At 71.8% G+C, this 57671-nt stretch carries 50 protein-coding genes, 1 tRNA gene and 1 pseudogene (2 of these 52 only partly in view); 34 read left to right on the top strand and 18 right to left on the bottom strand.

The window, feature by feature from the left end:
* The 5 genes in view from NOCJ54_RS0103595 to NOCJ54_RS0103575 are tightly spaced (at most 49 nt apart) and all read left to right on the top strand, a layout consistent with a single transcriptional unit that may run on beyond the window.
* On the top strand, positions 1-470 hold the 3' portion of the coding sequence (locus tag NOCJ54_RS0103595) for an ABC transporter ATP-binding protein (RefSeq protein WP_028654378.1). The gene continues 1351 nt to the left of window position 1, outside the view; the window shows 470 of its 1821 coding nt (coding positions 1352-1821); its start codon lies beyond the left edge, outside the window; its stop codon occupies positions 468-470.
* On the top strand, positions 467-808 hold the full coding sequence (gene hisI / locus NOCJ54_RS0103590) for a phosphoribosyl-AMP cyclohydrolase (protein ID WP_028654377.1): 342 nt from the start codon (positions 467-469) through the stop codon (positions 806-808). The genes NOCJ54_RS0103595 and hisI overlap by 4 nt, the downstream gene beginning before the upstream one ends.
* Positions 801-1418 carry a Trp biosynthesis-associated membrane protein gene (locus NOCJ54_RS28005; protein ID WP_028654376.1) on the top strand — a complete coding sequence of 206 codons (618 nt, stop codon included), beginning with the start codon at positions 801-803 and terminating at the stop codon, positions 1416-1418. Before hisI ends, NOCJ54_RS28005 begins: the two co-directional genes overlap by 8 nt.
* A gap of 49 nt (positions 1419-1467) precedes the next feature.
* On the top strand, positions 1468-1668 hold the full coding sequence (locus NOCJ54_RS0103580; protein WP_028654375.1) for an HGxxPAAW family protein: 201 nt from the start codon (positions 1468-1470) through the stop codon (positions 1666-1668).
* Positions 1669-1672: 4 nt separating this feature from the next.
* Positions 1673-2110, top strand: coding sequence for a DUF2752 domain-containing protein (locus tag NOCJ54_RS0103575; RefSeq protein WP_028654374.1), 438 nt, complete (start codon positions 1673-1675; stop codon positions 2108-2110).
* A 61-nt stretch (positions 2111-2171) separates the two neighbouring features.
* Here NOCJ54_RS0103575 and NOCJ54_RS23675 read toward each other — a convergent pair whose 3' ends face one another.
* Both NOCJ54_RS23675 and NOCJ54_RS23670 read right to left on the bottom strand, forming a co-directional pair.
* On the bottom strand, positions 2172-2801 hold the full coding sequence (locus NOCJ54_RS23675; RefSeq protein ID WP_051485437.1) for a DUF805 domain-containing protein: 630 nt from the start codon (positions 2799-2801) through the stop codon (positions 2172-2174).
* A 105-nt stretch (positions 2802-2906) separates the two neighbouring features.
* A complete protein-coding gene (locus NOCJ54_RS23670) occupies positions 2907-3329 on the bottom strand; it encodes a DUF4190 domain-containing protein (RefSeq protein WP_051485436.1) in 423 nt (140 codons plus the stop codon).
* A 103-nt stretch (positions 3330-3432) separates the two neighbouring features.
* On the opposite strand from NOCJ54_RS23670, the gene trpC reads away from it, so the two are divergent.
* The 8 genes from trpC to pyk all read left to right on the top strand — a co-directional run bounded on the left by trpC (position 3433) and on the right by pyk (position 15603).
* Positions 3433-4248 (top strand): indole-3-glycerol phosphate synthase TrpC, encoded by an 816-nt coding sequence (trpC, locus tag NOCJ54_RS0103560; protein ID WP_036516655.1) that lies wholly within the window; start codon positions 3433-3435, stop codon positions 4246-4248.
* Positions 4245-5471: a tryptophan synthase subunit beta gene (gene trpB, locus NOCJ54_RS0103555; protein ID WP_028654372.1), complete on the top strand. Its 1227-nt coding sequence runs from the start codon at positions 4245-4247 to the stop codon at positions 5469-5471. The genes trpC and trpB overlap by 4 nt, the downstream gene beginning before the upstream one ends.
* Positions 5468-6289 carry a tryptophan synthase subunit alpha gene (gene trpA / locus NOCJ54_RS0103550; RefSeq protein ID WP_028654371.1) on the top strand — a complete coding sequence of 274 codons (822 nt, stop codon included), beginning with the start codon at positions 5468-5470 and terminating at the stop codon, positions 6287-6289. Before trpB ends, trpA begins: the two co-directional genes overlap by 4 nt.
* Positions 6282-6899: an SCO family protein gene (locus NOCJ54_RS0103545; protein ID WP_028654370.1), complete on the top strand. Its 618-nt coding sequence runs from the start codon at positions 6282-6284 to the stop codon at positions 6897-6899. Before trpA ends, NOCJ54_RS0103545 begins: the two co-directional genes overlap by 8 nt.
* Positions 6900-6915: 16 nt before the next feature.
* On the top strand, positions 6916-7854 hold the full coding sequence (gene lgt / locus NOCJ54_RS23665; RefSeq protein WP_232221665.1) for a prolipoprotein diacylglyceryl transferase: 939 nt from the start codon (positions 6916-6918) through the stop codon (positions 7852-7854).
* 144 nt (positions 7855-7998) lie between these two features.
* The gene (gene gltB, locus NOCJ54_RS0103535; RefSeq protein ID WP_028654369.1) at positions 7999-12564 is read left to right on the top strand and encodes a glutamate synthase large subunit; all 4566 of its coding nucleotides are present in this window, start codon (positions 7999-8001) and stop codon (positions 12562-12564) included.
* Entirely contained in the window at positions 12557-14026 is a 1470-nt protein-coding gene (locus NOCJ54_RS0103530; RefSeq protein WP_028654368.1) for a glutamate synthase subunit beta, read from the top strand. Before gltB ends, NOCJ54_RS0103530 begins: the two co-directional genes overlap by 8 nt.
* Before the next feature lie 113 nt (positions 14027-14139).
* A complete protein-coding gene (gene pyk, locus NOCJ54_RS0103525) occupies positions 14140-15603 on the top strand; it encodes a pyruvate kinase (protein WP_028654367.1) in 1464 nt (487 codons plus the stop codon).
* A gap of 39 nt (positions 15604-15642) precedes the next feature.
* On the opposite strand, the gene NOCJ54_RS0103520 is transcribed toward pyk, so the two are convergent.
* Positions 15643-15715: transfer RNA gene (locus NOCJ54_RS0103520), tRNA-Leu, on the bottom strand.
* Positions 15716-15783: 68 nt separating this feature from the next.
* On the opposite strand from NOCJ54_RS0103520, the gene NOCJ54_RS0103515 reads away from it, so the two are divergent.
* From NOCJ54_RS0103515 to NOCJ54_RS0103490, 6 genes are all read left to right on the top strand, one after another.
* Positions 15784-16392 carry an ANTAR domain-containing response regulator gene (locus tag NOCJ54_RS0103515; protein WP_028654366.1) on the top strand — a complete coding sequence of 203 codons (609 nt, stop codon included), beginning with the start codon at positions 15784-15786 and terminating at the stop codon, positions 16390-16392.
* Positions 16393-16610: 218 nt separating this feature from the next.
* Entirely contained in the window at positions 16611-17723 is a 1113-nt protein-coding gene (locus NOCJ54_RS0103510; RefSeq protein ID WP_198020084.1) for a branched-chain amino acid ABC transporter substrate-binding protein, read from the top strand.
* Between the two features lie 96 nt (positions 17724-17819).
* A complete protein-coding gene (locus NOCJ54_RS0103505) occupies positions 17820-18809 on the top strand; it encodes a branched-chain amino acid ABC transporter permease (protein ID WP_051485434.1) in 990 nt (329 codons plus the stop codon).
* A complete protein-coding gene (locus NOCJ54_RS0103500) occupies positions 18806-19939 on the top strand; it encodes a branched-chain amino acid ABC transporter permease (RefSeq protein ID WP_051485433.1) in 1134 nt (377 codons plus the stop codon). The genes NOCJ54_RS0103505 and NOCJ54_RS0103500 overlap by 4 nt, the downstream gene beginning before the upstream one ends.
* Positions 19932-20780, top strand: coding sequence for an ABC transporter ATP-binding protein (locus NOCJ54_RS0103495; protein WP_028654362.1), 849 nt, complete (start codon positions 19932-19934; stop codon positions 20778-20780). The genes NOCJ54_RS0103500 and NOCJ54_RS0103495 overlap by 8 nt, the downstream gene beginning before the upstream one ends.
* Positions 20770-21489 carry an ABC transporter ATP-binding protein gene (locus tag NOCJ54_RS0103490; protein ID WP_028654361.1) on the top strand — a complete coding sequence of 240 codons (720 nt, stop codon included), beginning with the start codon at positions 20770-20772 and terminating at the stop codon, positions 21487-21489. The genes NOCJ54_RS0103495 and NOCJ54_RS0103490 overlap by 11 nt, the downstream gene beginning before the upstream one ends.
* Positions 21490-21569: 80 nt before the next feature.
* On the opposite strand, the gene NOCJ54_RS0103485 is transcribed toward NOCJ54_RS0103490, so the two are convergent.
* Genes NOCJ54_RS0103485 through NOCJ54_RS0103475 form a run of 3 tightly spaced genes read right to left on the bottom strand, consistent with a single transcriptional unit; the run spans position 21570 to position 23934 of the window.
* Entirely contained in the window at positions 21570-22346 is a 777-nt protein-coding gene (locus NOCJ54_RS0103485; RefSeq protein WP_036516653.1) for an amino acid ABC transporter ATP-binding protein, read from the bottom strand.
* Positions 22343-23149, bottom strand: coding sequence for an amino acid ABC transporter permease (locus NOCJ54_RS0103480; protein WP_028654359.1), 807 nt, complete (start codon positions 23147-23149; stop codon positions 22343-22345). The genes NOCJ54_RS0103485 and NOCJ54_RS0103480 overlap by 4 nt, the downstream gene beginning before the upstream one ends.
* Positions 23146-23934, bottom strand: a complete 789-nt coding sequence (locus NOCJ54_RS0103475) for an ABC transporter substrate-binding protein (RefSeq protein WP_028654358.1) — start codon at positions 23932-23934, stop codon at positions 23146-23148. Before NOCJ54_RS0103475 ends, NOCJ54_RS0103480 begins: the two co-directional genes overlap by 4 nt.
* Positions 23935-24126: 192 nt before the next feature.
* Here NOCJ54_RS0103475 and NOCJ54_RS0103470 point away from each other — a divergent pair, with 192 nt between their 5' ends.
* Positions 24127-24708: a GNAT family N-acetyltransferase gene (locus NOCJ54_RS0103470; RefSeq protein WP_036516651.1), complete on the top strand. Its 582-nt coding sequence runs from the start codon at positions 24127-24129 to the stop codon at positions 24706-24708.
* Between the two features lie 14 nt (positions 24709-24722).
* Here NOCJ54_RS0103470 and NOCJ54_RS0103465 read toward each other — a convergent pair whose 3' ends face one another.
* The gene (locus NOCJ54_RS0103465) at positions 24723-25148 is read right to left on the bottom strand and encodes a hotdog fold thioesterase (protein WP_028654356.1); all 426 of its coding nucleotides are present in this window, start codon (positions 25146-25148) and stop codon (positions 24723-24725) included.
* A gap of 63 nt (positions 25149-25211) precedes the next feature.
* Here NOCJ54_RS0103465 and polA point away from each other — a divergent pair, with 63 nt between their 5' ends.
* Positions 25212-27905, top strand: coding sequence for a DNA polymerase I (polA, locus tag NOCJ54_RS23660; protein WP_036516649.1), 2694 nt, complete (start codon positions 25212-25214; stop codon positions 27903-27905).
* 623 nt (positions 27906-28528) lie between these two features.
* Here polA and NOCJ54_RS0103450 read toward each other — a convergent pair.
* Positions 28529-29788 carry a lipopolysaccharide biosynthesis protein gene (locus NOCJ54_RS0103450; protein ID WP_028654355.1) on the bottom strand — a complete coding sequence of 420 codons (1260 nt, stop codon included), beginning with the start codon at positions 29786-29788 and terminating at the stop codon, positions 28529-28531.
* A gap of 94 nt (positions 29789-29882) precedes the next feature.
* On the opposite strand from NOCJ54_RS0103450, the gene NOCJ54_RS23655 reads away from it, so the two are divergent.
* The 7 genes from NOCJ54_RS23655 to NOCJ54_RS28000 all read left to right on the top strand — a co-directional run bounded on the left by NOCJ54_RS23655 (position 29883) and on the right by NOCJ54_RS28000 (position 39933).
* Positions 29883-34007 (top strand): alpha-(1->3)-arabinofuranosyltransferase domain-containing protein, encoded by a 4125-nt coding sequence (locus tag NOCJ54_RS23655; protein ID WP_036516648.1) that lies wholly within the window; start codon positions 29883-29885, stop codon positions 34005-34007.
* Positions 34004-35719, top strand: a complete 1716-nt coding sequence (locus tag NOCJ54_RS23650) for a hypothetical protein (RefSeq protein WP_157514777.1) — start codon at positions 34004-34006, stop codon at positions 35717-35719. The genes NOCJ54_RS23655 and NOCJ54_RS23650 overlap by 4 nt, the downstream gene beginning before the upstream one ends.
* 52 nt (positions 35720-35771) lie before the next feature.
* Complete coding sequence (locus NOCJ54_RS30455) at positions 35772-35903, top strand: hypothetical protein (RefSeq protein ID WP_261376671.1); 132 nt, start codon at positions 35772-35774, stop codon at positions 35901-35903.
* A gap of 95 nt (positions 35904-35998) precedes the next feature.
* Positions 35999-36835, top strand: a complete 837-nt coding sequence (locus tag NOCJ54_RS23645; RefSeq protein WP_051485431.1) for a glycosyltransferase — start codon at positions 35999-36001, stop codon at positions 36833-36835.
* A complete protein-coding gene (locus NOCJ54_RS23640; RefSeq protein ID WP_051485430.1) occupies positions 36832-38058 on the top strand; it encodes a glycosyltransferase family 4 protein in 1227 nt (408 codons plus the stop codon). The genes NOCJ54_RS23645 and NOCJ54_RS23640 overlap by 4 nt, the downstream gene beginning before the upstream one ends.
* Positions 38059-38060: 2 nt before the next feature.
* Complete coding sequence (locus tag NOCJ54_RS0103420) at positions 38061-39029, top strand: DUF3068 domain-containing protein (protein WP_036516645.1); 969 nt, start codon at positions 38061-38063, stop codon at positions 39027-39029.
* Positions 39030-39141: 112 nt separating this feature from the next.
* Positions 39142-39933 (top strand): class I SAM-dependent methyltransferase, encoded by a 792-nt coding sequence (locus NOCJ54_RS28000; RefSeq protein WP_051485429.1) that lies wholly within the window; start codon positions 39142-39144, stop codon positions 39931-39933.
* 15 nt (positions 39934-39948) lie between these two features.
* On the opposite strand, the gene NOCJ54_RS0103410 is transcribed toward NOCJ54_RS28000, so the two are convergent.
* From NOCJ54_RS0103410 to NOCJ54_RS0103400, 3 genes are all read right to left on the bottom strand, one after another.
* Entirely contained in the window at positions 39949-40647 is a 699-nt protein-coding gene (locus NOCJ54_RS0103410) for a class I SAM-dependent methyltransferase (protein WP_028654353.1), read from the bottom strand.
* A 10-nt stretch (positions 40648-40657) separates the two neighbouring features.
* Positions 40658-43294 carry a hypothetical protein gene (locus tag NOCJ54_RS27995; protein ID WP_157514775.1) on the bottom strand — a complete coding sequence of 879 codons (2637 nt, stop codon included), beginning with the start codon at positions 43292-43294 and terminating at the stop codon, positions 40658-40660.
* Between the two features lie 176 nt (positions 43295-43470).
* Complete coding sequence (locus tag NOCJ54_RS0103400; RefSeq protein ID WP_084254887.1) at positions 43471-44286, bottom strand: class I SAM-dependent methyltransferase; 816 nt, start codon at positions 44284-44286, stop codon at positions 43471-43473.
* Positions 44287-44456: 170 nt separating this feature from the next.
* Here NOCJ54_RS0103400 and rpsA point away from each other — a divergent pair, with 170 nt between their 5' ends.
* Complete coding sequence (gene rpsA / locus NOCJ54_RS0103395; protein ID WP_028654351.1) at positions 44457-45929, top strand: 30S ribosomal protein S1; 1473 nt, start codon at positions 44457-44459, stop codon at positions 45927-45929.
* A gap of 354 nt (positions 45930-46283) precedes the next feature.
* Entirely contained in the window at positions 46284-47231 is a 948-nt protein-coding gene (locus NOCJ54_RS0103385) for a helix-turn-helix domain-containing protein (protein ID WP_028654350.1), read from the top strand.
* Between the two features lie 12 nt (positions 47232-47243).
* On the opposite strand, the gene NOCJ54_RS23625 is transcribed toward NOCJ54_RS0103385, so the two are convergent.
* The 3 genes and pseudogenes from NOCJ54_RS23625 to NOCJ54_RS0103370 form a co-directional block, all read right to left on the bottom strand.
* Positions 47244-48581 carry an HNH endonuclease gene (locus NOCJ54_RS23625; RefSeq protein ID WP_051485427.1) on the bottom strand — a complete coding sequence of 446 codons (1338 nt, stop codon included), beginning with the start codon at positions 48579-48581 and terminating at the stop codon, positions 47244-47246.
* A 37-nt stretch (positions 48582-48618) separates the two neighbouring features.
* A pseudogene (locus NOCJ54_RS23620) lies at positions 48619-49944 on the bottom strand (ISL3-like element ISPfr2 family transposase).
* Between the two features lie 632 nt (positions 49945-50576).
* Complete coding sequence (locus NOCJ54_RS0103370) at positions 50577-50888, bottom strand: putative quinol monooxygenase (RefSeq protein ID WP_003941073.1); 312 nt, start codon at positions 50886-50888, stop codon at positions 50577-50579.
* Positions 50889-50996: 108 nt separating this feature from the next.
* On the opposite strand from NOCJ54_RS0103370, the gene NOCJ54_RS0103365 reads away from it, so the two are divergent.
* On the top strand, positions 50997-51938 hold the full coding sequence (locus NOCJ54_RS0103365) for a GlxA family transcriptional regulator (RefSeq protein ID WP_028654349.1): 942 nt from the start codon (positions 50997-50999) through the stop codon (positions 51936-51938).
* A gap of 661 nt (positions 51939-52599) precedes the next feature.
* Here NOCJ54_RS0103365 and NOCJ54_RS0103360 read toward each other — a convergent pair.
* Positions 52600-53343, bottom strand: coding sequence for a GNAT family N-acetyltransferase (locus NOCJ54_RS0103360; RefSeq protein WP_232221664.1), 744 nt, complete (start codon positions 53341-53343; stop codon positions 52600-52602).
* A 63-nt stretch (positions 53344-53406) separates the two neighbouring features.
* Between NOCJ54_RS0103360 and NOCJ54_RS0103355 the strand changes: the two genes are divergently transcribed.
* On the top strand, positions 53407-55191 hold the full coding sequence (locus NOCJ54_RS0103355; RefSeq protein WP_028654347.1) for a M1 family metallopeptidase: 1785 nt from the start codon (positions 53407-53409) through the stop codon (positions 55189-55191).
* Positions 55192-55218: 27 nt separating this feature from the next.
* Here the strand turns inward: NOCJ54_RS0103355 and NOCJ54_RS0103350 are convergent, their stop codons facing one another.
* Complete coding sequence (locus NOCJ54_RS0103350) at positions 55219-55701, bottom strand: nuclear transport factor 2 family protein (RefSeq protein WP_028654346.1); 483 nt, start codon at positions 55699-55701, stop codon at positions 55219-55221.
* Between the two features lie 68 nt (positions 55702-55769).
* On the opposite strand from NOCJ54_RS0103350, the gene NOCJ54_RS0103345 reads away from it, so the two are divergent.
* Complete coding sequence (locus NOCJ54_RS0103345) at positions 55770-56138, top strand: TraR/DksA family transcriptional regulator (RefSeq protein ID WP_232221663.1); 369 nt, start codon at positions 55770-55772, stop codon at positions 56136-56138.
* 11 nt (positions 56139-56149) lie between these two features.
* On the opposite strand, the gene NOCJ54_RS0103340 is transcribed toward NOCJ54_RS0103345, so the two are convergent.
* The gene (locus NOCJ54_RS0103340; RefSeq protein WP_028654344.1) at positions 56150-56590 is read right to left on the bottom strand and encodes a VOC family protein; all 441 of its coding nucleotides are present in this window, start codon (positions 56588-56590) and stop codon (positions 56150-56152) included.
* 88 nt (positions 56591-56678) lie between these two features.
* Between NOCJ54_RS0103340 and NOCJ54_RS0103335 the strand changes: the two genes are divergently transcribed.
* Complete coding sequence (locus tag NOCJ54_RS0103335) at positions 56679-57503, top strand: ERCC4 domain-containing protein (protein WP_028654343.1); 825 nt, start codon at positions 56679-56681, stop codon at positions 57501-57503.
* Here NOCJ54_RS0103335 and NOCJ54_RS0103330 read toward each other — a convergent pair.
* On the bottom strand, positions 57466-57671 hold the 3' portion of the coding sequence (locus NOCJ54_RS0103330) for a hypothetical protein (protein ID WP_028654342.1). Its footprint extends 25 nt past the window's final position; the window shows 206 of its 231 coding nt (coding positions 26-231); its start codon lies off the right edge, out of view; the stop codon is at positions 57466-57468. The two genes, NOCJ54_RS0103335 and NOCJ54_RS0103330, sit on opposite strands and share 38 nt — an antisense overlap.

Below are 57671 nucleotides of genomic sequence, written 5' to 3'. Positions count from 1 at the left end.
GCTACGGCCGCCTCGGCGCCACGGCTGCCGAGATCCACGAGGCTGCCGACGCGATCGGCCTCGGCGACTGGCTCGCCGGGCTCCCCGACGGCGTGGAGACCCCGGTCGGGCAGCGCGGCGAGTCGCTGTCGGCGGGGGAGCGCCAGCTGGTCGCCCTGCTGCGCGCCCAGCTCGCCGACCCCGACCTGCTGGTGCTCGACGAGGCGACCAGCGCGGTCGACCCGGAGCTGGAGACCCGGATCGCCCGGGCGCTGGAGCGGCTGATGTCCGGGCGGACGTCGGTCACCATCGCCCACCGCCTCTCCACGGCCGAGGCCGCCGACGTCGTGGTGGTCGTCGACCGCGGCCGGATCGTCCAGCACGGGCCGCACGCCGAGCTGGTCCAGCAGCCCGACACGCCCTACGCCCGGCTCCACGCGTCGTGGGTCGCCCAGCGCGGCGGCGGGGCGGACCGGATAATGGAGCCGTGACCTCCCTCGACCCCGCCATCGCCGGCCGGCTCAAGCGCACCGCCGACGGCCTCCTGCCCGCGGTCGTGCAGCAGCACGACACCGGGGAGGTGCTCATGCTGGCCTGGATGGACGACGAGGCACTGCACCGCACCCTCACCACCGGCCGGGCCACCTACTGGAGCCGCTCGCGCCAGGAGTACTGGGTCAAGGGCGAGACCTCCGGCAACCCCCAGCACGTCCACGAGGTCCGCCTCGACTGCGACGGCGACACACTGCTGGTCAAGGTCGACCAGGTCGGCGTCGCCTGCCACACCGGTGACCGGACCTGCTTCGACGCGGGGCTGCTCAGTGGCTGAGGACGCCCCCGCGGCCCGCCGTACCTTCGGCCCCACGGTGCTGGTCGGCCTCGCCGCCAGCGGCTTCGCCGCCGTCGCCGGGCACAAGGCGATGCTGACCATCCCCGCGGAGACGATCACCGCCGCGGGCGGGCTGAGCCGCAGCGTCGAGGACCGCTCCGTGGAGTTCCCGCTCGCCGGCGCCCTCGCCCTCGTCGCGCTCGCCGCCTGGGGTGTCCTGCTGGTCACCCGTGGCACGGTCCGCCGGGTCGTGGCGGTCCTGGCCGTGCTCGCCGCGGCCGGCATGGGCGCGGTGGTCGTGGTCGGCGGATTCGTCCAGGACGACGGCGCCGTCGACGAGCTCGCCGTCCGCCTCGGCCTCAACGCCGCGGCGATCGAGGCCGAGCGCACCGGCTGGCTGTGGGTGGCCCTGGCGTGCGCGCTGGTCGCCTTCCTCGCGGCCGGCGCCGCCGTCCGGCTGGTGCCGTCCTGGCCCGAGATGGGCAGCCGGTACGACGCCCCGACGGGTGGCCCCGACCCTGCTGCCCCCGCCGCCGGGGACCCCTCGGAGCGGTCCAACCTCGACTTGTGGAAGTCGCTGGACGAGGGCAGCGACCCGACCGAGAACTGAGCCCACTAGAATCCTGCCGTCCGTCCGCACGAACGAGGAGTTCCCACCCATGGCCGACAACCACGGCAACACCCCCGCCGCCTGGAGCGCCGTCCTGGTCTCGCTGGTCGGCTTCGTGGTCGGCGCGGTCGGGATGTCGGTGTCCCCGGTCAACTGGCCCCTGTTCTGGATCGGCGCCGTGATCGTCGTCGCCGGCGGCCCCCTCTTCCTGATCCTCGCGAAGATGGGCCTGCACGAGTCGAGCCACTGAGCGCGTGACGCTCACGGCACCTCCGGCACGAGCCAGCGAGCAGCCTCGCTGGCGCCGGATGGTGCCGCCGGTCGCCGTCGCCGGCGGGCTGGCTGCGGCCACCCTCGCCCTGTACCTGCGCGACCCCCACGACCGGGGCAGCTGGGGCATGTGCCCCACCGCCGCGATGGGCTTCTCCTGCCCGGGCTGCGGAGGCCTGCGCGCCGTCAACGACCTCGGCAACCTCGAGCTCGGCGCGGCGGCGTCGAGCAACCTGCTCTTCGTGCTCTCCCTGCCTTTCATCGCCTGGGTCTTCCTGCGCTGGACCCGCGGCCGCTGGACCGGTCGCCGGTGGGAGCCCAGCGACCGCTCGCTCGCCGTCGCCGGCATCACCGTCGGCGTGCTGATGGTGGTCTTCACCGTGGTGCGCAACCTGCCGGCCGGCGCCTGGCTGGCGCCCTGACGACACGACGCCCCGGACCGAGTGGTCCGGGGCGTCGTCGTCCGTGCAGGTGGTGCGGCGCCTACTGGCCGTACGGGTGGTGGCCCCCGCCGTAGCCCTGCTGGCCGTACTGGCCGTAGCCCTGCTGGCCGTAGCCCTGGCCGCCGACGCCCGGCTTGTCGTAGCGCGCGCCCTCCGGCTTCGGGGGCAGGCACCACAGCACGAGGAGCACGAAGCTGCCGCAGGGGACGAGGCTGATCAGGTACAGCCAGCCGCTGAAGTTGGCGTCGTGCAGCCGTCGGACCGAGAGCGCGAGGATCGGCACGAACGTCGCGAGGATGAACACGAGGAACAGCAGCGCCCCGACGACCACGAGCCCCGTGGACTCGGTGACGGCACCGATCGCCACCGGCACGTAGAGGACGCAGAACGCCAGCACGTAGGCCAGGTAGGACCACCAGAACTCGCTGCGGCTCGCGCGGCCGTCGAAGCGGGCGTACTTCTGGAACGTCCGCTTGACCGCGCCGGCGAAGCCGATGCCGTACCAGGGCAGGTCGAGGGTGCCGGGGTCGCCGGCCGTCGGCCCGCCGTAGGGGGCGCCGCCGTAGGACGGCTGCCCGTAGGACGGCTGCCCGTAGGGGTTGTTGCCGCCGTAGGGGTTGCTGCCGCCGTACGGCGGCTGGTTGCCGGGAGGCGGGGATCCGTAGCTCACGCTGGTCCTTGTCGTCGGCCCGGTCGGATCCGGGCGGTCGCCGGTGAGTCTGACCACCGGCGCCGCCGCGAAACACCCGGTCCGCTCAGGGACCGGGCTCCGGGATCAGAGGTCGCTGTAGAAGGCGAAGTCGAAGGCGCCGAGGGAGAAAGCCACCCAGTAGCCGATGCTCAGCACGATGCCGATGATGCCGAGGATGAAGCCGGCCTGGGCCATCCCGCCGCCGGTCTTGGTGCCCTGCTGGACCTCCTTCTTCCCCAGGATGCCGAGCACCAGCGCGGCGATGGAGAAGACGAAGCAGCCCCAGAAGCAGGGGATGACACCGAGGATGCCGGTGACCAGGGCGATGATCGCCATGACCGAGTTGCCCTGCGGCTGGGAGCCGTACGGCGGCTGCTGGCCGTAGCCGCCGTCACCGGCGCCGTACCCACCGCCGTTGCCGCCGCCGTAGGCGCCGTAGCCGCCGCCATCACCACCGGGCGGGGGCGGGGGAGGTGCTCCGGGGCCGGGAGGCTGGTTGTAGCTCACGTCATTTCCCTTCGGTGGTCGGTTCCGTGGTCCGCTCGCGCTGGGCGTCCAGCGGACCGGGCAGTGTGTGGAACCCTAACGGCCGCGTGGAACACTGACAGCGATGGGAACTGTGCTTGACGAGATCGTCGCCGGCGTTCGCGAGGACCTCGCGCGTCGGCAGGCGGAGGTGTCCGAGACCGACCTGCGCGCCGTCCTGGCCGACGTCGCGCCCCCGCGCGACCCCATGCCGCACTTCCGCGGCCCGGGCTCCAGCGTGATCTCGGAGGTGAAGCGCAAGAGCCCCAGCAAGGGCGCGCTGGCCGACATCCCGGACCCGGCCGCGCTGGCCGCCGAGTACGCCGCCGGCGGGGCCGCCGCGATCAGCGTGCTCACCGAGCAGCGCCGGTTCAACGGCACCCTCGACGACCTGCGCGCGGTCCGCGCCGCGGTCGACGTGCCGGTGCTGCGCAAGGACTTCATCGTCACCGAGTACCAGCTGCTCGAGGCCCGTGCGGCCGGAGCCGACCTGGCCCTGCTGATCGTGGCCTCGCTGCCCGGCGACCAGCTCGACCGGCTGCACGACGCGGCCCGCGAGCTCGGGCTGACCGTGCTGGTCGAGGTCCACGACGAGCACGAGACCGAGCGGGCCGTCGAGCTCGGAGCCGAGCTGATCGGCGTCAACGCCCGCAACCTCAAGACGCTCGCGGTCGACCCCGACACCTTCGGGCGGCTGGCCCCGATGGTGCCCGACGACCGCGTCCTCGTCGCCGAGTCGGGGATCTCCGGTCCGGCCGACGTCCAGCGCTACGTCGACGAGGGTGCCTGCGTGGTGCTCGTCGGCGAGGCGCTGGTGAAGGACGGTGCACCGCGCGAGGCGGTCGCCGCGATGACCGGCCTGCGCCAGCAGCAGGGCCTGCAGCAAGGGAGCACGCGATGAGCACCTACGACGCCGACGAGCTCGGCTGGTTCGGGGGCACCGGCGCCTTCGGCGGCCGGTTCATGCCGGAGGCGCTGATGGCGGCGCTCGACGAGCTCGACGTCGCCTGGCAGAAGGCGATGGCCGACCCGACCTTCGTCGCGCAGTTCGAGGCGCTGCTCCAGGACTACGCCGGCGTGCCGAGCATGCTCTACGACGCGAAGCGGCTCTCCGACCTCGCCGGCGCGCGGATCCTGCTCAAGCGCGAGGACCTCAACCACACCGGCGCCCACAAGATCCGCAACGTGCTCGGCCAGGCGCTGCTGACCAAGCGGATGGGCAAGACCCGGGTCATCGCCGAGACCGGCGCCGGCCAGCACGGCGTCGCGTCGGCCACCGCGGCGGCGTACCTCGGCCTCGACTGCACCGTCTACATGGGCGAGGTCGACACCGAGCGCCAGGCGCTCAACGTCGCCCGGATGCAGCTGCTCGGCGCCGAGGTCGTCTCGGTCAAGAGCGGGTCCCGCACGCTCAAGGACGCCATCAACGAGGCGCTGCGCGACTGGGTCGCCAGCGTCGACCACACGGCCTACCTCTTCGGCACCGCCGCCGGCCCGCACCCGTTCCCGAGCCTGGTGCTCAGCTTCGTGCGTGGCATCGGTGACGAGGCGCGTCGCCAGTGCCTCGACCTGACCGGTGCGCTGCCGGACGCGGTCGCCGCGTGCGTCGGCGGCGGCTCGAACGCCATCGGCCTGTTCGCCGGCTTCGTGGACGACCCCGAGGTCGACATCTACGGCTTCGAGGCCGGCGGCGACGGGGTCGACACCGGCCGCCACGCGGCCACGATCTTCGCGGGCTCGATCGGTGTGCTCCACGGTGCGCGGACGTTCGTCCTGCAGGACGAGGACGGCCAGACCGTGGAGTCGCACTCGATCTCCGCCGGCCTGGACTACCCGGGCGTCGGCCCCCAGCACGCCGCGCTGTCGGCGGCCGGCCGCGCCACCTACTTGCCGGTGACCGACGCCGAGGCGATGGACGCCATGGCGCTGCTGGCCCGCACCGAGGGCATCATCCCGGCGATCGAGAGCGCGCACGCCGTCGCCGGCGCGCTGCGGGTCGCGAAGGAGCGCCCGGGCCAGACCATCCTGGTCAACCTGTCCGGCCGCGGCGACAAGGACATGGGCACGGCGCTGGAGTACTTCGGTCTCGGCACCGCCGGGGCGAGCACGGAGGACGGCAAGTGACCAGCACCAGCACCGCGTTCGGCACGGCGCGGTCCGAGGGCCGCGCTGCCCTCGTCGGCTACCTGCCGGCGGGCTTCCCCGACGTCGACGGCAGCATCGCCGCGCTGAAGGCCATGGTCGCCGCCGGCTGCGACGTCATCGAGATCGGCCTGCCCTACAGCGACCCGGTCATGGACGGCCCCACCATCCAGGCCGCCGCCCAGCAGGCGCTCGAGGGCGGGATCCGGACCTCCGACGTCTTCCGCGTCGTCGAGGCGGTCGCGGCCACCGGCGTGCCGACCCTGGTGATGACCTACTGGAACCCCGTGGAGCGGTACGGCGTCGAGCGGTTCGCGCAGGACCTGGCGAACGCCGGCGGCGCGGGCCTGATCACCCCGGACCTGACCCCCGACTTCGCGCCCGAGTGGGTCGCCGCCGCCGACGAGCGCGACCTCGACAAGGTGTTCCTCGTCGCGCCCTCGTCCACCGACGAGCGGATCGCGATGACCACCGCCGCCTGTCGCGGCTTCGTCTACGCGACCGCGGTCATGGGCGTCACGGGCGCCCGCACCACCACCAGCGAGCTGGCCGGCCCGCTCGTGACCCGTGCCAAGGCACTCCAGCCGGCCGGGCTCGACCTGCCGGTCGGGGTCGGCCTCGGCGTGAGCAACGGCGCCCAGGCGGCCGAGCTGGCGTCGTACGCCGACGGCGTGATCGTCGGCTCCGCCTTCGTCCGCGTGCTGCAGGACCACGCGGGCGACGCCCGGGGAGGGCTGGCGGCGCTCACCGCCCTCACCGAGGACCTGGCGTCCGGCGTCCGGGGAGCGGTCCGTGCGTGAGCTCCACCGCGCGCTCGTCGCGCTGACCGTCGGCCTGCTCGCCCTCGCGCTGGCCGCCTGCGGCGGCGGGTCGGACGAGGAGGGGGCCTTCACCGGCACCCGGCTGAAGAACCCCTACCAGGCCCCGGACACCGCGCTCACCGACACCGCGGGCCGCCCGTTCTCACTGGCCTCGGACACCGACAAGCCGCTGACCCTGGTGTTCTTCGGCTACACCAACTGCCCGGACTTCTGCCCGATGGTGCTCAACAACATCGCGGCCTCGCTCAACCGGCTCGACGACGGTGAGCGCGAGCAGGTCGACGTGGTCCTGGTGACCACCGACCCCGCCCGCGACGACGAGAAGGCGCTGCGCACCTACCTCGACCGGTTCAACAAGGACTTCATCGGCCTGACCGGCGACCTGGGGACGATCATCGACGTCGGCGAGCCGCTCGCGGTCTACGTCAACGACGGCAAGAAGCTGCCGACCGGCGGCTACGACCTCGGCGGCCACTCCACCTTCACCCTGGCCATCGACGAGGACGACGAGGCCGTGGTGCTGTGGAACCAGGAGACCTCCGCCGCCGAATTCGCCGCCGACCTGCACACCCTGCTGACCGAGGACTAGAGGACAAGGACGAGCCGTGCTCACCCAGATCGTCGCCGCCACCATCCCGAGCCCGGCCAACGGCGTGTGGCACCTCGGACCGTTCCCGCTGCGCGGCTACGCGCTGTGCATCATCCTCGGCATCGTCGCCGCCGTCTGGATCGGTGAGAAGCGCTGGCAGGCCCGCGGCGGCACCCTCGGGGAGGTGCAGGACGTCGCGCTGTGGGCGGTGCCGTTCGGGCTGGTCGGTGCCCGGCTCTACCACGTCGCCACCGACTGGGAGAAGTACTTCGGCGACGGCGGCTCGCCGGTCGACGCGCTCTACGTCTGGCACGGCGGCCTCGGCGTCTGGGGCGGCGTCGGCCTCGGCGCCGTCGGCGCCTGGATCGGCGCCCGCCGCAAGGGCATCAAGCTCGGCCCGATGCTCGACGCGCTCGCCCCGGGCGTGCTGGTCGCGCAGGCCATCGGCCGCTGGGGCAACTGGTTCAACCAGGAGCTCTACGGCCGCCCGACCGACGCGCCGTGGGGCCTGGAGATCGACCAGGACCACTTCAGCAGCGCCTACCTCGCCAGCCAGGACTACCAGGACGCCCTCGCCGCCAACGGCGGGATCCCGCCGGAGATGGCGACCTTCCACCCCACGTTCCTCTACGAGTGCCTGTGGAACCTGGCCGCGTTCGCGCTCATCATCTGGCTCGACCGCCGCTTCCGCCTCGGCCACGGCCGGGTGATGGCGGCCTACGTGATGGCGTACACGCTCGGCCGCGGCTGGATCGAGTACATCCGCATCGACGACGTCCAGCTCGACGACGTCCTCGGCCTCCGGTTCAACGTGTGGACCTCGATCGTGCTCTTCGTCCTCGCCGCGGCCTGGTTCGTGTGGTCGCTCAGGCGCTGGCCCGGGCGCGAGGAGGACGTGTACGACGACGGCCGTGAGCGGACTGTGACGGACGAGGCGTCCACGAGCGACTCCTGATGAGACAGGAACCGTTCACACAGTGGTAATCTGGGGCTTCCGCCGCGTGGGCCAGTGCCGTCCCTTGCGCCCCACCCTCCGTGGACGTCCCGCCGCCTCCCGGCGTCGGGGGAGCCCACGGACGTAGTCGACGGGAGAACCCCTGTGCCCTACACGCACGCGTTCCCGCCGCCGGAGGGTCTCTACGACCCGCGTCACGAGCACGACGCTTGCGGTGTCGCCTTCGTCGCGACGCTGACCGGTGAGGCCAGCCACGACATCGTGGTGAAGGCCCTGACGGCCCTCCGCAACCTGGACCACCGCGGCGCCGCTGGCGCCGAGGCGAACTCCGGTGACGGCGCCGGCATCCTCCTGCAGGTGCCGGACGCATTCCTCCGCGCGGTCGCGGCCGACAACGGCATCACGCTGCCCGCCGCCGGCACCTACGCCGTCGGCACCGCCTTCATCCCCGGTGACGAGGGCGAGGTCGCCAAGACCCGCGCCCGCATCGAGGAGATCGCGGTCGAGGAGGGCCTGGTCGTCCTCGGCTGGCGCGAGGTGCCGGTCAACCCCGACATCCTGGGCACCATGGCGCTCAGCGTCATGCCGACGTTCACCCAGCTCTTCGTGCAGGCCCCGGGCGGCGCGCTGAACGGGATGGACCTCGAGCGCCTGGCCTTCTGCCTGCGCAAGCGCGCCGAGCGGGAGACGGACGTCTACTTCCCGTCGCTCTCGTCGCGCACCCTCGCCTACAAGGGCATGCTGACGACCGACCAGCTCGACAACTTCTTCCCCGACCTGCGCGACGAGCGCATGGCCTCGGCGATCGGTGTCGTGCACTCGCGGTTCTCGACGAACACCTTCCCGAGCTGGCCGCTGTCGCACCCGTTCCGCTTCATCGCGCACAACGGTGAGATCAACACCGTCATGGGCAACCGGAACTGGATGCGGGCGCGTGAGGCGCTGCTCGACTCCGACCTGATCCCCGGTGACCTCGAGCGCCTCTACCCGATCTGCACCCCGGGTGCGTCGGACTCGGCGTCCTTCGACGAGGTCCTCGAGCTCCTCCACATGGGTGGTCGCAGCCTGCCGCACGCGGTGCTGATGATGATCCCGGAGGCGTGGGAGAACCACACCGAGATGGACGAGAAGCGGCGCGACTTCTACCGCTTCCACTCCACGATGATGGAGCCGTGGGACGGCCCGGCGTGCGTCGTGTTCACCGACGGCACCCAGATCGGTGCGGTCCTCGACCGCAACGGCCTGCGCCCCTCCCGCTTCTGGGTCACCGAGGACGGCCTGGTCGTCCTGGCCTCCGAGGTCGGCGTGCTCGACCTCGACCCGGCCACCGTCGTGCGCAAGGGCCGGCTCCAGCCGGGCCGCATGTTCCTCGTCGACACCGAGGAGCACCGGATCGTCGAGGACGACGAGATCAAGGCCGCGCTCGCCGAGGAGAACCCGTACGGCGAGTGGCTGCACGCGGGGATGATCCACCTCGACGACATCCCCGACCGCGAGCACATCGTGCACACGCACGCCTCGGTCACCCGCCGCCAGCAGATCTTCGGCTACACCGAGGAGGAGCTGCGGGTCATCCTCACCCCGATGGCCAACACCGGGGGAGAGGCGCTCGGCTCGATGGGCACCGACACGCCCATCGCCGCGCTGAGCGACAAGCCGCGGCTGCTGTTCGACTACTTCAGCCAGCTGTTCGCGCAGGTCACGAACCCGCCGCTGGACGCCATCCGCGAGGAGCTCGTCACCTCGCTCTACGGCTCCATCGGCCCGGAGTCCAACCTGCTGCAGCCGGCGCCCGCGTCGTGCCGCCAGATCTCGCTGCCGTTCCCGGTCATCTCCAACGACGACCTGGCCAAGATCCGGCACATCAACCGCGAGGGCGACCACCCCGGCTTCGTCACCCACGTCTCGCGGGGCCTCTACCCCGTCGAGGGCGGCGGCGAGGCGATGATCGCCCGGATCGACGAGATCTGCGCCGAGGTCAGCCAGGCCATCGCCGACGGGGCGCGCATCATCGTGCTCTCCGACCGGCACGCCGACCAGTTCAACGCGCCGATCCCGTCGCTGCTGCTCACGGCTGCGGTCCACCACCACCTGGTGCGTGAGAAGACCCGCACCCAGGTCGGCCTCCTCGTCGAGGCCGGCGACGTCCGCGAGGTCCACCACGTCGCGCTCCTCGTCGGGTACGGCGCGGCCGCGGTCAACCCGTACCTCGCCATGGAGACCGTCGAGGACCTGGCGCGCGAGGGCTACTACGTCAACACCGACCCCGAGCAGGCGGTCCAGAACCTCATCAAGGCGCTCGGCAAGGGTGTCGTGAAGGTGATGTCGAAGATCGGCGTCAGCACCGTAGCGTCGTACACGGGCGCGCAGATCTTCGAGTGCGTCGGCCTGTCCCAGGAGGTCATCGACCGGTACTTCACCGGCACCACCTCCAAGCTCGGCGGCATCGGCGTCGAGGAGATCGCCCGCGAGGTCAAGGCGCGCCACGACAAGGCGTACCCGGTCAGCGGCATCCCCGCCGCGCACCGCGAGCTCGAGATCGGTGGCGAGTACCAGTGGCGTCGCGAGGGCGAGCCGCACCTCTTCAACCCGGAGACGGTGTTCCGCCTGCAGCACGCCACGCGGACCGGTCGCTACGACATCTTCAAGCAGTACACCTCGGCGGTCGACGACCAGTCGGCGAAGCTGATGACGCTGCGCGGCCTGTTCAAGTTCAAGGACGCCAGCGAGATCGGCCGGACCCCGGTCCCGATCGAGGAGGTCGAGCCGGTCTCGGAGATCGTCAAGCGGTTCTCCACCGGCGCGATGTCGTACGGCTCCATCTCCCGGGAGGCGCACGAGACCCTCGCCATCGCCATGAACCGGCTGGGCGCGAAGTCCAACACCGGTGAGGGCGGCGAGGACTCCGACCGGCTCCACGACCCCGAGCGCCGCAGCTCGATCAAGCAGGTCGCGTCCGGCCGCTTCGGCGTCACGAGCGAGTACCTCACCAACGCCGACGACATCCAGATCAAGATGGCGCAGGGCGCGAAGCCCGGTGAGGGTGGCCAGCTGCCCGGCAACAAGGTCTACCCGTGGGTGGCCAAGACCCGGCACTCGACGCCGGGCGTCGGCCTGATCAGCCCGCCGCCGCACCACGACATCTACTCGATCGAGGACCTGGCGCAGCTGATCCACGACCTCAAGAACGCCAACCCCTCGGCCCGCGTCCACGTGAAGCTGGTCTCCGAGGTCGGCGTCGGCACGGTCGCGGCCGGTGTGTCCAAGGCGCACGCGGACGTCGTGCTCGTCTCCGGCCACGACGGCGGCACGGGCGCTTCGCCGCTGACGTCGCTCAAGCACGCCGGTGGTCCCTGGGAGCTCGGCCTCGCCGAGACCCAGCAGACCCTGCTGCTCAACGGCCTGCGCGACCGGATCGTCGTGCAGACCGACGGCCAGCTCAAGACCGGCCGTGACGTCGTCATCGCAGCGCTGCTCGGCGCCGAGGAGTTCGGCTTCGCGACCGCCCCGCTGGTGGTCTCGGGCTGCATCCTCATGCGCGTGTGCCACCTCGACACCTGCCCGGTCGGCGTCGCGACCCAGAACCCGACCCTGCGGTCGCGGTTCAGCGGCAAGGCCGAGTACGTCGTGAACTTCTTCGAGTTCATCGCCCAGGAGGTCCGCGAGCTGCTCGCGCAGCTCGGCTTCCGGTCGATCGAGGAGGCCGTCGGCCAGGTCGAGGCGCTCGACACCGTCGACGCCCAGCGGCACTGGAAGGCGCAGGGCCTCGACCTCGCGCCGATCCTGCACAAGGTCGACGTCGCCAGCACCCACTTCCCGGACCAGGACGTCCACAACACCAAGGGCCAGGAGCACGGCCTGGAGAAGTCGCTCGACGTCACCGAGATCCTCCCGCTCGCGGCCCCGGCCATCGAGTCGGGCGAGCCGGTGCGCGCGCAGCTGCAGATCCGGAACGTGAACCGGACCGTGGGCACGATCCTGGGCCACGAGGTCACCAAGAAGCACGGTGGCCAGGGCCTGCCGGACGGCACCATCGACCTGACCTTCGTCGGGTCGGCCGGCCAGTCGTTCGGTGCGTTCGTGCCGCGCGGCATCACGCTGCGCCTCGAGGGCGACGCCAACGACTACGTCGGCAAGGGACTCTCCGGCGGCCGGATCGTGATCCGGCCCGACCGCAGCGCGACGTTCAAGGCGAACGAGCACATCATCGCCGGCAACACGATCGCCTACGGCGCCACCTCGGGTGAGATCTTCATCCGAGGTGGGGTCGGCGAGCGCTGCTGCGTGCGCAACTCCGGTGCCACCGTCGTGACCGAGGGCGTGGGCGACCACGGCTGCGAGTACATGACCGGCGGCCGGGTGGTCGTGCTCGGCAAGACCGGCCGCAACTTCGCGGCCGGCATGTCCGGCGGCATCGCTTGGGTGCTCGACCTCAAGGACTTCCGGGTCAACGGCGAGCTCGTCGACCTGCGTCCGGTCAGCGCCGAGTACGCCGCCGAGCTCGAGGGCTACGTGCGCAAGCACCTGGAGGAGACCGGTTCCGAGGTCGCCGAGGCGCTGCTGGCCGACTGGGAGGCCGCACTGCCGCGGTTCACCGAGGTCATGCCGCGCGACTACGCGAAGGTCCTGGCGGTCCAGGCCGAGGCCGAGGCCGAGGGCCTCGACCCCGACGCCGCCGCCAACCGAGTTATGGAGGTGCTCTATGGCTGACCCGAAGGGCTTCCTGAAGGCCACGCGCCAGGTGGCCGACCGTCGTCCGGTCGAGGAGCGGGTGAACGACTGGAACGAGGTCTACCCGGGTGGGGTCGGCCGCGCGCTGCTCCCGATCATCAACGTCCAGGCCAGCCGCTGCATGGACTGCGGCATCCCGTTCTGCCACTCGGGCTGCCCGCTGGGCAACATCATCCCGGAGTGGAACGACCTGGTCTGGCGTGACGACTGGGAGGGCGCGATCGAGCGCCTGCACGCGACCAACAACTTCCCGGAGTTCACCGGTCGCCTCTGCCCGGCGCCGTGCGAGACCGCCTGCGTGCTCGGCATCAACCAGCCGGCCGTGACGATCAAGAACATCGAGGTCTCGATCATCGACAAGGCGTTCGCGTCCGGCTTCGTGCGGCCGCAGCCGCCGGAGTGGCACACGGGCAAGACCGTCGCCGTCATCGGGTCGGGCCCCGCGGGCCTCGCCGCCGCCCAGCAGCTCACCCGGGCCGGCCACACCGTGGCCGTCTACGAGCGGGCCGACAAGCCTGGCGGGCTGCTGCGCTACGGCATCCCCGAGTTCAAGATGGAGAAGAAGCACCTCGACCAGCGCCTCGAGCAGATGATGCGCGAGGGCACGGTGTTCCGCTCCGGCGTCACCGTCGGCGAGGGCAAGCTCACCGGACAGGCCATCAAGGACCGGTACGACGCCGTGGTGATCGCCACCGGCTCGACCGTCCCGCGCGACCTGCCGGTGCCCGGGCGCGAGCTCAAGGGCATCCACCAGGCGATGGAGTTCCTCCCGCAGGCCAACCGCGTCGCGGTGGGCGAGGAGGTCGAGGGCCAGATCCGTGCCGACGGCAAGCACGTCGTCATCATCGGTGGCGGTGACACCGGTGCCGACTGCCTCGGCACCTCGATCCGCCAGGGTGCGGCCTCGATCACGCAGCTGGAGATCATGCCGCAGCCGACCGAGGACCGGCCCGCGGGCCAGCCCTGGCCGACGTACCCGATGATCTACCGGGTCTCGTCCGCGCACGAGGAGGGTGGCGAGCGGGTCTACTCGGTCTCCACCAAGGAGTTCCTCGGCGACGACGACGGCAACGTCCGGGCGCTGCGCCTGGTCGAGGTCTCCTTCGAGGGCGGCAAGCTCGTCGAGCACGAGGGCACCGAGCGGGAGATCCCGGCGGACCTGGTCCTCTTCGCGATGGGCTTCCTCGGCCCGGAGAAGGACGGCTTCCTCGACCAGCTCGGCGTCGAGCTCGACGAGCGCGGCAACGTCAAGCGCGACGACGACTACGCGACCAGCGTCGACGGCGTCTTCGTCGCCGGTGACGCGGGCCGCGGCCAGTCGCTCATCGTGTGGGCGATCGCGGAGGGCCGCGCGGCCGCCGCCGGTGTGGACAAGTACCTCACCGGCAGCACCCAGCTGCCCGCTCCGATCCCGCCGACGGCCCGCCCGCTGACCGTCTGAGGCAGCCCGCGGGGCAGCAGCACGACACGCAAGGTCGGACCGGCGCAGACTTCACCCGAAGTTTGCGTCGGTCCGACTTTTTCTACCCGTGGGTCACCGATAGGGTCGGGGACGTGCGAAGAGCCAAGATCGTGTGCACCCTCGGTCCGGCGACCAGCTCGGAGCGGAGGATCCGCGAGCTGGTCTACGCCGGCATGGACGTCGCACGCCTCAACATGAGCCACGGCTCCCACGAGGACCACGCGGAGGCCTACCGCCTCGTGCGCGCCGCGTCGGACGCCAGCGGGCACGGCGTCGGCATCCTCGCCGACCTCCAGGGCCCCAAGATCCGCCTCGAGCGCTTCTCCGGCGGGCCGGTGCAGCTCACCCGCGGGCAGCGCTGGACGATCACCACCCGCGACGTCGACGGCAACGCCGAGATCTGCGGGACGACGTACAAGGGGCTGCCCGGCGACGTCTCGCCCGGCGACCCGCTGCTCATCGACGACGGCAAGGTGCGCCTGCGCGCCCTGGAGGTGGTCGACGGCACCGACGTCGTCACCGAGGTCCTCGTCGGCGGCAAGGTCAGCAACAACAAGGGCATCAACCTGCCCGGTGTCGCGGTCTCCGTGCCGGCGCTGTCGGAGAAGGACACCGCCGACCTGCGCTTCGCGCTCAACCTCGGCGTCGACTTCATCGCCCTCAGCTTCGTGCGCAACGGCAAGGACGCCGAGGACGTGCGGGCCATCATGCGCGAGGAGGGGATCGAGGTCCCCGTCATCGCGAAGATCGAGAAGCCCCAGGCCATCGACAACCTCGACGAGGTGATCGATGCCTTCGACGCCTTCATGGTCGCTCGCGGCGACCTCGGCGTGGAGTGCCCGCTGGAGGAGGTGCCCTTCCTCCAGAAGAAGATCATCGTGGCCGCGCGCCGCAACGCGAAGCCGGTCATCGTCGCCACCCAGATGCTCGAGTCGATGGTCACCAGCCCGGCGCCGACCCGCGCCGAGGCCAGCGACGTCGCCAACGCCGTCCTCGACGGCGCCGACGCCGTGATGCTGTCGGGCGAGACGAGTGTGGGGGAGCACCCCATCCACACGGTCGAGACGATGGCGCGCATCATCGAGGCCACCGAGTCGCACGCCCTCGTCGACGAGGCGTTCAGCCGGTTCGGCCGCATCGAGTGGGACCCGCACACCCGCTCCGGCGTGATCACCAAGGCCGCCGAGGAGGTGGCCCAGCGCGTCGGTGCCAAGTACGTCGTCGCCTTCACCCAGTCCGGTGACTCCGCCCGCCGCCTCGCCCGGCTGCGCAGCTCGATCCCGGTCCTCGCCTTCACCCCGATGGCCCGCTCCCGCTCCCAGCTCGCCGTGACCTGGGGCGTCGAGGCCTTCCAGACCGGCACGGTCGAGCACACCGACGAGATGGTCCGCCAGGTCGACGAGGAGCTGCTCAAGATCGGCCGGGTCCACGAGGGCGACCTCGTCGTCATCGTCGCCGGCAGCCCGCCGGGCATCCCCGGGTCGACGAACGCGCTGCGCATCCACCGGATGGGCGACGCGATCAACGAGGTGGCACCGGCCTACCGCCGGAAGTGATCGAGCCGGACCTGATCGAGCCGGGCCTGGTCGAGGGAGTGCCCCGGGTGGGATTCGAACCCACACTGGATGTGGTTTGAGCACATTGTCTCTGCCGTTGGACTACCGGGGCGCCCGCGCTGGAAACCGTAGCCGAGACGGCCTCCGCGCCGCGCACCGGGCGGCGGATAACCTTGGGCCGTGACCGACGCTGCCCAGACCACTCCGCGCACCGTGGTGATCGCCGAGGACGAGACGCTCATCCGGATGGACCTCGCCGAGATGCTGGCCGAGGAGGGCTACGACGTCGTCGGCCAGGCGGCCGACGGGCAGAAGGCGATCGAGCTCGCCGAGGAGCTGCGTCCTGACCTGGTCATCCTCGACGTCAAGATGCCCGTCCTCGACGGGATCGCCGCGGCCGAGGCCATCGCGGGGAAGCGGATCGCCCCGGTGGTGATGCTGACCGCCTTCTCCCAGCGCGACCTGGTCGAGCGGGCGCGCGAGGCCGGTGCGATGTCGTACCTCGTCAAGCCGTTCTCCCAGAGCGACCTGGTGCCCGCCATCGAGATGGCGGTGAGTCGGTTCGCCGAGATCGCCCAGCTCGAGGCCGAGGTCTCCGACCTCAAGGACCGCCTCGAGACCCGCAAGGCGGTCGACCGCGCCAAGGGCATCCTGCAGGAGCAGCTCTCGCTGTCGGAGCCGGAGGCGTTCCGCTGGATCCAGAAGACCGCGATGGACCTGCGCATGTCGATGCGCGAGGTGGCGGAGGGCGTGGTCACGCACGGTGTCCCCGGCGGGTCCGGCGCGTAAATAATGGAGACCTCTGCGTAAATCATCCTTGTGACGTGGCTCTCAGGTAACAGATTCGTCAGGATTCTGGCCCCGAGCCGCCGAGTTGCTTCCACGAGGGTCGGACCCGGTGTAGGTTCCCGCGGCAGGACACCTCGGTGGGCGGCGCCGCCGCCTGCCGGAACGACAAAGGAAGCGGGATTGTCTTGAGGCTCAACAAGGTAGTGGGGATCGGCGCCGTGGCGCTGACCCTCGGTCTCTCCCTGACGGCGTGTGGCACGACCGAGGACGGCGACGGCGGCAGCAGCAGCAACGGCGACGCCGCGTGCGACCTCAAGCTCGCCTTCTTCGGCCCGGAGACCGGCCCGGCCGCCGGTCTCGGCAAGCCGATCATCCAGGGCGCGCAGCTCGCGGTCGACCAGTACAACGCGGACGCCGAGTGCGAGGTCGAGTTCGTGAAGTTCGACTCGCAGGGCAGCCCGGACGAGGCGCCGTCGCTGGCGACCGAGGTCGCTGGTGACGAGAAGATCATCGGTGTCGTCGGCCCCGCGTTCTCCGGTGAGTCGGCCGCTGCCGGCCCGATCTTCGCCGAGGGTGGCGTCCCGACGGTCTCGCCGTCGGCCACCAACCCGACGCTGTCCGAGAACGGCTGGGACACCTTCCACCGCGCGCTCGGCAACGACGCGACGCAGGGTCCGGCCGCGGCGAAGTACATCCAGGACACCATCAAGTCCGAGTCGACCTTCGTCATCGACGACGCCTCCGAGTACGGCGCCGGCCTGGCCGGCATCGTCAAGGACACCCTGGGCGACACGGTCGTCGGCAACGACACCATCCAGGTCGGTGACACCGACTTCTCCGCCACCGTCACCAAGGTGACCGACTCGAAGGCCGACACGGTCTTCTTCGGTGGTTACTACGCCGAGGCGACCATCCTCGTGGGCCAGCTCCGCAAGGGCGGCTTCGATGGCACGTTCGTCGTGGCCGACGGCGTGAAGGACCCGGCCTACCTCGACGCGAAGGCCGCTGCCGAGGGCACGATCATCACCTGCCCCTGCATCCCGGACACCGACCCGGCCGTGGCTGACTTCGCCAGCCAGTACGAGGAGGAGTTCGGCGAGGCGCCCGGCACCTACGCCGCCGAGGCCTACGACGCCGCCAGCATCTTCCTGGCCGGCATCGGTGAGGGCATCGACACCCGCGAGGACATGCTCGCCTTCGTCAACGAGTACGACGAGAAGGGCATCACCAAGCAGCTGAAGTTCGACGAGTCGGGCGAGCCCGCCGACGTCCACGTGTACGCGTACACCGTGAAGGACGGCGCGATCGTCCCCGAGGGCGAGATCGAGTGATCGACGGTTGATCCGTCCGACATGACAGGCGATGCGGCCGGGGACCACCGTCCCCGGCCGCATCACTGTCCAGAGCTTGAGGGCCAGGAGGCCTGAGTGAATTTCGACTTTCTCTTCAGCAACCTGCCGCAGCTGACGATCGGCGGTCTCGCCTTTGGTGCCATCTACGCACTGATCGCGCTGGGCTACACGATGGTCTACGGCGTGTTGCAGCTCATCAACTTCGCGCACTCCGAAGTGTTCATGTACGGCACCTTCGCGATGTTGTGGACGGTGATGGCGCTCGGCGGGGCCGACGCCGACGGCGTCCAGCTGATCGCCATCCTCATCGCGGCACTGTTCGCGGCGATGATGATGTCGGCACTCATCGCGCTCCTTCTGGAGCGCGTGGCCTACCGCCCGCTGGTCAAGAAGAACGCGCCGCGGCTGATCGCCCTCATCTCCGCCATCGGCGCCTCGTTCGTGCTGGCCGAGCTGATGGGCCTGCGCGACCGCGTCACCGGGTGGATCGGCCTCGACGACGACCTCTCCGAGTACGTCGGCAAGGCGCGCATCAACAACAGCATGGCCGGCGTCGTCGACGCCCCCCGCTGGGAGATCGGCAACGTCACCCTCTCCAGCATCGACGTGATCGTCATCGTCGCCGCCGTCGGCATGATGGTCCTGCTCGACCAGTTCGTGCGCCGGTCCCGCCTCGGCAAGGGCATCCGGGCCACGGCCCAGGACCCCGAGACGGCCGCGCTCATGGGTGTCAACCCCACCCGCACGATCCAGATCACCTTCCTCATCGGCGGCCTGATGGCCGGTGTGGCGGCGTTCCTGTACATGCTCAAGATCGAGACCACGAAGTACGACGTGGGCTTCCTGCTCGGCGTCAAGGCGTTCACCGCCGCGGTGCTCGGCGGCATCGGCAACCTCCGCGGGGCGCTGCTCGGCGGCCTGGTGCTCGGCGTCGCGGAGAGCTGGGGCTCGGCGCTCTTCGGTACCGAGTGGCGCCACGTCGTCGCGTTCGTGCTGCTCGTCGTCATCTTGCTGTTCCGCCCGACCGGACTGCTGGGTGAGTCGCTCGGAAAGGCCCGCGCATGAACAAGATCAAGCAGAGGTTCATCTCCCTGCCGCGCCCGGTGAAGGTCCTGCTCTGGGTCCTCCTGGCCCTGTTCGCCTACGCCCTGCCGCTGCTCGAGCTGCCGATCATCACCACGCCGGGTGTCGACTTCGGCGGCGTGCTGTTCGTCGTGACGATGTACGCCCTGGTCGCGATCGGCCTCAACATCGTGGTCGGCTACGCCGGCCTGCTCGACCTCGGTTACGTCGGCTTCTACGCGATCGGCGCCTACACCGCCGCGATCCTGACGTCCTTCCACGCGCACTGGCCGCTGCTGCTCTCGATCCCGGTCGCGGTGGTCGCCACGACCATCTCCGGGGTGCTGCTCGGCGCGCCGACCCTGCGGGTGCGTGGCGACTACCTCGCCATCGTGACCCTCGGCTTCGGTGAGATCATCCGCCTCGTCGCGGTCAACGTCGAGTGGCTCGGCGAGCGCAAGGGCATCTCCAACATCGCCCGCCCGCCGAGCATCGGCGGCGACGACGGCCTGTTCCAGATCCCGCACCTGTACTGGGGCGACGGCACGGTCCTGCTCGACACCGAGGACACCACCGCGTTCCTCAAGTTCGGCGTGCTGGACCAGATCCCGTACTACTGGCTCGGCCTGACGGTCGTCATCGCCATGCTCTTCGCCGACAAGCTGATCAAGAACAGCCGCGTGGGTCGGGCCTGGGAGGCGACCCGTGAGGACGAGGACGCTGCCGAGCTGATGGGCGTGCCGACCTTCCGGTTCAAGCTGCTCGCCTTCGCCACCGGCGCCTTCGTCGGCGGCCTCGCGGGTGCGCTCTACGCCAGTCGCCAGAGCTTCATCAACCCGGACTCGTTCCTGCTCCTGTTCTCCATCCTGTTCCTCGCTGCGGTCGTCGTCGGCGGCCAGGGCAACCGGTGGGGCGTCGTCGTCGGCGCCGTGCTGGTCGCCTACCTGCCGCAACGGTTCCGCGAGTTCGACGACTTCCGGGTGCTGGTCTTCGGCCTCGCCCTCGTCCTGCTCGCCGCGTGGCGCCCGGAGGGCCTGTTCCCGCCGAAGCGGACCGTGCGTGCCAGGCAGCTGGAGCAAGATCTCGAGGAGCTCGAAGAGGGCCACGAGGGAGAGGAGGCGGCTCGTGCCTGACCTCACCAAGCAGACCCCGGCGACCCCGGACCCGGAGGCACCGCGCAGCACCGCCCCCTCCGGCGGCGGCCCGGTCCTGGAGGTGCAGAACCTCACCCTGAAGTTCGGCGGCCTCACCGCGCTGGACGACGTGTCGTTCCACATCGACCAGGGCGAGATCCTCGGCCTGATCGGGCCCAACGGTGCCGGCAAGACGACCTGCTTCAACGCGGTCACCGGCGTCTACCGGCCCACGAGCGGCGACATCCGGTTCCAGGGTGGCTCGATCGTCGGGATGAAGCGCTACAAGATCACCCAGCAGGGGATCGCGCGCACCTTCCAGAACATCCGGCTGTTCCCGACCATGACGGCGCTGGAGAACGTCCTCGTCGGCGCGGACGCGCAGCACAAGACGGGCATGTTCACGGCGCTCTTCCGGCTGCCCCGGCACCGGCGCGAGGAGCGCGAGGGCCACGACCGTGCGATGGAGCTGCTCCGCTTCATGGGCATCCACCGCAAGGCCGACGAGCTGGCGGCGAACCTGTCGTACGGCGACCAGCGCCGCCTCGAGATCGCCCGCGCGATGGCGACCGAGCCGAAGCTGATCTGCCTCGACGAGCCGGCCGCCGGCTTCAACCCGGCCGAGAAGGTCGAGCTGATGAACCTGATCCGCAAGGTGCGCGACCAGGGCTACACCGTGCTCCTCATCGAGCACGACATGAAGCTCGTCATGGGCGTGACCGACCGGATCGTCGTGCTCGAGTTCGGCCGCAAGATCGCCGAGGGCAAGCCCGCCGAGATCCGAGACAACCCGGCGGTCATCGCCGCCTACCTGGGAGTGGACGAGGAAGATGCTTCTTGAGGTCGAGGGCCTCTGTGTCAACTACGGGCACATCGAGGCCATCCGTGACATCAGCTTCAACGTCCCCGAGGGCACGGTCACCACGCTGATCGGCGCCAACGGCGCCGGGAAGACGACCACGCTGAAGACCATCTCGGGCCTGCGCAAGGTCCGGGCCGGGTCGGTGAAGTTCGAGGGCAAGGACATCACCAACGTGGAGCCGTACGACCGGGTGAAGCTCGGGATCGGGCAGTCGCCCGAGGGTCGCCGGTGCTTCGTCGGGATGACGGTGCGCGAGAACCTGGAGATGGGTGCGTTCACCCGCAAGGACCGCAAGACCGCGGCCTTCCGGGAGGACCTGGACCGGGTGCTCGGGCTGTTCCCGCGGCTCGAGGAGCGGATCAACCAGGTCGCCGGCACGATGTCCGGCGGTGAGCAGCAGATGCTCGCCATCGGCCGAGCGTTGATGTCGAACCCGCGGCTGCTCCTGCTCGACGAGCCGTCGATGGGCCTGGCGCCGAAGCTGATCCAGCAGATCTTCACGATCATCACCGAGATCAACCGGCAGGGCACCACCGTGCTCCTCGTGGAGCAGAACGCCGCACAGGCGCTGCGCCGCTCCCACGAGGCGCACATCCTGGAGACGGGCGAGATCGTCCGTTCCGGCAAGGGTGAGGACCTGGCGGTCGACCCGGCCGTCAAGGCCGCCTACCTGGGCGGCGACGTCTAGCCGGCCCCCTGCCACCAGCACGACGAAGGGCCCCGCCACCCGGCGGGGCCCTTCGTCGTCGTACGGCGCGGTGCGGGCGGCTAGAGCACCTTGGAGAGGAACGCCTGGGTGCGCTCGTGCTGCGGGTTCGAGAGCACCTCCGCGGGCACGCCCTCCTCGACGACGACGCCGCCGTCCATGAAGACCAGCTTGTCGCCGACCTCGCGGGCGAACCCCATCTCGTGGGTCACAACCATCATCGTCATGCCCTCGGCGGCGAGGTCCTTCATGACCGACAGGACGTCGCCGACCAGCTCCGGGTCGAGGGCGCTCGTCGGCTCGTCGAAGAGCATCATGTCGGGGTCCATCGACAGCGCCCGCGCGATGGCGACGCGCTGCTGCTGGCCGCCGGAGAGGTGGGCGGGGTAGGCCGACTCCTTGTCCGAGAGGCCGACCTTGGCGAGGTTGGCCCGGGCGACCTGGACGGCCTCCTCCTTGCCGCGCCCGCGCACCGTGCGCTGGGCCAGCGTCAGGTTCTTCAGCACCGACAGGTGCGGGAAGAGGTTGAACTGCTGGAACACCATGCCGATCCGGGAGCGCACATCGTCGAGGTCGGTCTCGGGGTCGCAGATGTCGATGCCCTCGATGAGCACCTCGCCGGAGGTCGGCTCCTCGAGGCGGTTGACGCAGCGCAGCAACGTCGACTTGCCGGAGCCCGACGGCCCGATCACGCAGACCACCTGGCCGGGGTCGACGAAGAAGTCGATGCCCTTGAGGACCTCGTTGTGGCCGAAGGACTTGTGCAGGTTGCGCACGGCGATGGCCGGCTGCGACGCGTCGGCCGCCCGGCCGGGCTTCTCGAGTGGGACGCCGCTCATCGGGTTGCCTTCCTCTGTCGCCGCTCCTGCCAGGCCACGAGCTGGGTCAGCGGGATCGTGATCACCAGGTAGAGCAGGGCGGCCTGGACCAGGCTCGTGGCCGTCCCCGCCGAGACACCCGACGAGGTGAAGTCGCGGGCCACGGTGGTGAGCTCGCGCCCGGTGAAGGTGGAGCCGATCACCGACAGCAGAGCGGTGTCCTTGATCAGCAGCACGAACTCGTTGGTCAGCGGCGGGATGACGATCCGGAACGCCTGGGGCAGGACCACCCGGAAGGTGGTCGACGTGGCGCCCATGCCCAGCGAGCGCGCCGCCTCGGTCTGGCCCTTGGGCACCGCCTGGATGCCGGCGCGCAGGGTCTCGGCCATGTAGGCGCTGGCGACCATGATGAGCGCGAGCAGGCCCGCGCCGACGACGCCGCCGGGCGGGTTCCAGCCGATGGCGATCGGCAGGCCGAAGCCCATGAACAGGATCACGAGCAGCGCGGGCAGGCCCCGGAAGAACTCGACGTACGCCGTCGCCAGCCAGCGCAACGTGGCGATGGGGGAGAGCCGCATGAGCGACAGGACCACCGCGAACGCCAGTCCGCCGGCGAACGCGATCGCGGTGTACTTCACCGTGTTGACGGCACCGATCGTGATCAGGTCGCCCCAGTTGCTGTCGCCGCCGGCCACACCGTCCGGGCTCCAGAAGTTGGCCCGGAAGGCGCTCCAGTCGATCAGCAGCAGGGCAGCGACGACCGCCGCCAGGACGCCGAGGTTGACGCCCCAGACGACGAGCCGCCGCTTGGTGGTGCGCTTCACTCGACCTCGAAGTACTTGTTGTAGATCTCGTCGTAGGTGCCGTCCTCGCGCATCTCCTCGAGCGCGCCGTTGACGTCCTCGACGAGCTGGCTGTTGCCCTTCTTCATGGCCAGGCCGTACTGCTCGTCGGTCTCGTAGGTCTCGACGACCTTGAACTTGCCGTCCTGGGTGTGGTCGAGGTTGACCGGGAGGTCCTGCAGGATCGCGTCGACCTGGCCGGCCTTGATCGCCTGGAAGAGCTCGGCGTCGCTCGGGAAGGTCACGATCTCCGCACCCTCGGCGTTCTTCTCGGCGTACGCCTTGCCGGTGGTGCCCTGCTGGACGCCGACCTTCACGCCGTCCAGGTCACCGATCGCGGCGATCTCGCTGTCGGCCGCGACGAGCAGCGACTGCTTGGAGTCGTAGTAGCCGTCGGAGAAGTCGAGGTTCTTCTTGCGGTCGTCGGTGATCGTCATCGCGGAGGCCGCGAGGTCGCACTGGCCGGCGTTGAGGGCCTGGCCGCTCTGGAGGGCGTCGAAGGAGGAGTCCTGGATCGTCAGGTCGAGGTCGAGCCGCTCGGCGACCTCGGCGACGATGTCGACGTCGAAGCCCTTGAAGCCGAGCTCGCTCTCCTTGTCGAAGTCCTCGAACGGCGGGTAGGGCACGTCGGAGCAGACGGTGAGCGAACCGGCCTTCACCACGTCGGCGCCGGTGGAGGTCTTCCCGTTGTCGTCGGAGCCACACGCCCCGAGGGCGAGGGCGGCAACGGCGGTCAGGGCGAGTGCGGAGAGTCGAGACGTCTGCATGTCGGCACCTTATGTCTTTATGTTGCGCCGCGCAGATGCAGGCACGCCGAGGGCCCGGGACCCGTAACGCAGATGTTGCACGCCGATCCGGGGATCCCCCTGTCGGCCGGCGGGGAGGGGGCGTAATCTTTGCCCACGGACCGCCCGACGCCGCGCGGTCCCCGTCTTGGGGTGAGGAAGGCAGGGACCTGCATGAGCCGCTACTCGCTGACCACGCGCGTCGCCACGCGGGAGGACGCGCCGGTCCTGGCCGAGCTCTGGAACGACTCGCTGCGTCGCGCCGACCGCTCCGAGCAGAACGCCGACCTCGAGCTGGTCGTCAAGGGGGCCGAGGCGTCACCCGAGCAGCGCGTGGTGGTCGTCGAGTACGACGGCCAGCTGGCCGGAGCGGTCTACCTGCGGATCACGACCCTCTCGCCGCTCAACCTCGAGCCGTGCGTGCAGGCCATCCACCCCCGGGTCTTCGACCAGTTCCGCCGCCACGGGGTCGGCCACACGCTGATGGAGGCTGCTGCCGCGTTCGCGGAGGACAACGGCATCCTGCACGTGGTGGCCGCCGTACCCCACGCGTCGCGGGACACCAACCGGTTCATGGCCCGCCTGGGCATCGCGCCGGTCGCGATGTACCGCATCGCCCCGACCACGCTGCTGCGCTCGCGGATCTCGCCGCAGCGCTCGCCCGTCGGTGCCGACAGCGGCCGCACCCGGGTGCTGGCCGCCCGACGCTCGCTGCGCCGGGCCCGCGCGGAGCGGCTCGCCCTGCCCGAGGCCTGAGCCGGCCCGCAGCGTCAGCCCTTCGGGGTCGGGTCCCGCTCGATCAGCGCGCAGGTGATGCGCGAGGTGCACACCCGGCGGCCGTCCTCGTCGGTGATCTCGATGCTGAAGCTGGCCATCGTGCGCCCCACGTGCAGCGGGGTCGCGACGCCGGTGACGATGCCCCGGGTCGCCGAGCGGTGGTGGGTGGCGTTGATGTCGGTGCCGACCGCGAACCGGCCCGGCGCCGCGTTGAGCGCCGCGGCGATCGACCCGAGGGTCTCGGCCAGCACGACCGACGCGCCGCCGTGGAGCAGGCCGTAGGGCTGGGTGTTGCCCTCCACCGGCATCGTGGCGACGACGCGCTCGGGGGAGACCTCCACGAGCTCGACACCCATCCGCTCGTTGAGGGCACCCATGTTGGCGCGCATGAACTCGGCGATGTCGGTGTTGCTCGTCATGGCCCGACGATATCGAGCACCGGCGGGGGGACCGCTGTCGGTCGGCCTCGGTAGAGTCGCCGGGTGCCCGAGACAACTCGTCCGCGTCTGCTCCTCCTCGACGGCCACTCGCTGGCCTACCGTGCCTTCTTCGCCCTGCCGGTCGAGAACTTCTCGACCGCGACGGGGCAGAACACCAACGCCGTCTACGGGTTCACCTCGATGCTCGTCAACGTGCTGCGCGACGAGCAGCCGACCCACGTCGCGGTCGCCTTCGACGTGTCCCGGCAGACCTTCCGCACGGAGGAGTACGCCGAGTACAAGGCGAAGCGCAACAAGACCCCGGGGGAGTTCAGCAGCCAGCTGCCGCTGATCGAGCAGATGCTGACCACCTTCTCCATCCCGTTCCTCAAGATGGACGGCTTCGAGGCCGACGACATCATCGCCACGCTGGTCACCCAGGCGCTGGCCGACGAGACCAGCGGCCTCGAGGTCCTCATCCTCACCGGTGACCGCGACTCGCTGCAGCTGGTCACCGAGCGGTCCACGGTGCTCTACCCGATGCGCGGCGTCTCCGACCTGGCCCGGATGACCCCGGCCGCCGTCGAGGAGAAGTACGGCGTCCCGCCGCACCGCTACCCCGAGCTCGCCGCGATCGTCGGCGAGACCTCCGACAACCTGCCCGGCGTCCCCGGCGTGGGTGCGGGCTTCGCGGCGAAGTGGATCAACACCTACGACGGCCTGGACAACGTCATCGCCCAGGCCGACAAGATCACCGGCAAGAAGGGCGAGGCGTTCCGCGCCCACCTCGGCGACGTGATCCGCAACCGGCGGCTCAACGCGCTGGTGCGCGACCTCCCGCTCGGCGTGACCATCGACGACCTGGTCCGCCGCGAGTGGGACCGCACCGCCGCGCTCGAGCTGCTCGACGAGCTGGAGTTCCGCGGCGAGCTGCGCACCCGCATCCTCGACGTCGTGGCCCCGGGCGAGGACGTCCCGGTCGAGGCCGGCGTCGAGCTCGACGGCACCACCCTGGCCCCCGACGCCGTCGCCGGCTGGCTGGAGTCGATCGGCACGGAGACGGTCGGCCTCAGCGTCCGCGGCACGTGGGGGAGCGGCACCGGCCGCGTCACCGGGCTCGCACTCGCGCTGGCGGACGGCCGGGCGGCGTACGTCGACGTCGAGGAGATGAGCGCCACCGACGACGCCGCGGTCGCCTCGTGGCTCGCCGACCCGGAGCGGCCCAAGGTCCTGCACAACGCCAAGGGCCCGCTGCTCGCGCTCTCCGCCCAGGGCTGGAAGCTCGCCGGGGTCGTGGAGGACACCGCCCTGGCGGCCTACCTCGTCGCCCCGGACCAGCGTTCCTACGACCTGGCCGACCTCAGCCTGCGCTACCTGCACCGCGAGCTCGCCCCCGCCGGCGACGACGACCAGGGGATGCTCTTCGACGACGGCGACGCCGACGACGGCATCGCCCGCAACGCCATGGTCCAGGCGCGGGCCGCCCTCGACCTGTCCGCCGAGCTGGCCGACGAGGTCGAGAAGGCCGGCGGCCGCAGCCTGCTCACCGACGTCGAGATGCCCCTCGTCGGCATCCTCGCCGCGATGGAGCAGACCGGCATCGCCGTCGACATCGACCACCTCGAGGGCCTCGAGGCCCACTTCGGCGAGGAGGTGCGCAAGGAGGCCGAGGAGGCGTACGCCGTCATCGGCAAGGAGATCAACCTCGGCTCGCCCAAGCAGCTGCAGGTCGTGCTCTTCGACGAGCTCGGCATGCCGAAGACCAAGCGCACCAAGACCGGCTACACCACCGACGCCGACGCCCTGCAGAACCTCTTCAAGCAGACCGAGCACCCGTTCCTGCTCCACCTGCTGCGCCACCGCGAGGTGATCCGCCTCCGGCAGACCATCGAGGGCCTGCTCAAGACCGTCCAGCCCGACGGCCGGATCCACACCACCTTTCACCAGACGATCGCCGCGACCGGGCGGCTGTCGAGCACCGACCCCAACCTGCAGAACATCCCGATCCGCACCGAGGAGGGCCGCCGAATCCGGGAGAGCTTCGTCGTCGGCAGCGGCTACGCCTCCCTGATGACGGCGGACTACAGCCAGATCGAGATGCGGATCATGGCCCACCTCTCCGAGGACGAGCTGCTCATCGAGGCGTTCCGCTCCGGCCGCGACTTCCACGCCGAGACCGCCTCGCGCGTCTTCGACGTCGCACCGGAGGCCGTCACCCCGGAGATGCGGGCCAAGATCAAGGCGATGAACTACGGCCTCGCCTACGGCCTGTCCGCCTTCGGACTCTCCCAGCAGCTCGGCATCGAGCCCGGCGAGGCCGCCGGCCTGATGACGGAGTACTTCGAGACCTTCGGCGGCATCCGCGACTACCTCACCGGCATCGTCGACGAGGCCCGCCGTACCGGCTTCACCGAGACCATCATGGGCCGCCGCCGCTACCTGCCCGACCTGACCAGCGACAACCGGATGCGCCGCGAGGCCGCCGAGCGGATGGCCCTCAACGCCCCCATCCAGGGCTCGGCCGCCGACCTGATCAAGGTCGCCATGCTGCGCACCCAGGCGGCCATCGACGAGGCCGGCCTCCGCTCCCGGATGCTGCTCCAGGTCCACGACGAGCTCGTCTTCGAGGTCGCCGACGGCGAGGCCGAGGCCCTGGAGGCGCTGGTCCGCGACCAGATGGCCGGCGCCGCCGACCTCACCGTCCCGCTCGACGTCTCGGTCGGCACCGGCACCTCCTGGCACGAAGCCGCGCACTGAGTTCGTCTGCGCGAGCGTGTCGCCTGTCGAGGTCGAGGGGGACCCTTCGGGCCCGCCCTCGACCTCGACGCGCCTTCGGCGCGGGCGCCACGCTGCCGCGCTGGCTGACCGCGCGAGCGTGTCGCCTGTCGACGGCTGCGTGCAGGCCTCGCAAGCTCGGCCCGCACTTGCCGCCGACGCGCCTCCGGCGCGGGCGCCACGCTGCCGCGCCGCAGTTGGCTCCGGCGGATGGCACCGTCCGTCTGGCGGCAAGCCGGGCGTAGGCCCGGGCGGGATCTGGGCGGTCAGGGCGGGACGTCATGCGTTGCGTGGGCTGGAGCCCACGGTTCGTATGACGTCCTCGCCCTGCAGGCCTGAGTCGCACCGATTGGGCAGGAACTGCATGCCCGCACGGCGTGTCGCGTGTCGTTTGGGACCAAACGACAGGCCAGGCGGCCGCTTGTGGCGGCGCGGGCGGAGCCCGTGCCGACATCCGCGCCGCAAGCAGGCGGTCGGCTCAGCGCGGCCGCCTGGACGAGCCCGGAACAAGATCGCCGATTGGGCAGGAACGACATGCCCGCACGGCGTGTCGCACGTCGTTTGGGACCAAACCGCAACCCCGCGACCCGGCCCGCACCAGCCAGCTAGGCCCGGCCACCCACCGGAGCAGCCATCCGCCGGTGCCGGACCACCTGCAGCCCGATCAGCAGGACGACGACCACGACGTCGACGACCGCGACGGTGACGGCGAGCTCGCGGACTGCGTCGGCGACGGCGCCGGCGGAGACGAGAGCCACGACGCCGGCGGCGATGATCCACTTCGTCGTGCGCCCACGGCGGGCGAGTCCGGCGTAGACGAGGAGCTGGAGGACGGCGAGCAGGCTGCCGAGGACCGCGAAGAGCCAGAGGTCGTCGCGGACGCCGGCGTAGTCGTCGCCGCCGATGAAGACGAGGGCGAGGTCGGCGAGGAGCCAGGTGGCGGCGGTGGCGGCGGCGCCGAGGACGGCGAGGAAGGTGAGGCCCTTGAGCACCGCGCCGCGGCTCTCGGCGTCGGTCGACATCGAGGGGAAGAGGATGACCACGGCGAACTGCGGCAGGAAGAGCACGGCCTTGGTGACGATGAGGCCGCCGGCGTACAGCCCGGCGTCGTGGTCGCCGAGGACGCTGCGGGCGACGACGACGTCGAGGTTCGACAGGGCGAGGAAGGCGAGCAGGGCCAGGGAGCTGGCGGCGGTCTCGCGGACGACGTCGCGGCGGACGTGGTGGTCGTGGGACTCGCCGGGGCCGTCGGCGCGGTGGCGCAGCGCCCAGTAACCGACGGCGACGGGGAGCCAGGACGCGATGAGGACGCCGAGCATGGCGCTGGTCTCGGTGTCCCACACCAGCAGGAAGCCGCCGCCGATGACGACCCGGGGGACACCGACGGCGAGGTAGACCAGGCTCAGCGGAAGCCAGCGGCGCTCGCCCTGCAGCACCCCGGCCTGGCCGCCCATGATCGTCACCGGCACCACCGCGAGCGCGAGCAGCACGGCGGGCAGCAGGCCGTCGAGGCGCAGCAGCTGCCACACCGCGGGCGCGGCGGCGAGGGTGATGCCGCCGAGCAGCAGCGCGCTGCCCCAGGTCGTGCGCAGCACGGTCTCCTCGATGGCGGCGACGTCGTCGGGCTCAGCGGAGATCCGCCGCGCGGCGGTGGCCTGGAGCCCGAGCTGGACGACGGAGAGCACGAGCAGCAGCGCCATCAGGCTGGCGACCTCGCCGTACTGGCTGGGGCCGAGCAGGCGTGCGGCGACCATCTGGAAGGCGTAGGTGCCGACGTTGGTGACGGCCATCGCGATGGCGATGCCGGCCGTGCTGCGCAGCAGGTCGCGCACCCGCGAGCGCGAGACCCGGGCATCAGTCGTCACGCGTGCAGGGTAGGCGGACGGTCCCGGTTCCGCCCATCCGGGACACGCGCTCGTATGCTGACGACCGCCACGAGCACGAGGAGAGGGAGGCCGGATGCCGGGCAAGGAACGGCGCGGCCGGGTGCTCCTGGTCGCGGTGTACGCCGCGATCTCGCTGCTGGTGTTCACCGAGAAGTGGGGCCAGTCGACCAGCGACACCCGGTTCGAGCTGACCGAGGTGCCCGGTCCGCACCTCCAGGGGACCCTGGCGTTGTGGAACCCCGAGGTGTCGCTGGGGGAGATGCAGAACCAGGCCTACGGCTACCTCTTCCCGCACGGCAGCTTCTTCTGGCTGGCCGAGCTGGTGGGGATGCCGGGCTGGGGCTCGCAGCGCCTCTGGTCGATCCTCATCCTGCTCCTCGCCTGTGAGGGCGTACGACGCCTCGCCCGTGCCCTGGGCATCGGCTCCGTCGGGGCGGCGGTCGCCGGCCTGGCCTACGGCCTCACCCCGCGCCACGTCACCGAGATCGGCACCCGCAGCGCGGAGATCCTGCCCGGCGCGGTGCTGCCGTGGGCGGTGCTGCCGATCGTGCTGGCCACCCAGGGGCGGCTCCGGCCCCGGGAGGCAGCGGTCCTGTCGGCGGCCGCCTTCGCCTGCTCCGGGGGCGTCAACGGCACCGCGACCGCGGCGCCGGCCGCGCTGCTGGCGATCATCGTCGGCTGGGCGGTGCTCACCCGGCGGCTGACCTGGCACTTCGGCGTCGGCTGGCTCGCGCTGGTCGGGGCCGTCAGTGCGTGGTGGATCCTGTCCCTGCTGCGGCTGGGCGCCTACAGCCCGCCGTTCTACGACTTCGTGGAGGACGCCCGCGCCACCACCGGCACCTCCGGGTTTGCCGCCGTGCTGCGCGGGGCGAGCAACTGGGTCGGCTACATCTCCGTCGGCGGACGCCGCTGGTGGCCGGCCGGCTACGACCTCGCCTACGAGCCGTGGCTGGTGCTCGGCACCGGCGTCGTCGCCATCGTCGCGTTCATCGGCCTGCTGCGGATGCAAGGGCCCTGGCGCACCCCGCTGCTGCTCGCCGCGGGCTTCGGCCTCACCTGCCAGGTCATCGCCCACACCGGCACCCTCGACAGCCCGGTCGGCCAGGCGCTGCGCGACCTGCTCGACGGCCCGCTCGCGCCGCTGCGGAACGTGCCCAAGGTCGACCCCGTGCTCCGGGTTCCGATCGCCATCGGCCTCGGGTCGATCGTCGCCGAGATGGTCCGCCACCTCACCACCCGCGAGCGCGGCCGCAGCCGCACCCTGCGCAAGGTGGGCGCCGGCGGCCTGGCGCTCGCGCTCGCCGGCGGCCTGGTCGCGATGGTGCAGCCGATCGCGACCGCCGACACCCGCACGCCGGGCTGGGAGAAGCTCCCGGACTACTGGCACGACGCGGCGGAGTTCCTCGAGGAGTACTCCGCGCAGACCCCGGGCGCGGGGGCGACCTGGGTCATCCCCGGGTCCGGCTTCGGCATCCAGCAGTGGGGCTGGACCATGGAGGAGCCGATGGAGGCGGTCGCGCGCAGCCCGTGGATCACCCGGTCCCAGGTGCCGCTGACGCCGCCGGAGACGATCCGGCTGTTCTCGATGATGGAGACCTTCCTCGAGACCGGCTCCGGCTCGCCGTACCTGCGCCACCTGCTCAACCGTCTCGGCATCGACGCGGTCCTGGTCCGCCACGACCTCGACCCGAGCGTCTCCCAGGCCACCTCCGCCAGCCTCGTCGGCGTGGCGCTGGGCCGCTCGCCGGGCCTCGAGTCGATCGCCACCTTCGGGCAGCTCGAGTTCGGGCCCGCGATCGAGATCTTCTCCGTCCAGCCGGCGGTCGGTGCGCAGACCGGCACCGGCGGGTACGACGTGCGCGACGTCGACGACGCGGTGACCGTCGCCGGCTCCGTGGAGGCCGCCGTCGCGGCCGTCGGCCACGGCCTCGTCGGCCCGGCGCAGGCGATGATCCTGGCGGGCGAGCCCGGCTGGGACCGGGACGCGCAGGTCGTCGGCGACGCCTACCGCAAGCGCGAGCGGGCGTTCGGGCGGATCCAGGACGCCGAGAGCGCCGTGATGGCCGAGGACGAGCCCTACCGCGGTGACCGGGTGGTGCCGAACTACCCGGGCGCAGCCGGGGCCGAGCCCGTCGTCGCGGAGTACGAGGGCATCGCCGGCGTCGACGCGTCGAGCTCGCGGTCCTGGACCAGCTCGCTCGGGGCCGTGCACGCGGAGAACTCGCCCTGGGCCGCGTTCGACGGAGACGAAACGACCTTCTGGCGCACCAGCCCGTTCACCGACGCCGTCGGGCAGTGGGTCGAGGTGGACCTCGGCACCGAGCGCCGGGTCGGCGAGGTGCACTTGGCCCAGCCGCTCGCGGAGGGCATCGACCAGGTCGCGCGCTGGCGGGTCACCGCCGGCTCCGCGAGCGAGGAGGTGGAGGTCGACCCGTTCACCGGGGCGGGCTCCGTGGTCCTCGACGTCCGGGCCGACCGCGTGCGCGTCCAGGCGCTCGACGCCCCCAGCCGCCAGTCGGCCATCGGCCTCGCGGAGGTCACCATCGACGGGGTCACGCCCCGCCGTACCCTCGTCCTCCCGGAGGTCGCGACCGACGGGCCGCCCGACGTGCTGCTGTCGGCGTCCCCGGAGACCCGGTCCTGCGTGCTGACCCTGCTCGGCCCGGACTGCGACCGCTACCGCGCCCGCGCTGCAGAGGAGACGACCGGCATCGACCGGACCTTCACCCTCGAGGAGGGCGGCGAGTTCACCGTCCGCGGGCTCGCGGTCGCGCGCAGCCGACCGGCGACCGTCGAGCTGCTGCAGCCGCTGGGCGGCACGAAGGTCACCGGCTCGTCGTGGCTCGGCGTCGACCCCGCGGTCTCGCCACGGATGGCGCACGACGGCAACCCCGCCACGTCCTGGGTCGCCGACCCGCGGGACCCCGAGCCCACGCTGACCGTCGACCTCGGCGAGGTGCGCACCCTGCGCCGGATCGTCGTCGACCCGCCGGCCGGCGTCGCGGTCCGTCCCGACCGCGCAGAGATCCGCGCGACCACCGCCGACGGCGAGGAGGTCCGCACCGCCGACCTGCGCGGGTACGGCGGCTTCGAGCCGCTGCGCGCCCGCCGGCTCACGATCACCTTCAGCCGCTCGGTGGAGACCGTCGGTGGCGCGCCGCTCGGCGTCGGTGAGGTCCGGCTCGGGGGAGCCCGGGTCGCCGCCACCCTCGACGGCGGTGGGCCCACCGGCGCCGTGTGCGGGTTCGGGCCGCCGCTCGTCGTCGACGGCCGCACCGTGCCGACCCGCGTGGTCGGGATGATCGGCGACGTCGTCGCCGCCGGGCAGCTGGCCGTCCAGCCCTGTGACGAGGACGGCGGTCCGTTGCGCCTCGAGGCGGGGGAGCACCGGGTCGAGGTCCGCTCGACCGAGCAGTTCCAGCCGGTCGCGCTCACCCTCGACTCGGTCGACGCGGGCGCCGACCCCGACCGGGGACCGTCCCGCTCGCGGGAGACCGATCTGATCTCGGTCTCCGACACCCGGGTGCGGCTCGAGGTCGGTCCGGGGGAGGACGCGGTGCTGTCCTCGCCCCACAACGTGAACCTCGGCTGGGTCGCGACCGTCGACGGCCGTGAGCTCGAGCGGATCACCGTGGACGGCTGGGCCCAGGGCTGGCTGGTCCCCGAGGACGTCGCCGGCGAGGTCGAGCTCGTCTACGAGCCGCAGCGCGGCTACATCATCGTGCTCGTCGCCGGGCTGGTGCTGCTCGGAGCCGTGCTCCTGCTCGCCCTGGCGATCCTGGTCGCGGGTGCGGTACGGCGCAGGCGGGCTCCCGTCGCGCCGGTGCCGCCTGCCCGCCAGCCGGACCAGCCGGACCAGCCAGAGGGTCCGGAGCGTGCGGGCCACCGCCGCGGTCCCGGTCGTGCACGGTGGCTGCGTCCGGCGGCCGCGGTGCTCGCCGGTGGCGTGCTGGCGTGGCTCGTCGGGGGACCGGTCGTCGGTGTCGCCGGCGCGCTGGGGGTCCTCCTGGCCCGCTGGCCACGGGTCGTGCAGGCGGTCGCCGGTGCCGTGCTGCTCGGTGCGCTGGTCGCGTTCGTGGTCGTGCTGACCGACGGGCCGGACCTGGCGCCGCGGGCGGTCGACCTCGCCACCGGCGCGGCGATCGCGCTCGGCCTGGCTGCGGCGCTGGCCCGCACCACGCCCCCGGAGCGGGGATGAGGCGTCCCCCGGCGAGCGTGTCCGTCGACGTCGCGGTCAGCCTGGCCGTGGCGGTGGCGGTGCTCGGCCCGTTGCTCGTCGGCGGCGGGTTCTGGCTCGTCGGGGACATGGTCTTCGTGCCGCGCCAGCCGTGGAAGGACGCGTGGCTGGGGCTCGACGAGTCGCTGCCGCGGGCGGTGCCGATGGACGCGCTCGTCTCGCTGGCCAGCCAGGTCCTGCCCGGCGCGCTCGTGCAGCGGGTCCTGCTCCTCGGCGGCTTCCTCGCCGGCGGCGTCGGGGTCGCGCGGCTGGTCGCCCGGTCCACCGCCGCCCGCGCCACCGGCCACCGCTGGTACGCACGGGCCGCGGCCACGACGCTGTTCTGCTGGAACCCCTGGGTGCTGGAGCGGCTGCTGATCGGGCAGTGGGCGATCCTGCTGGGCTACCTGCTGCTGCCGTGGGTGGCGCTGGGCGCCCTGCGGCTGCGGCAGGACCCCCGCGACGCCGGGCCGGCTGCCGTGGCCCTCGCCGCCGCCGCGGTCTGCAGCCCCTCCAGCGGGGCGATGGCGTTCGCGGTCCTCGCGGTGCTGGCCCTCGGCCGGGACCGGCGCACCTGGCTGACGGTCGCCGTCATCGGCACGGTGGCCAACCTGGTCTGGGCCGTCCCGGCGCTCACCGCCGACGCGGTCCGGGTGTCGACCGACGGGGTCTTCGCGGCGTTCGCCGCCCGTGCCGAGTCAGGCGCCGGGGTCGTGGCCAGCACCCTCTCGCTCGGCGGTATCTGGAAGACCTCGATCGTGCCGGGGGAGCGCACCAGCAGCGTCGTGGTGCTGCTCGCCTGCCTGCTCTCGCTCGCCGCGCTGGCCGGCCTGCGCCACGCCGGCCCCGACCGCCGGCGCTGGCTCGGCCTCGGCCTCGGAGCACTGCTGGTCGCGCTCGTGCCGGCCACCGGGTGGGGCGCCGACCTTCTGGAGTCGCTCGCGTCCGGCGTGCCCGGGCTGGCCCTGCTGCGCGACTCGCACCGCTTCCTGGCGCCGTTCGGCCTCGTGCTCGCCATCGGGGCAGCCCACACCGTGACCCACCTGCGCGGGCTGGTGCGGCCGAGGCGTGGCGCGTGGTGGAGCGCCGTCGTGCTGCTGGTCGCGGCGCCGGTCCTGCTGCTGCCGAGCCTCGCGCTCGGCGGCGGGATCCCGCGGTCGTCGTACCCGCAGGCGTGGGGGGACGTCGCGGAGCTCGTGGGCGACGACGACGTGACCGTGGTGCTGCCGTGGACCGGCTCCTACCGCGGCTACGCGTGGAACGACCGGCGTGCCGTCCTCGACCCCGCACCGCGCTTCCTGCCCGGCACCGTGATCGTCGACGACAGCGTGCTGCTCGAGGACACCGTGGTGCCCCCGGAGGACCCGCGCGTGCTCGCCGTCGCTGAGGCCCTCGAGGCGGCCGACCCCGCGGCGGCGCTGCGCGCCGAGGGCGTGCGCTGGGTGCTCGTCGAGCAGGGGATGGTCGAGGTGGAGGTCCCGCCCGGCACCGTCCGGTACGACGCCGACGGGCTCACCCTCGTCGACCTCGCCGGCGGGGGCACGGTCGCCGACGGCCCGACCGCGGTGCGCCCGGAAGCCCCGCAGGTGCGCCGAATTCTTGTCGGATTTGGTCACGGTTTGGCGATTCTTTTGCTTTTGGCTGGCGTTGTCGCGATACTCCGGACAGGGAGTAACGGGCGTCACACCACATGATGGACATGGGGGGCGTGGCGCTCTGTGCCGGTCTTTGGGAGGGGACCAGCGCATGAACACGATCATTGCCACGGTTGTCGGAGCACTCGCTTCCACCGCCGTTCTTGTCGCCGGCGTCAACGCTGCTCAGTCCGAGCACAAGCCGGTCAGCGAAGAGAAGCTCTACAGCTACTCGGACCAGTAGTCGTCCGGTCGCTCGTCGTCTGCTGACGGCGGGCGGTCGAGTCACACGTCCACCTGGGAGGGGGGACGTCTGAGCAGACGGCTTGGGAGGGTCCGATGCTGCAGATCGTCATTCCGGCGTTCAACGAGGAACGCCGCCTGCCGCGCACGTTGCGGGAGCTGCGACGCCACGTCGCCGCCCACCGCGGCGAGCTCGGCCGCGTCGAGGTGCTGGTCGTCGACAACGCCAGCGCCGACGCGACCGCCGACGTGGCCCGCGCTGCGGACTCGTCGGCACTGCCCGTGCGCGTCGTGCACTGCGCCCGGCGCGGCAAGGGTGCCGCCGTGCGCGCCGGCCTGCTGGCCAGCGACGCCGACGTGGTGGCCTTCATGGACGCCGACGGCGCCACCGGCCTGGCTGCGCTCGAGACCGCGGTCCAGCGGCTCCGGCTCGGTGCCGACGTCGTCATCGGGTCCCGGGGCCTCGACGACAGCGTCACCGAGGCGCGGCACTGCCGCAGCCGCTCGGCCGGCGCGGCGGCGTACCGCCGCCTCGCCCGGCGGCTCACGCCCGGCATCGTCGACACCCAGTGCGGGTTCAAGGTGTTCCGCGGCGAGCTCGTCCGAGCTGCCGTGCAGGACCTGCGCACGGCGGGCTTCTCGTTCGACGTCGAGCTGCTGGTGCGCCTGCGGGTCGCCGGCGCCCGGATCGAGGAGATCCCGGTGACCTGGGTCGACGTGCCCGGGTCCACCTTCGTGCCTGCGCGCCACGGCGCCGGAGCCTTCGCCGAGCTCGCGCGGATCGCCTGGTCGACCCGCGGGCTCGCGCCGGACCCCGGCAGGGTGGCGGCCAGCGGAACGCGGTCCCCCATGCCGCTGCCCGCCGCCGCTGCCCTGCCGGCCGCCGTCGCGGTGCCGGTGGTCGTCAGCCTCGCGCTCCGGAGCCCGCGATGACGTCCCCGACCGGCCTCGCCGGCCGCCGGGTCGTCGTCGTGAACTGGCGCGACCTCGACCACTCGCTGGCCGGAGGAGCGGAGATCTACGCCTGGCAGTACGCCCGCGCCCTGCGCGAGGGCGGCGCCCACGTCCGCTTCGTGACCGCCCGCGAGAAGGGCCAGTCGGCCCGCGCCGTGCGCGACGGGATCGAGGTACGCCGTGGGGGAGGTGCGCTCGGGTTCTACCTGTTCGCCCTGGCCTGGCTGCTGCGCCACCGTCGCGACATCGACACGGTGATCGACCCGGCCTGCGGGCTGCCGTCGTTCTCGCCGCTCGTGGTCCGGCGCCGCACGCCGGTGCTGCTCGTCGTGCACCACGTCCACCAGGCCCAGTTCGCCGTGCACTTCCCGGCACCCGTCGCTGCCTTCGGGCGGTGGCTGGAGCGGGTCGCGATGCGGCGGGTCTACCGCCGGCGGGTGGTCGCTGCGGTGTCGCCGTCGACGGCGGCCGAGATGCGCAGCCAGCTGGGCTGGCGCGGGGACATCAGGATCCTCGAGAACGGCGCCGAGCTGCCGCCGTACCACGCGGTCGAGGCAGCGACGAAGGACGCCGACCGGGTCGTCGTCCTGGGCCGCCTGGTCACCCACAAGCGGGTCGACCTGGCCCTCGACGCCGTCGCGCTGGTCAGCGCCCGCACCGGTCGCGACATCCACGTCGACGTGGTCGGCCAGGGGCCCGAGCACGACCGGCTCGTCGCCCACGCCGCCGGCCGCGGCCTCGGCGGGCTGGTGACCTTCCACGGCTACCTGTCCGAGGAGGAGAAGGGCGACGTGCTCGCCCGCGCCTCCGTCCACGTGTGTGCGTCGGACGCCGAGGGCTGGGGCCAGGCCGTCATCGACGCCGCGGCCTGGGGCGTGCCCACCGTGGCGCGCGACGTGCCCGGCCTCCGTGACTCCATCCGCCACGCCGAGTCCGGCTGGCTCGTCGCCGACGACGCCGACCGGTCGGTCGTCACCACCCGGCTGGCGCAGCGGATCGAGGCCGCCCTCGCCGACGCCGACGACCCCACCACCCGGATCCACCGGGCCCGGGCCTGCCTCGCGTGGGCCCACCGGTTCGACTGGTCGCAGATGCGTACCCACGCCCGCGACCTCACCACCGAGATGCTCACCGGCCGGACACCCACGCCGGCCGTTCCCACGACCCACGCGAGCCTCGCGTGGCCTTCTGAGAGGTGCTGACCATGCGCAGCAAGCTTGCAGCCGTAGCCGTCGGGCTCGGCGTCTTCATGATCGTCGCGGCCGTCCTCGTGCGTGCCTACGCCTACCCGACCCTGGCGACGGTCCCGGCCGACTACGAGGGCATCACCCGCCTCGAGGCCAAGGACGCCCAGGTCTTCAACAGCGACCCCGAGGTGCTCGAGACCGAGACCACCGACCTCGAGGTCACCTCCCGGACGATCGCCGACTCCGGCGCGGACGCGCCGGACGGCACGGTCGTGTGGGTCAACTCGACCACGGTCACCCGCGCCGACGGCTCGGTCTTCCAGCAGGCCCGTGAGCGGGCGTCGTTCGACGCCGTCTCCGGCGCCGCGGTCGAGTGCGAGTCGTGCGACTCGTGGGTCGAGGTCGCCGCCGGCGAGCGCGTCCCGACCGTCCGCGAGGGCCAGGTCTTCAAGTTCCCGTTCGACACCCAGAAGAAGGACTACCCGGTCTGGGACGGCACCGTCGAGCAGGCCGTCGACGCGGTCTACGAGGGCGAGGAGAAGATCGACGGGCTCACGGTCTACAAGTTCGTGCAGACCATCGAGCCGCAGGTCGTCGAGACCCGCGAGGTCCCGGGCTCGGTCTTCGGCTCCGACGAGGCGTCCGTCGACGCCGAGATGTGGTACGGCATGACCCGGACCTTCTTCGTCGAGCCGACCACCGGTTCGCCGGTCGACCGGGTCGAGGAGCGCGTCCAGGAGCTGCGGTACGACGGCGAGACCGTGCCGGCGTTCACCGCCACCGTCGAGTACACCGACGAGCAGGTCGCCGAGCTGGTCGACGACGCCAGCTCCAACGCCACCCTGCTCGGCGGCATGAAGCTCACCTTCCCGCTGATCCTCGCCCTCCTCGGCATCGCGCTGCTCGCTGCCGGCCTCTTCCTGGGCCGCTCCGCCGCTGCGCACCGCCGCGAGGAGGCGGAGGAGAAGAAGCTCGTCAACGCCTGACGAGCACCCCTCAGCTCCTCTTTCAACGGAGGGAGACGACGGCCCCGGGCTCGCGCCCGGGGCCGTTGTCGTCAGCGGTCCACCCGTCGCTATCGTCCCGGAGGTGTCCACCATGAAGGAGCGGCTGCGCTCGTTCCACGAGCGACGGATCGACGTGCCCGTCGGGCCCGACGCCCTCGTCCTCGACGTCGGCAGCGGGGACAAGCCGTCCTGGCGCGCCGACGTGCTCCTCGACCGCTACCCGGACGACGCGTTCGCCGGGCAGCGCTCCGGCACCGGCCGGACCCGGATCGACCGGCCGCTCTTCGACGCCGACGCCGCGGACATGCCGTTCGCCGACGGGGTGTTCGACTACGCCATCTGCTCGCACGTCCTCGAGCACGTCACCGACCCGGTCGGCGTCGTCCGCGAGCTCACCCGCGTCGCCAGGGCCGGCTACATCGAGGTCCCCGAGGCCTCGGCCGCGAAGATCATCGACTTCCCGAGCCACCTGTGGTGGTGCCGCCTCGACGAGTGGACGCGCCCGCCGACGCTGGTGATGACCGCCAAGCAGGCGCCGGCCTTCGACAGCGAGATCGACGCCTACCTGCAGCGCTCGGGCCTCGCGGGGCCGGTGAAGAAGCTGATCGACAGCAACCACCACCACAACATCATCGCCCTGCGCTGGGAGGGCTCCCAGCCGATCCGCGTCGAGGGCGAGCACGACCCGGCATTCGTCGAGGCGACCGTCAACGCCGAGGCCCACCACGGCACGGGGGAGGCGGTCGCGGCGCGCGTCCTGACCGCCCTGCTCACCGCCCGCAAGCCGCGGCGCACCGCGCCGATCGCGTGGGACGACATCATGAAGCCCGAGCTGCGCCGCGGCGACGGGGCGCTCCTGGAGGCCCGGCTCTACCGGATGTGACCCGGTGCGAGCCCGTCAGGGCTTGTGGGCGACGACGACCAGGCTCACGCCGGGCAGCCGCTTGAGGGGGAGCACCCGCTCCATCCCGACCGCGACGCGCAGCCCGGCGTTGAGGACCGGGTGCACCGCCTCCATCTCGCTCTGCGGGGCCTCCTTGCCGCGCCGGCGGGCCCGCACGACCGGCCGCAGCAGCACGTTCCACGAGTAGAGGTCGTCGATCACCAGGCCGGCGCCACGCACCAGCTCGGCGAGCTGGTCGCGCTCGTAGCGCCGGACGTGTCCGAGCGCGACGTCGTGGCCGCTCCACAGTGCCATCCCGGCCGGCACGGCGACCAGCGCCCGGCCCCCGGGGCGCAGCACACGGAACGTCTCGGCCGCGACGGCGACGTCGTCGTCGATGTGCTCCCAGGCGTCGGTGGACATCACCAGGTCCACCGACTCGTCGGCGATCGGCAGGCGGCGGCCGTCGCCGCGGACCACGGGGATCCCGCGGGACGCGGCGATCCTGGCCCCGGTCGCGGTGTACTCGACCCCGACGGCCTGCCAGCCCAGCTCACGCAGGACCACCGTGTTGCCGCCCATGCCGCACCCGACGTCGACCGCCCGGCCCGGCGTCCACGGGCGAACCGCCCGCCGGACCAGGGCCCGGCGGGCGGCGTACCACCAGTGGCGGCGTTCCAGGGCGGCTGAGCGCTCGATCTCCTCCGCATCCACGCGGCGGAGCCTACTTGCCGTACCGCGTGGGGTCGCTCTTCTCCCTGACCTCGCGGCCGTCGCGCAGGCCACCCCAGTCGGTGTCGGCCACGGTCGGGTCGCTGCGGCGCTTGCCGAACTTCCGGTTGGCGCTGCCCGTGACCTCCTGGCGGTCGGTCAGGCCGTCACGGTCGGTGTCCTTGACGAGCGGGTTCGACTTGCGGAGGCCGATCTTGTAGCGGCCGCCGTTCGCCTTCGAGCGCCACGCGTACTGGTTGACGTTGATGCCCCGGATCTCCTGGCGGTCGGTCAGGCCGTCGCGGTCGGTGTCCTTCGCGCAGGGGTTCGTCCGCACGCGGCCGATGTTCTTGCCCTTGCGGGGCTTGCCGTTGATCGTGAAGACCTTCTGCCGCACCACGATGCCTGCGACCTCCTGGCCGTCGGTCAGGCCGTCGCCGTCGGTGTCCTTGCGCAGCGCGTTGGTGCGCTTGCCGGTGCCGCACCCGGTTGCTCCGGTCAGCTCGCGGCCGTCGGTGAGGCCGTCGCCGTCGGTGTCAGCGTTCAGCGGGTTGGTGCCGGCCGCCTTCTCCGCGCCGTCGTTCGCGCCGTCGTCGTCGCTGTCCGCGTCGGTCGGGTCGGTGCCGTCGGCCACCTCGACACCGTCGTCCACGCCGTCGTCGTCGGTGTCGGCGTCGGTGGGGTCGGTCCCGTGGGTGTTGACCTCGGCGCCGTCGGTGAGGCCGTCGTCGTCGGAGTCCGCGTCGTCCGGGTCGGTGCCCAGGGCGAGCTCGTCGTCGTTGCTGATGCCGTCGCCGTCACGGTCGTTGCCCGGCACGTCGTCGGCCGGGTTGTCGACCGGGTTGGTGCCGTTGGCGACCTCGGCCCCGTCGGTCACGCCACCGTCGTCGGTGTCGGGGTCGAGCGGGTCGGTGCCGTGGGTGTTGACCTCGGCGCCGTCGGAGAGGCCGTCCTTGTCGGTGTCGGGGTTCTCGGGGTCGGTGCCGTGGGTGGCCTCGTCGGCGTCGCTGAGGCCGTCACCGTCGGTGTCACCGGTGCCCGGCAGGTCGTCGGACGGGTCGTCGACGGGGTTGGTGCCGTTGGCGACCTCGGCCCCGTCGGTCACGCCACCGCGGTCGGTGTCGGGGTCCAGGGGGTCGGTGCCGTGGGTGTTGACCTCGGCGCCGTCGGAGAGGCCGTCCTCGTCGGTGTCGGCGACCGTCGGGTCGGTGCCGTGGGTGTGGACCTCGTCGCCGTCGGTGAGCCCGTCGTCGTCGGTGTCGGGGTTCTCGGGGTCCGTGCCGTGGGTGGCCTCGTCGGCGTCGCTGAGCCCGTCACCATCCGTGTCGGTCGGGGTCGGGTCGGTGTCGTCGTCGGGGTTGTCGACGGGGTTGGTGCCGTTGGCGACCTCGTCGCCGTCGTTGACGCCGTCCTCGTCGGTGTCGGCGACCGTCGGGTCGGTGCCGTGGGTGTGGACCTCGTCGCCGTCGGTCAGCCCGTCGCCGTCGGTGTCGGGGTTCTCGGGGTCGGTGCCGTGGGTGGCCTCGTCGGCGTCGCTGAGCCCGTCGCCGTCCGTGTCGGTCGGGGGCGCAGGGGTGCACTCCACGCCGCCCTCCGGCGCGGTCGCGCTGACCCTCATCTGGCCGACGCCGAGGTGCAGGTCGACCAGGGAGGCAGTGAGCAGGTCGACGTCGAGGTCGACCGACAGCACGGAACCCAGGTCCACGGTGGCCGTGCGGGTCGCGGGGTCGATGGTCGGGGTCGGCTTGAACAGGGCGACCTCGAGGTCGACGTTCGCCACTCCGAGCGGTACCGCGATGGGCACGCCGACGCCGTCGGAGGAGATGTCGGCGACCTTGATGCCGGCGACGAGGACCTGGGCCGTCGGGTTGCTCGAGGTGGTCGTCGGCACGTTGACGCCGTCGGACTCTGCGGTGATCGTCACCGGGCTGGCGACGCGGATCTCGACGAGCCCGCCGAGGAGGAAGAGGGGGGCGATGTCCAGCACGGCGGTCGAGCGGACGGCGTCGCCGGGGCCGGCGACGTCCACGAGCTCGGTGCGGGTCTCGACGAACGAGGCGCCGACCTGGCCGACGTTCGCAGCCGGGAGGTTCGGCACGCCGAGCAGGGTGATCCCCGCGGTGTCGGTGCGGGCCGAGCCGAGGAGGCGGGTGCCGCCGACCAGCGGCGGGCACGCGGCGTCGGAGACGTAGCCGGTGGCGACGTCGCCGTGGATGACGCCGACGTCGGCCAGCGGAGCCAGCGGGACGTCGAGCAGCTCCTCCCGCGGCGGGTCGGTCGGCTCGGGCGCGACCGCCTCGGTGGAGTCGGTCTGGATGGTCGGGTTGTCGCCCAGCAGCTGGACGTCGACGTTGGAGCTCTCCGCGTGCACGCGGGCGTCGGCCGGGACGGGCTGGCCGCCCTCGGGGTCGACGAGGCCGCCCTCGCTGTCGGTCTGCACCCGGGCGTGGCCGACGTAGACGTTGGCGAGCGGGAAGCTGGCCAGGTCGGACTGCAGGCTGACCAGGTCGGCGTGCGCGTCGGCAGCGAAGGGCGCAGGCAGCGGGGCCGCCGAGGCCGGGGACGTGGGGACCGCGAGGGCCAGGGACGTCGCTGTGGCGAGCGACGTCACCGTGAGCGCCGTGCGGCGCGACAGGTGGGCGAACGACATGCTGATGATGATCAGGCATCCGCGGCCCCTCGAGTGCCAGTTGGACACCCCTGCGGCCGCGACGGGCTCACGTGTGGTCACGAACGCCGGATCGCCCGTAGGTGCGGGGTTTCCGGGCCGGGACCAAGGTCCCGGGCGCACTGGTCGGAACGGGCCACCGGGCCAGTCGGGTGGGGTCAGGTCAGGTCGGCGGCGAAGATGGCGGTGCCGGGGGTGAGGACCCCGCGTTCCCGCGACCAGCCGCCCCACGGCCGGTCGTTGTCGGCCGGCCACTCCGGCTCGAGGAGGACCTTGAGGCAGAAGCCGTGCCCGGCCAGCAGGCCGACCCAGTCGCCGAGCGTGCGGTGGTGCTCGACGTACGCCGTCTGGCCGGTCTCGTCGTCCACCTCGACGTAGGGCGTGCGGTCCCAGTAGGACTGCGTCGCGGTCAGGCCCTCGGCCGTCGGGTCGTCGGGGAACATCCACCGGGTCGGGTGGGTGATGGAGAACGCGAACCGGCCGCCGGGGCGCAGCACGCGAGCGGTCTCGGCGACGGCGCGGTCGATGTCGGCGACGAACTGGAGCGCGCCGAAGGAGGAGAAGACGACGTCGAAGCTCGCGTCGGCGAAGGGCAGGTGGGTCGCGGTGCCCCGCACGCTGGGGACCACGACGCCGGTCATCTCGTCGATGCGCCGCGAGTGCTGCAGCTGGCGGTGGGAGAGGTCGAGGCCGAACGCCCGTCCGCCGTGGTCCCGGATCCACCGCGAGCACTGCCCGGCGCCGGAGCCGACCTCGAGCACGTCGCGGCCGGCGACGTCGCCGAGCACTCCGGCCTCGGCCTCGGTGAGGCCCTCGGGGCCCCACAGGAACCCGACGTCACCGAGGTACTCGCCGTGCGTCGCCTGGTACTCGTCGGCGTACCTGTCCCAGTCCGCTCCGTTGGCGCTGCGCGACTCGTCCTCGTCGGCGTGGCGTCGATGGGCGGTCACCGGGCGTTGCGGCCACTCCTGCACGGGGGAGAGCGTAGTGCTGCCGGTTGGACCGCCGTGCGCGGGGACGGGTACCCTAGAACGTCTGTGTCCAGCAGGACACTGACCCGTGCCCCCGACGGGGGTCCGGTCTCCGGCCTCGCAGGGGCCGGGGAGCCAACCTACATCTGCCCATCCAAGGACTGTCCTCCTCTATGACCAGCACCCTCTCGACCCCGCTCTCGAGCCACTACGACGACAACGCGCCCCAGGTCGCGATCAACGACATCGGCTCCGAGGCGGACTTCCTGGCCGCCATCGACCAGACCATCAAGTACTTCAACGACGGCGACATCGTCGACGGCACCATCGTCAAGGTGGACCGTGACGAGGTCCTGCTCGACATCGGCTACAAGACCGAGGGCGTCATCCCCTCGCGCGAGCTGTCGATCAAGCACGACGTCGACCCGTCCGAGGTCGTCCAGGTGGGCGACAAGGTCGAGGCCCTGGTCCTCCAGAAGGAGGACAAGGAGGGTCGCCTGATCCTGTCCAAGAAGCGCGCCCAGTACGAGCGCGCCTGGGGCACGATCGAGGAGATCAAGGAGGCCGACGGCGTCGTCGAGGGCACCGTCATCGAGGTCGTCAAGGGCGGCCTCATCATCGACATCGGCCTGCGCGGCTTCCTCCCGGCCTCGCTCGTGGAGATGCGTCGCGTCCGCGACCTGCAGCCGTACGTCGGCCAGACGCTCGAGGCGAAGATCATCGAGCTCGACAAGAACCGCAACAACGTGGTCCTGTCGCGCCGTGCCTGGCTCGAGCAGACCCAGTCCGAGGTCCGCCACGGCTTCCTCACCCAGCTCCAGAAGGGCCAGATCCGCAAGGGTGTCGTGTCCTCGATCGTCAACTTCGGTGCGTTCGTGGACCTCGGCGGCGTCGACGGCCTCGTCCACGTCTCGGAGCTGTCCTGGAAGCACATCGACCACCCGTCCGAGGTCGTCACCGTCGGTGACGAGGTCACCGTCGAGGTCCTCGACGTGGACATGGACCGCGAGCGTGTCTCCCTGTCGCTGAAGGCGACGCAGGAGGACCCGTGGCAGCACTTCGCCCGCACCCACCAGATCGGCCAGATCGTGCCGGGCAAGGTCACCAAGCTGGTGCCCTTCGGCTCGTTCGTCCGGGTCGAGGAGGGCATCGAGGGCCTGGTCCACATCTCCGAGCTGGCCGAGCGCCACGTCGAGATCCCGGAGCAGGTCGTCCAGGTCAACGACGACGTCATGGTCAAGATCATCGACATCGACCTCGAGCGTCGCCGGATCTCGCTGTCCCTCAAGCAGGCCAACGAGACGGCCACCGCGGCGGACGTCGAGGAGTTCGACCCGACGCTCTACGGCATGCCCGCCACCTACGACGAGCAGGGCAACTACGTCTACCCCGAGGGCTTCGACCCCGAGACGGGCGAGTGGCTCGAGGGCTTCGAGGAGCAGCGCGCGGTCTGGGAGGACCAGTACGCCAAGGCGCACGCCCGCTGGGAGGCCCACGTCAAGCAGCAGGCCGAGGCCAAGAAGGCCGAGATCGAGGCCGGCGAGGCCAACTCGTACTCCTCCGCCCCGGCCGAGGAGACCGGCGGCTCGCTCGCCTCGGACGAGGCGCTGCAGGCGCTCCGCGAGAAGCTCACCGGCGGCAACTGAACCACGCCTGCCGGGTGAGAGCCCGCTAGCAACGCAGAAGGCCCCGACCTCACGGTCGGGGCCTTCTGGCTTTTCGGTTCTGGCGGTGGTGCGGGCGGTGGTACGGGACGGGTGGATTCGGGGCGGGTGGGTGCGCAGGCACGAGGCGCGTCAGTCGAACCAGGCGGTCCGGCGCGGCGCGGCCAGCCCGTCGTGGCGGGTCCAGGCCACGAGGGCGGCGAGGACGGTGGCGAGGATCAGGAGGAGCAGTAGCGTGGTCATGGCAGAAATCATGCTCTCGTGGAGAACCTGCCACCAGTGGCAGAAAAGCCGTACTGCGTTGATTTCCTGCCACCGCGGTGGGACAGTGGTCCGGTGAGCCTGACCAACGTCGCGGTGATCGCCTACGAGGGCGTCGCCCCCTTCGAGCTCGGCATCCTCTGCGAGGCGTTCGGCATCGACCGCACGGCCGACGGCGTCCCTGCGATCGACTTCGCGGTGTGCGCCGAGGACGACCGCCCGATGCGGACCTCGATGGGCTTCAGCCTCCAGGCCGAGCACGGGCTCGACCGCGTCGCTGAGGCCGACCTCGTCGGCATCCCGGCGATCCCGCGGGGCGGCGTGCCCTCCGACGCCGTGCTCGACGCGATCCGCGCCGCCTACGACCGCGGCGCGCGGCTGATGTCAGCCTGCAGCGGGGCCTTCGTGCTCGGCGCGGCCGGGCTGCTCGACGGTCGCGACTGCACCACCCACTGGATGTACACCGACGAGCTGCAGCGCCGCTACCCGAAGGCCTGCGTCGTCCCTGAGGTCCTCTACGTCGACACCGGCCAGGTGGTGACCAGCGCGGGCAGCGCCGCCGGCATGGACGCCGCCCTGCACATCTGGCGGCAGGAGTACGGCGCCGCCGTGGCCAACACGGTCGCGCGCCGGGCCGTGGTGCCGCCGTACCGCGACGGGGGACAGGCCCAGTTCATCGCCCGCGCCGTGCCCGACTGCGACGCCGACACCCTCGCGCCGCTGCTCACCTGGATCGTGGAGAACCTCAACGAGGACCACAGCGTCGAGGCCCTGGCGAAGCGGGCGCTGATGTCGCCGCGCACCTTCGCCCGCCGCTTCCGCGACGAGACCGGGACGACGCCGCACACCTGGATCACCCGGCAGCGCGTCGCCGCCGCCGAGGAGCTGCTCGAGCGCACCGACCAGCCGATCGAGTGGATCGCCTCCGAGGTCGGCTTCGGCAACGCCGCCACCCTGCGCCACCACTTCGTGCGGGTGCGCGGGGTCAGCCCGCAGCACTACCGGCGCCAGTTCGCCTGCTGAGGGCCTGATCGCTCAGGCGATGAGCCCGTAGCGCCCCTGGCCGACCTGGACGAAGCGCGGCTCGCGCCAGCCGGCGGGTGGCGGTGCGGTGGCGGTGTAGGCGTGGCCGGTCGGTGTGACGGTGCGGACCTCGGGTCTGTCGACCGGTGGTGAGATGACCTCCTGGCGCCAGCCGGGTGCCTGCTTCGCGTGGTTGCACGCCTCGCAGAGGCCCTGGCCGTTGGTCGCGGCGGTCGCGCCTCCGTGCTCGAACGGGGTGACGTGGTCGGTGTGCCGGACCGGCGCGTCGCACCACGGCGTGGCGCAGGTGCCGTGGCCCTGGATCGCCAGGAAGGTCGCGAGCGACCTCGGGAACGTGCGCTGCACGCTGGTCATCGCGACCAGGCGGCCGAGCCGGTTGCGGTAGAGCTGGCGGAACCACACCGCGGCGTCGGCGGCGAGCGCCCGCGAGACGAGCAGGCGGGCCACCTCGGCCGGGACGACCTCCGCGACGACGCCGTCAGCCACCACCTCGGCCGGGGCGTGCCCGCCGGCCAGGGCGGTGTCGGCCATGACCAGGTCGATGGTGAGCGGGACGGCAGGAGCCGCGTCCGGCGTACCGGTGTCGGGGGCGCCGGTGGTGCGGGTGTGCAGCAGGTCGGCCATGAGCTGGCCCCGGGAGCGAGGATCACCATCGGCGCGGGCGGCGTCGGCGTCGCGGCGGAGCGTGGCGTGGACGGCGACGGCCTGGGCCACCGGAAGGAGCGCGGTGACCCAGGCCATCGTGTCCGGCGCCGGTCGGATGGTGACCTGCCGGTCCGCCTCGGCCCGACGAGCGCGCCGGGCGAGGGCGGCCGGGTCGAGCTCTGCCCCCATGCGGCGGGCTCGACCGACCAGCTCCCGGGTGCCGACGCCGGCGAGCGCGGCCGGGTCGGCGCAGAGCTCCTCGTCGACGAACGCCCGCTGCTCCGCCTGGAGGCAGGCGGTCTCGCGGGCGAGCAGCATCACGCGGAACTCGCTGAGCGACCCGTCGCCCAGCCGGGCCAGGGTGTGCGGCATCTCGGTCACGAGGGTCTTCGCCAGCCCGAGCAGCACCTGTCCCCGGTGCGGTGACTCCTTGCGGGCCAGCGCGACCTCCGACGCGATCCCGCGCCCCTGCCGCGCCGCCGGCGTCCCAGCCGCCGCCTGCTCGGCCCGCCGTCGGGCGTCGAAGGCCGCGGTCGCCCGGGCCTGGGCCGCAGCCGCCGCGGACTTGAGGTCCTCCAGCGCCGCGACCAGGTCGACGAGCACACCGGCGTCGGTCGCCTCCACCTCACCGGCGAGCTGGTCGCGCCACTCGCGGACCTGCTCGGTGGTGGGGAGGCTGCTCATGGACCCATGACACCAAGGGGGTCCGACACAAATGGGCTCATCCCAATCGGGGGTGTAGGAGTTGGGGTCTGAAGCCGCCGGTCTCGAGCAGGCTTCGGGCGATGTAGTTGGTCAGGTTGCGGAACCCGAGTGCGGAGCCGCGCAGGTGTTCGAGCCGTCCGTTGAGCGCCTCGGTCGGCCCGTTGCTGGTGCCGGGTCGTTCGAAGTAGGCGAGCACGTCAGCGGCTCGCTTCTTCAGGGTCCGGCCCAGGGTGGTGAGCTCGGTGAGCACCTTGGGGACGCCGGCGCTGAGGTCGGTGATCAGCTTCTCCATGAGCTCGCGGCCACGTTGCCGGTCCTCGTGGCGATAGGCGGCGATCATGCGCTGGTAGACACCCCAGGTCGCCTCGACCTCGACGTGAGCGTCATCAACGAACAGCGCGCGTAGCCTGTCGCTCTGCTTGTCGGTGAGCAGGTCCGCGCCGGTGTGCAGCGTGCGCCGCGACTTGTAGAGCGGGTCGTCCCTGAACCCACGGTGCCCGTGGATCGCGAGTTGGACCCGGCGCCGGCACCTGTCGAGGGCGTCACCGGCCAGGCGCACGACGTGGAAGGGATCCATCACCGTGACCGCGTCCGGGATCTCCTCTGCAGCGGCGGTCTTGAACCCGGTGAAGCCGTCCATCGCGACCACCTCGACCGCGTCAAGGAAGGCGTCGTCGCGGTCGGCGAGCCAGGTCTTGAACGCCGCCTTCGACCGGCCCTCGACCATGTCCAGCAGCCTTGCTGGGCCGGCGTCATCGCCGACTGGGGTGAGGTCGATGATCACGGTGACGTACTTGTCGCCACGCCTGGTGCGGCGCCAGACGTGCTCATCGACGCCAATGACCTTCACGCCCTCAAACCGCGTGGGGTCGTTGATCAGCAGCCGCTTGCCTTCAGCCAGGACCGCGTTGTTGGCGGTGTCTCACGCGACCCCGAGTCCCTCGGCGACACGGGCGACCGTGAGGTGTGCGACCACGATCCCTTCCAGCGCCCACCGCAGCCCGGTGCGCGAGAGCTTCGCGCGTGGCTCCGCCGCGGCGCTGGTGTCTTGGCGCCACACGTGTCCGCAGTCGGCACAGCGGTAGCGGCGCACTACAACTTCCAGCACGGTCGGTCGCCAGCCCAGCGGCTCGTGGGCCAACCGCCGGATCACGGTGTCACGAGCAGCGCCTTCGCTGCCGCACCGTCGGCACCACTGATCTGGTTCCACCACGCGGCACGCAAGGACCGCACGATCCGGTTCAAGTCGTTGTCCGGTCACGCTCAGACCGAGGCCGTCGAGTCGAGCGAAGGCGGTCAGGTCAGGGCGGCCGAAGCCGGCCGGCGGGGTAGCGTCGGACACGTCGAGGTCTTTCGGATGGATGGCGTAGGAACCTCCGTCGTCCGGAGACCTCGACGTCTACCTGCGGACCGACGCACCCAGCCGACCTACACCGTCATCTGAGAAGACCCCTGAAACGTCTTCGACGACGACGGGACCGGCGAGGAGGAGGGCGCGGTGAACTAAAGGAATGGAGCTTGCTCGGCTTCGACGCCGCCGCAAGCTCCGGTGAAACGGTCGGTACTGGTCGGTCGTCGTCGGTCACCACCGGATGGCGGCGTCCCCCACGCTCGGCGTTTGCGCAGGTCAGCGGCTCGTTCGCCCAGTGGGCGCATCAAGCGATAGACGCAAAGCCGACGTGATTAGGTCGTCGGTTCGATTCCGACAGGCGGCTCCGGCGAACAGCCCCTGACCTGCGCAAACGCAGGGCAGGGGCGGTTCGGTTCTGGTGGTCGCGCGATGCGCTGGCCTCACGGCTCTGCCCGACACCGACGTCGCTCTCCTCTGCGACGGACCCCTCGCCGGCTGAGCGCTCGCGGCCGGCATCATGTCCGTGTGCCGATAGGCCTCGCACCGCTCGGCAACGCAGCGTGGCGTTGCGTCGCGACCTGGCGACGGCTCGGCGGGGCGCGATCGTCTCGTGCGTTGGCGGACTACGGGAGCTTGGACGCGAGGACGTCGGCCGCCAGGATCTCGGGTGCTGCGCCGAGGAGGTGCTGGTTGGCCATCAGGGCTGCGACGATGGCGCCGTTGGCGTGGGCGTCGCGAGCGGCCTCGTCGGGGAATGCATCGAAGATCCAGAAGGTGTCGGCGTGGGTCCTGACCGCGAACCAGACAATCGTTCCTACTTCTTCGTTGGCGAGCGCGACAGCGCCGGCGAGCAGATCGGCGAGCGCGTCGTGCTGTCCATCGGCCGCGACGATCTTGGCGACGAAGGCATACGGAAGTGATGCGGGTGTGGACATGAGGGGTTCTCCTAGGTGTCGAGGTTTCTTGGTGAAGCGAGTTCAGCGTAGGACGAGCAAGGGCATGTGAGAAGTGGCGTATACGGCAGTATTGCTATTGTTCGCGCCATGCGTATCGGACTGATCGCGATCGACGGCTGCTTCGGTTCGGCGGTCGCGTCGATCATCGACATCGTGCGGGTGGCCGACGGAGCCCGCGGCGATGTCGACCCGCGGATCGACCCGATCGAACTCGCCATCCTCGGACCGAAACGGCGAGTGACCACGACGGCATCGATGACCCTGTCGGTGGACCACCCGCTGTCGGAGTCCGCAGAGTTCGACGTGGTCGTCGTCCCTGCGCTTGGAACCCTCACGGCCGCCGCTACCAACGACGCCCTCCAGAGCCGAGATGCTCGTTCGGTCATCGCCTCGCTCGGGCGCCTCGACGAGGCGACCACCCGGATCGCGGCGGCGTGCACCGGCGTGTTCGCTGTCGCCGAGACCGGACGGATGCATCATCGGCGGGCGACGACCAGCTGGTTCCTGGGGCCGGAGTTCCTGAAGCGCTATCCGACCGTCGCCCTCGATCTCGACACCATGGTCGTGGTCGACGGGAACCTCGTCACCGCCGGCGCCGCCTTCGCCCACATCGACCTCGCGCTCTCACTCGTGCGATCGATCAGCCCCGACCTGGCCCAACATGTCGCCAAGCTCCTCATCATCGACGAGCGCCCGTCGCAGGCGGCCTTCGTCGCCTACGAACATCTCCGGCACGAGGACCCGATCGTCGTCGAGTTCGAACGCTTCGTGCGCGCCCGCCTGGACGAACCGTTCAACGTCGCCTTCGTCGCGCAGTCGCTCGGCACCAGCCGGCGCACCCTCGAACGACGAGTCCGTGCGGCGCTCAACCTCACTCCGCTCGGCTTCGTCCAACGGCTTCGCATCGAACGAGCTCGGCACCTCTCAGCAACCACGGACCTCACCTCCGCCGAGATCGCGCTACGGGTCGGCTACGCGAACGCCGAGACTCTGCGCTCCCTCCTGCGCAGGGAGCGACGCCGTTCCTGACCTATCGCCATGCCTGTAGCCGGTGTCCTAGCGCTCGACTGGAACCACCTCTCAGCACGTCGCGTCGACGCCCCGGCGTCGCCCCTGGACGACCCACTCGACACGCCCGCAGCACAGGCCATGTGACGTGCCCCGGCTTCCCGGACGGTCGGGGTCGGGTGGCTGTGATGTCGCTGCGTTCTCGTCGAGGGGGTCAGCAGACCCGATCAGGGTCGATTGGGATGAGACGCGAAGGCGGTCAGGTCAGCGCGGCCGAAGCCGGCCGGCGGGGTAGCGTCGGACACGTCGAGGTCTTTCGGATGGATGGCGTAGGAACCTCCATCGTCGGGAGACCTCGACGTCTATCTGCGGACCGACGCGCCCGGCCGACCTACACCCTCATCTGGGAAGAGCCCGCAAAGTGTGACGGGTTGGCTGGGCTTTGGTCTATCAGACTGCCGCCGAGCGGTGGAAGGCTTGGCCCTTAACGCTCGGATGCGTACGCCATGCTCCGCTCGGCGCCCCGCTGAGATCCAAGAATGCCCGGAGGGTCGGGCCCGACGGCCTCGGACGCTACTCCGCCTGCGGTCGATTGACGATGATGCGCGTGGCCCCCGCCGTGCGGCTCCACCAGGCCAAGACAACCTCAGTGCGGGGCAGGTCGACCGAGATCCGCTGACGCTCAGCGGGGCACGCGGTACCCGTGGAACACCACCTCGGCCCGCACGGTGAACCCGAGCCGCTCGTAGAGCCGGATCGCGCCGGTGTTGGTGGCGGCGACGTGGAGGAAGGGGCGGTCGCCGCGCTCGATGATCCGGGCGGCGACGTCGCAGACGAGGCGCTCGGCGAGGCCGCGGCCGCGGGCGTCGGGCGCGGTGCAGACCGCGCTCACCTCGGTCCAGCCGGACAGGCGCAGGCGCTCGCCGGCCATGGCGACGAGGCGACCGGCGTCGTCCCGGACGCCGACGTACCGGCCCGTCTCGTGGGTGCGCTCCCAGAACGGGCCGGGCTTCGTCTCCTCGGCCAGCGCGCGCATCGCGGGCGCGTCGTCGGCCGAGAGCTCCTCGACCGCGGGGTCGGCGGGTGCGTCGGCGAGGGCGGCCACGTCGCCGAGCATCTGGAAGCCGGGCATCGTGAAGACCGGCTCCCAGTCGGCCGGGGGCGTGACCGGCAGGCTGAACAGGTCGGCGAACCGTCCCGGGCCCAGCAGGGTCGCCAGGTCGGCCCAGTCCCGGCCGGTCGGGTCGAGCGGGACGGCGGAGAAGGTCGCCACCGCCCGCTGGTACGACGCCGCGCGACCCACCCGGCGGGCGAGGTGCGCGTGCGGCCCGCTCAGCGCCGAGGCGACCGGCTCGTCGAGGACGGCGTCGGTGGCTCCCGCCGGCGCGGGGCGGTCGGTCACCGGTGCGTCCTGCTGGCTCTCCACACGCGCCATTGTCGCTGGGTCGGAGGTTTCCGCGGGCCCGACACGGCCGACTAGGTTGGACGGGTGCCTCGTTCCTTCGCTGCTGACCCGCACTCCCGCTCGCGACCCAACGAGGTCGTGGTCCGTCACCTCTCGCTCGACCTGGACGTCGACTTCGACACCCACCGCCTGAGCGGGAGCGCCGCGCTCGACCTCGAGCACCGCGACCCCGCGGCGACGCAGCTGGTGCTCGACACCTGGCAGCTCGACGTCACCGCCGTGCGCGGCGCCGACGGAGCGGACCTGCCGTTCGAGCTGGGGGAGGCGCACCCCGTCCTCGGCACCGCGCTGACGATCGAGGTCGGCACGGCCGACCACGTGGTCGTGCACTACGCGACCAGCCCGGAGGCCAAGGCCATGCAGTGGCTCGAGCCGCAGCAGACCGCGTCCGGCAAGGCGTTCCTGTTCACCCAGGCCCAGCCGATCCTGGCCCGCACGTGGATCCCGTGCCAGGACAGCCCGGCCGTGCGGGTCACCTACGACGCGACCGTGCGGGTGCCGACCGAGCTGCTCGCCCTGATGAGCGCGGAGAACCCGGTCGAGCGCAGCGCCGACGGGACCTACCGCTTCTCGATGCCGCAGCCGGTGCCGGCGTACCTCGTCGCGCTCGCCGTCGGCGACCTCGAGTTCCGCGAGATCGGCAGCCGCAGCGGCGTCTACGCCGAGCCCTCGGTCGTCGACGGTGCCGCCTGGGAGTTCGCCGACACCGAGCGGATGATCGAGGCCGCCGAGCGGCTCTACGGCCCCTACCGGTGGGGCCGCTACGACATCCTCGTGCTCCCGCCCAGCTTCCCCTACGGCGGCATGGAGAACCCGCGCCTGACCTTCGCGACGCCGACGATCCTCGCCGGCGACCGGTCCCTGGTCACGCTCATCGCGCACGAGCTCGCGCACTCGTGGTCGGGCAACCTGGTCACCAACGCGACGTGGAACGACATCTGGCTCAACGAGGGCTTCACCGTCTACTTCGAGACCCGCATCGACGAGGAGCTGTACGGCGAGCGGTACACCACCATGCTCCTGCGGCTCGGTCGCCAGGACCTCGAGCGGGCGGTGGCCGAGGAGCAGCCGCGCGACACCTGGCTCGAGCTCGACCTCGACGACCGGGACCCCGACGAGGGGCCGAGCAAGATCCCCTACGAGAAGGGGTCGCTCTTCCTGCGCCTCGTCGAGGCGAAGGTCGGCCGCGAGGCGTTCGACGCCTTCCTGCGCGACTACTTCGACCGGTTCGCGTTCGAGTCGATGGACACCCCGACCTTCCTCGAGCACCTGCGCACCGGGCTGCTCGTGCCGGCCGGCGTCAGCGACGAGGACCTGGAGCTCGAGGCGTGGGTCCACGGACCCGGCGTCCCGGACAACGCCCCGCAGTTCGAGGCCGACCAGTTCGACCTCGTCGACGAGCAGGTCGCCGCGCTGGTGGGCGGGGCCGACGTCGCCTCCCTCGACACCGAAGGCTGGGTCAGCCAGCAGTGGGTGCACTTCGTGCGCGCGCTGCCCGTCGACGTCGACCACGACGTGCTCGCCGCCGTCGACGCGGCCTTCGGGTTCAGCTCCAGCGGCAACATCGAGATCGCCACCGCCTGGCTGGAGCTGGCCGCCGAGTCCGGCTACGTGTTCGCCGAGCCCGCGGTCGACCGGGCGCTCGAGGACTTCCTGACCCGGCACGGCCGCGCCCTCTACGTGCGGCGCGTCTACACCCGGCTCGCGGGCAGCGAGCGCGGGCGTGCCCGGGCTCGGGAGATCTACCGGACCGCCCGGCCGACGTACCACTCGGTCACGCAGGCCGTCGTCGATCGCGTCCTCGCCTGACCCGGGGGCGCGCCCCGCGGCCGAGTGTCAGTGCCGCAGCGACGGGTCCCAGCGGTTGGCCAACAGCTTGAAGCTGGGGGTGTCGTCGAGCGAGGTCATCGCCTCGTAGAGGCGCTCGTACTGGGTCGACGCGATCCGCCACGCGCCGTCGGCCTCGCGGCGGTAGGTGTCCCGGTAGTAGCCCGCGCCGCGGATGAGCACCTTGAAGTCCGGCACGATGACGGTGTCCTCGAACGCCCACGACCCGGTCGCGGTGTCGCCGTCGACGTCGACCTCGGGGTGGTTCGCGATGTGCACGGTGATGGTGCCGCCGCTGAGGTTCTGCTCCATGAACGCCACGACGTCGGCGCGGTTGTCGTAGTGCAGCGGCTCGCCCATCGCGAGCGTGCCGTAGCGCGCGGTGACGTCCTCGGCCAGGCAGTCGGCGAACTCCTCCCACTGCTTGAGGTCGAGCGTGCGGAAGTAGCGGTGCTTGAGGCGCTTGATCTCCTCGATCGCGGCAAGGTCCATGCCCGGAGCCTAGAACGTGTTCTACTGCGCGTCGAGGGAATGTCGCTGCTCGCTGGCAGCATGGCGGCGTGGGCAGGGGTGACGACACCGGAGTGGACGACGCGGTGCGCGAGCGGCTGGCGCAGGACCGCGCCGAGGCCGTACGACGCCTCGCCGGCCTGACCGGCCAGTTCGACGAGGTCGTCGCCGCGTCCCGCGACACCAACGCCGACGACGAGCACGACCCCGAGGGCGCGACGATCGCCTTCGAGCGCTCCCAGCTCGCGGCGCTCGTCGGCCAGGTGCGCCACCACCTCGACGAGGTGGACGCGGCCCTCGCCCGCCTGGCCGCCGGCACCTACGGCACCTGCGAGGTGTGCGGCGAGCCGGTCGCGCCGGAGCGGCTCGAGGCGCGGCCCACCGCACGCACCTGCGTGGCCTGCGCCGGCCGGCGCTAGCCCGGGCCGGATCAGCCGACCTGCTCGGCCAGCGCGACGATCATCCCGTCCGGGCCGCGCACGTAGGCCATCAGCCAGGCGCCCTCGTGCTCCCCGACGCCGCCGACCAGCCCGTAGCCGTCGGCGGCGAGCTCCTCGACGAGGGCCCGCAGGCCGGTCACCTCGAAGCACACGTTGCGGACGCCGAGCTCGTTCGCCATCGGGGCGGGGGAGCCGGTCGTCGCGTCCGGGCGCAAGTAGCGCGCCAGCTCGAGCGCGGTCCCTCCACCCGGCGGTCTCAGCAGCACCACCTCGACGCGGGAGTCGGGGATGCCGCTGACGACGTCGAGGAACTCGCCCTCGACGAACGTCCGTCCCTCCACCTCGAGGCCGATGCGCGCGAAGAACGCGACGGCGGTGTCGAGGTCGCTGACGGTGAGGCCGACGTGGTCGAGCTGGCGGATCGGAGCCATCCGACCATCGTGCCCCCGAGCAGTCCTGCTGGCCACAGGTGAGCCGCGCGCAGGTGGGTAACGACTGGACGTGCCCGAGACAGGTCCTGTGCTGGTCGACCTCCGCGAGCGCGGCAGCGGCATCCCGGACGCGCTGGCCGACGCGGGGCTCGACGTGCGGCTGACCCACCTGCCCGTGGGCGACTACGTGCTCGGACCCGGGCTCGCGGTGGAGCGCAAGGGACCGCACGACCTCGGCGCGTCGATCCGTGACGGCCGGGTCTTCGACCAGGCGGTGCGGCTGCAGTCGGCCTTCCCGCAGGCGGTGCTGCTGGTCGAGGGCGAGCCGCGTGGCATCGCCGAGGACGCGTGGCGGGGTGCGGTGTGCCGGCTCGTCGAGGACGGGTTCACGGTGCTGCACAGCCTCGACGCGGAGGACAGCGCCGCGTGGGTGGTGCGGCTGGCGAAGCGGGCGCGCAGGGCCGCACCCACCACCCCGTCCCTGGGCCCGCGCCGGGCGCCACGGCACCCGTCGGCGCAGGCGGAGGCGATGCTGTCGGTGGTCCCCGGCATCAGCACGACGATGGCGCGCAGCCTGCTGGCGGCGTACGGCAGCCTCGCGGCGGTCGCTGCCGCCGCGCCGGACGGGCTGCGCGGCCACCCGGGCATCGGCCCGGTCCGGGCGAACCGGCTCGCGGAGGCGCTGCACGGCGGGTACGTCGTGCCCGGGGACCGCGACCCGGAGCCACCCCGCCCGGCGCGCGGGGAGCGCCCACCGCGACGGTGGGTCCTCGTCGAGCCGGAGCCGGCCGGCGAGGCTCAGTCGTTCGACCGGCGGGCGGTCGCGCTCCGCGCGCTGCGCTCGGCGCCGGCGGGCACCCAGCTGGTCGACGGCCTCACCGGTGAGGTGTCGGCCACCGCCGCTGCGGGCTGAGGTCGTCGAGCGTCCAGCGGTCGTGCAGGGCGGCGACCCAGTGGGCCCAGAACCCCGACAGCAGCAGGGCCGCGACCGGCAGCAGCCACCAGCCGCGCTCGTCGCGGGTGACGATGGTGATGACCATGAGCACGGCGAGGAGGCCCCACCTCGCCTGGTGGAGGTGCA

The sequence above is a fragment of the Nocardioides sp. J54 genome (genome assembly GCF_000519005.1).
Classification (GTDB): Bacteria; Actinomycetota; Actinomycetes; order Propionibacteriales; family Nocardioidaceae; genus Nocardioides.
Note: the sequence above shows the minus strand (reverse complement) of the source record. Positions and strands in the feature narration are given on the sequence as shown.

Bases quoted from the DNA above. Each gene is read 5' to 3' on its own strand.
- NOCJ54_RS0103580 (WP_028654375.1), top strand. From the start codon at position 1,468: ATGGCCGACAACCACGGCAACACCCCCGCCGCCTGGAGCGCCGTCCTG.
- trpC (WP_036516655.1), top strand. From the start codon at position 3,433: ATGGGAACTGTGCTTGACGAGATCGTCGCCGGCGTTCGCGAGGACCTC.
- trpB (WP_028654372.1), top strand. From the start codon at position 4,245: ATGAGCACCTACGACGCCGACGAGCTCGGCTGGTTCGGGGGCACCGGC.
- NOCJ54_RS0103530 (WP_028654368.1), top strand. From the start codon at position 12,557: ATGGCTGACCCGAAGGGCTTCCTGAAGGCCACGCGCCAGGTGGCCGAC.
- NOCJ54_RS0103500 (WP_051485433.1), top strand. From the start codon at position 18,806: ATGAACAAGATCAAGCAGAGGTTCATCTCCCTGCCGCGCCCGGTGAAG.
- NOCJ54_RS0103490 (WP_028654361.1), top strand. From the start codon at position 20,770: ATGCTTCTTGAGGTCGAGGGCCTCTGTGTCAACTACGGGCACATCGAG.
- NOCJ54_RS0103485 (WP_036516653.1), bottom strand. From the start codon at position 22,346: ATGAGCGGCGTCCCACTCGAGAAGCCCGGCCGGGCGGCCGACGCGTCG.
- NOCJ54_RS0103475 (WP_028654358.1), bottom strand. From the start codon at position 23,934: ATGCAGACGTCTCGACTCTCCGCACTCGCCCTGACCGCCGTTGCCGCC.
- NOCJ54_RS0103470 (WP_036516651.1), top strand. From the start codon at position 24,127: ATGAGCCGCTACTCGCTGACCACGCGCGTCGCCACGCGGGAGGACGCG.
- NOCJ54_RS0103465 (WP_028654356.1), bottom strand. From the start codon at position 25,148: ATGACGAGCAACACCGACATCGCCGAGTTCATGCGCGCCAACATGGGT.
- NOCJ54_RS23655 (WP_036516648.1), top strand. From the start codon at position 29,883: ATGCCGGGCAAGGAACGGCGCGGCCGGGTGCTCCTGGTCGCGGTGTAC.
- NOCJ54_RS23650 (WP_157514777.1), top strand. From the start codon at position 34,004: ATGAGGCGTCCCCCGGCGAGCGTGTCCGTCGACGTCGCGGTCAGCCTG.
- NOCJ54_RS30455 (WP_261376671.1), top strand. From the start codon at position 35,772: ATGAACACGATCATTGCCACGGTTGTCGGAGCACTCGCTTCCACCGCC.
- NOCJ54_RS23645 (WP_051485431.1), top strand. From the start codon at position 35,999: ATGCTGCAGATCGTCATTCCGGCGTTCAACGAGGAACGCCGCCTGCCG.
- NOCJ54_RS23640 (WP_051485430.1), top strand. From the start codon at position 36,832: ATGACGTCCCCGACCGGCCTCGCCGGCCGCCGGGTCGTCGTCGTGAAC.
- NOCJ54_RS0103420 (WP_036516645.1), top strand. From the start codon at position 38,061: ATGCGCAGCAAGCTTGCAGCCGTAGCCGTCGGGCTCGGCGTCTTCATG.
- NOCJ54_RS28000 (WP_051485429.1), top strand. From the start codon at position 39,142: ATGAAGGAGCGGCTGCGCTCGTTCCACGAGCGACGGATCGACGTGCCC.
- NOCJ54_RS27995 (WP_157514775.1), bottom strand. From the start codon at position 43,294: ATGTCGTTCGCCCACCTGTCGCGCCGCACGGCGCTCACGGTGACGTCG.
- rpsA (WP_028654351.1), top strand. From the start codon at position 44,457: ATGACCAGCACCCTCTCGACCCCGCTCTCGAGCCACTACGACGACAAC.
- NOCJ54_RS23625 (WP_051485427.1), bottom strand. From the start codon at position 48,581: ATGAGCAGCCTCCCCACCACCGAGCAGGTCCGCGAGTGGCGCGACCAG.
- NOCJ54_RS0103370 (WP_003941073.1), bottom strand. From the start codon at position 50,888: ATGTCCACACCCGCATCACTTCCGTATGCCTTCGTCGCCAAGATCGTC.
- NOCJ54_RS0103365 (WP_028654349.1), top strand. From the start codon at position 50,997: ATGCGTATCGGACTGATCGCGATCGACGGCTGCTTCGGTTCGGCGGTC.
- NOCJ54_RS0103350 (WP_028654346.1), bottom strand. From the start codon at position 55,701: ATGGACCTTGCCGCGATCGAGGAGATCAAGCGCCTCAAGCACCGCTAC.
- NOCJ54_RS0103340 (WP_028654344.1), bottom strand. From the start codon at position 56,590: ATGGCTCCGATCCGCCAGCTCGACCACGTCGGCCTCACCGTCAGCGAC.